Annotated in this window: 55 protein-coding genes and 5 pseudogenes (2 of these 60 running past the window's edge); 27 read left to right on the top strand and 33 right to left on the bottom strand. The window is 72.2% G+C overall.

Annotated elements, in window-relative coordinates; all coding sequences use genetic code 11:
• Positions 1 to 2,132, top strand: partial view of a beta-glucosidase family protein gene (locus AC3IYI_RS05940; RefSeq protein ID WP_489409203.1) — the 3' portion only. 394 nt of this gene lie to the left of the window's left edge; only the last 2,132 of its 2,526 coding nucleotides appear in the window; its start codon lies off the left edge, out of view; the stop codon is at positions 2,130 to 2,132.
• A gap of 61 nt (positions 2,133 to 2,193) precedes the next feature.
• Entirely contained in the window at positions 2,194 to 2,904 is a 711-nt protein-coding gene (locus AC3IYI_RS05935; protein WP_489409202.1) for a DedA family protein, read from the top strand.
• 102 nt (positions 2,905 to 3,006) lie between these two features.
• On the opposite strand, the gene AC3IYI_RS05930 is transcribed toward AC3IYI_RS05935, so the two are convergent.
• On the bottom strand, positions 3,007 to 3,552 hold the full coding sequence (locus AC3IYI_RS05930; protein WP_489409201.1) for a gamma carbonic anhydrase family protein: 546 nt from the start codon (positions 3,550 to 3,552) through the stop codon (positions 3,007 to 3,009).
• 126 nt (positions 3,553 to 3,678) lie between these two features.
• Between AC3IYI_RS05930 and AC3IYI_RS05925 the strand changes: the two genes are divergently transcribed.
• Positions 3,679 to 4,437 carry an acyltransferase gene (locus AC3IYI_RS05925; protein ID WP_489409200.1) on the top strand — a complete coding sequence of 253 codons (759 nt, stop codon included), beginning with the start codon at positions 3,679 to 3,681 and terminating at the stop codon, positions 4,435 to 4,437.
• 108 nt (positions 4,438 to 4,545) lie between these two features.
• Here the strand turns inward: AC3IYI_RS05925 and AC3IYI_RS05920 are convergent, their stop codons facing one another.
• Entirely contained in the window at positions 4,546 to 4,995 is a 450-nt protein-coding gene (locus AC3IYI_RS05920; protein ID WP_489409199.1) for a hypothetical protein, read from the bottom strand.
• Between the two features lie 266 nt (positions 4,996 to 5,261).
• Positions 5,262 to 6,131, bottom strand: coding sequence for an EamA family transporter (locus AC3IYI_RS05915; RefSeq protein WP_489409198.1), 870 nt, complete (start codon positions 6,129 to 6,131; stop codon positions 5,262 to 5,264).
• Positions 6,132 to 6,258: 127 nt separating this feature from the next.
• Between AC3IYI_RS05915 and AC3IYI_RS05910 the strand changes: the two genes are divergently transcribed.
• Positions 6,259 to 6,840, top strand: coding sequence for a helix-turn-helix domain-containing protein (locus AC3IYI_RS05910; RefSeq protein WP_489409197.1), 582 nt, complete (start codon positions 6,259 to 6,261; stop codon positions 6,838 to 6,840).
• 23 nt (positions 6,841 to 6,863) lie between these two features.
• Here AC3IYI_RS05910 and AC3IYI_RS05905 read toward each other — a convergent pair whose 3' ends face one another.
• Positions 6,864 to 7,088 (bottom strand): hypothetical protein, encoded by a 225-nt coding sequence (locus AC3IYI_RS05905; RefSeq protein ID WP_489409196.1) that lies wholly within the window; start codon positions 7,086 to 7,088, stop codon positions 6,864 to 6,866.
• Positions 7,089 to 7,113: 25 nt separating this feature from the next.
• Here AC3IYI_RS05905 and AC3IYI_RS05900 point away from each other — a divergent pair, with 25 nt between their 5' ends.
• Entirely contained in the window at positions 7,114 to 7,470 is a 357-nt protein-coding gene (locus tag AC3IYI_RS05900; RefSeq protein ID WP_489409195.1) for a hypothetical protein, read from the top strand.
• 123 nt (positions 7,471 to 7,593) lie between these two features.
• Here the strand turns inward: AC3IYI_RS05900 and AC3IYI_RS05895 are convergent, their stop codons facing one another.
• A complete protein-coding gene (locus AC3IYI_RS05895) occupies positions 7,594 to 7,998 on the bottom strand; it encodes a CoA-binding protein (protein ID WP_489409194.1) in 405 nt (134 codons plus the stop codon).
• 115 nt (positions 7,999 to 8,113) lie between these two features.
• Between AC3IYI_RS05895 and AC3IYI_RS05890 the strand changes: the two genes are divergently transcribed.
• The gene (locus tag AC3IYI_RS05890) at positions 8,114 to 8,740 is read left to right on the top strand and encodes a YigZ family protein (protein WP_489409193.1); all 627 of its coding nucleotides are present in this window, start codon (positions 8,114 to 8,116) and stop codon (positions 8,738 to 8,740) included.
• A 34-nt stretch (positions 8,741 to 8,774) separates the two neighbouring features.
• Here the strand turns inward: AC3IYI_RS05890 and AC3IYI_RS05885 are convergent, their stop codons facing one another.
• Positions 8,775 to 9,983: an NAD(P)/FAD-dependent oxidoreductase gene (locus tag AC3IYI_RS05885; protein WP_489409192.1), complete on the bottom strand. Its 1,209-nt coding sequence runs from the start codon at positions 9,981 to 9,983 to the stop codon at positions 8,775 to 8,777.
• A gap of 205 nt (positions 9,984 to 10,188) precedes the next feature.
• Between AC3IYI_RS05885 and AC3IYI_RS05880 the strand changes: the two genes are divergently transcribed.
• Positions 10,189 to 11,361: an exonuclease SbcCD subunit D gene (locus AC3IYI_RS05880; protein WP_489409191.1), complete on the top strand. Its 1,173-nt coding sequence runs from the start codon at positions 10,189 to 10,191 to the stop codon at positions 11,359 to 11,361.
• Positions 11,358 to 14,369 carry an AAA family ATPase gene (locus AC3IYI_RS05875; RefSeq protein WP_489409190.1) on the top strand — a complete coding sequence of 1,004 codons (3,012 nt, stop codon included), beginning with the start codon at positions 11,358 to 11,360 and terminating at the stop codon, positions 14,367 to 14,369. The genes AC3IYI_RS05880 and AC3IYI_RS05875 overlap by 4 nt, the downstream gene beginning before the upstream one ends.
• A 242-nt stretch (positions 14,370 to 14,611) precedes the next feature.
• Here AC3IYI_RS05875 and AC3IYI_RS05870 read toward each other — a convergent pair whose 3' ends face one another.
• Positions 14,612 to 16,342 (bottom strand): DUF885 domain-containing protein, encoded by a 1,731-nt coding sequence (locus AC3IYI_RS05870; RefSeq protein WP_489409189.1) that lies wholly within the window; start codon positions 16,340 to 16,342, stop codon positions 14,612 to 14,614.
• 48 nt (positions 16,343 to 16,390) lie between these two features.
• A pseudogene (locus tag AC3IYI_RS05865) lies at positions 16,391 to 16,510 on the bottom strand (Lrp/AsnC family transcriptional regulator); the annotation flags it as partial.
• Positions 16,511 to 16,517: 7 nt separating this feature from the next.
• Between AC3IYI_RS05865 and AC3IYI_RS05860 the strand changes: the two are divergent.
• Positions 16,518 to 16,689 (top strand): annotated as a pseudogene (locus tag AC3IYI_RS05860) (PLP-dependent transferase); the annotation flags it as partial.
• On the opposite strand, the gene AC3IYI_RS05855 reads toward AC3IYI_RS05860, so the two are convergent.
• From AC3IYI_RS05855 to AC3IYI_RS05845, 3 genes are all read right to left on the bottom strand, one after another.
• Positions 16,608 to 18,074 (bottom strand): GNAT family N-acetyltransferase, encoded by a 1,467-nt coding sequence (locus AC3IYI_RS05855; protein WP_489409188.1) that lies wholly within the window; start codon positions 18,072 to 18,074, stop codon positions 16,608 to 16,610. The pseudogene AC3IYI_RS05860 and the gene AC3IYI_RS05855 overlap by 82 nt on opposite strands.
• 185 nt (positions 18,075 to 18,259) lie before the next feature.
• Positions 18,260 to 19,861, bottom strand: a complete 1,602-nt coding sequence (locus AC3IYI_RS05850) for an alkaline phosphatase D family protein (protein WP_489409187.1) — start codon at positions 19,859 to 19,861, stop codon at positions 18,260 to 18,262.
• Positions 19,862 to 20,001: 140 nt separating this feature from the next.
• Positions 20,002 to 20,838: an alpha/beta fold hydrolase gene (locus tag AC3IYI_RS05845; RefSeq protein WP_489409186.1), complete on the bottom strand. Its 837-nt coding sequence runs from the start codon at positions 20,836 to 20,838 to the stop codon at positions 20,002 to 20,004.
• Positions 20,839 to 21,253: 415 nt separating this feature from the next.
• Here AC3IYI_RS05845 and AC3IYI_RS05840 point away from each other — a divergent pair, with 415 nt between their 5' ends.
• Entirely contained in the window at positions 21,254 to 22,015 is a 762-nt protein-coding gene (locus AC3IYI_RS05840; RefSeq protein ID WP_489409185.1) for a GntR family transcriptional regulator, read from the top strand.
• Between the two features lie 217 nt (positions 22,016 to 22,232).
• Here the strand turns inward: AC3IYI_RS05840 and AC3IYI_RS05835 are convergent, their stop codons facing one another.
• From AC3IYI_RS05835 to AC3IYI_RS05825, 3 genes are all read right to left on the bottom strand, one after another.
• Positions 22,233 to 23,390, bottom strand: a complete 1,158-nt coding sequence (locus tag AC3IYI_RS05835; protein ID WP_489409184.1) for an ROK family transcriptional regulator — start codon at positions 23,388 to 23,390, stop codon at positions 22,233 to 22,235.
• A gap of 112 nt (positions 23,391 to 23,502) precedes the next feature.
• Positions 23,503 to 24,153, bottom strand: a complete 651-nt coding sequence (locus AC3IYI_RS05830; protein WP_243339633.1) for a response regulator — start codon at positions 24,151 to 24,153, stop codon at positions 23,503 to 23,505.
• A gap of 4 nt (positions 24,154 to 24,157) precedes the next feature.
• The gene (locus tag AC3IYI_RS05825) at positions 24,158 to 25,351 is read right to left on the bottom strand and encodes a sensor histidine kinase (protein ID WP_489409183.1); all 1,194 of its coding nucleotides are present in this window, start codon (positions 25,349 to 25,351) and stop codon (positions 24,158 to 24,160) included.
• Between the two features lie 108 nt (positions 25,352 to 25,459).
• Between AC3IYI_RS05825 and AC3IYI_RS05820 the strand changes: the two genes are divergently transcribed.
• Positions 25,460 to 26,371: an ABC transporter ATP-binding protein gene (locus tag AC3IYI_RS05820; RefSeq protein WP_489409182.1), complete on the top strand. Its 912-nt coding sequence runs from the start codon at positions 25,460 to 25,462 to the stop codon at positions 26,369 to 26,371.
• 26 nt (positions 26,372 to 26,397) lie between these two features.
• On the top strand, positions 26,398 to 27,147 hold the full coding sequence (locus AC3IYI_RS05815) for an ABC transporter permease (RefSeq protein WP_489409181.1): 750 nt from the start codon (positions 26,398 to 26,400) through the stop codon (positions 27,145 to 27,147).
• A gap of 140 nt (positions 27,148 to 27,287) precedes the next feature.
• Here the strand turns inward: AC3IYI_RS05815 and AC3IYI_RS05810 are convergent, their stop codons facing one another.
• Together AC3IYI_RS05810 and AC3IYI_RS05805 are read right to left on the bottom strand one after the other, a co-directional pair.
• Positions 27,288 to 27,938, bottom strand: coding sequence for an HAD family hydrolase (locus AC3IYI_RS05810; protein ID WP_489411902.1), 651 nt, complete (start codon positions 27,936 to 27,938; stop codon positions 27,288 to 27,290).
• Between the two features lie 46 nt (positions 27,939 to 27,984).
• A pseudogene (locus AC3IYI_RS05805) lies at positions 27,985 to 28,164 on the bottom strand (mismatch-specific DNA-glycosylase); the annotation flags it as partial.
• Positions 28,165 to 28,802: 638 nt separating this feature from the next.
• On the opposite strand from AC3IYI_RS05805, the gene AC3IYI_RS05800 reads away from it, so the two are divergent.
• Both AC3IYI_RS05800 and AC3IYI_RS05795 read left to right on the top strand, forming a co-directional pair.
• Entirely contained in the window at positions 28,803 to 29,123 is a 321-nt protein-coding gene (locus AC3IYI_RS05800) for a hypothetical protein (protein WP_489409180.1), read from the top strand.
• A gap of 197 nt (positions 29,124 to 29,320) precedes the next feature.
• Positions 29,321 to 29,539, top strand: a complete 219-nt coding sequence (locus AC3IYI_RS05795; protein ID WP_489409179.1) for a hypothetical protein — start codon at positions 29,321 to 29,323, stop codon at positions 29,537 to 29,539.
• Positions 29,540 to 29,542: 3 nt separating this feature from the next.
• Here the strand turns inward: AC3IYI_RS05795 and AC3IYI_RS05790 are convergent, their stop codons facing one another.
• Positions 29,543 to 29,689, bottom strand: coding sequence for an HNH endonuclease (locus AC3IYI_RS05790; RefSeq protein ID WP_489411901.1), 147 nt, complete (start codon positions 29,687 to 29,689; stop codon positions 29,543 to 29,545).
• A 31-nt stretch (positions 29,690 to 29,720) separates the two neighbouring features.
• Positions 29,721 to 29,801: pseudogene (locus AC3IYI_RS05785) on the bottom strand (mismatch-specific DNA-glycosylase); the annotation flags it as partial.
• Here AC3IYI_RS05785 and AC3IYI_RS05780 point away from each other — a divergent pair.
• Positions 29,794 to 30,375 (top strand): hypothetical protein, encoded by a 582-nt coding sequence (locus AC3IYI_RS05780; protein WP_489411918.1) that lies wholly within the window; start codon positions 29,794 to 29,796, stop codon positions 30,373 to 30,375. The pseudogene AC3IYI_RS05785 and the gene AC3IYI_RS05780 sit on opposite strands and share 8 nt — an antisense overlap.
• Here the strand turns inward: AC3IYI_RS05780 and AC3IYI_RS05775 are convergent.
• Positions 30,339 to 31,510, bottom strand: a protein-coding gene (locus AC3IYI_RS05775; RefSeq protein ID WP_489408176.1) for an IS3 family transposase whose coding sequence is annotated in 2 segments (ribosomal slippage) — positions 30,339 to 31,258 and positions 31,258 to 31,510 — 1,173 coding nt in all. Because the reading frame shifts where the segments join, the coding sequence is not laid out codon by codon here. The two genes, AC3IYI_RS05780 and AC3IYI_RS05775, sit on opposite strands and share 37 nt — an antisense overlap.
• 123 nt (positions 31,511 to 31,633) lie before the next feature.
• On the opposite strand from AC3IYI_RS05775, the gene AC3IYI_RS05770 reads away from it, so the two are divergent.
• Positions 31,634 to 32,164, top strand: a complete 531-nt coding sequence (locus tag AC3IYI_RS05770) for a tyrosine-type recombinase/integrase (protein WP_489409178.1) — start codon at positions 31,634 to 31,636, stop codon at positions 32,162 to 32,164.
• Here AC3IYI_RS05770 and AC3IYI_RS05765 read toward each other — a convergent pair.
• From AC3IYI_RS05765 to AC3IYI_RS05740, 6 genes and pseudogenes are all read right to left on the bottom strand, one after another.
• Positions 32,112 to 32,582, bottom strand: coding sequence for a hypothetical protein (locus tag AC3IYI_RS05765; RefSeq protein WP_489409177.1), 471 nt, complete (start codon positions 32,580 to 32,582; stop codon positions 32,112 to 32,114). The genes AC3IYI_RS05770 and AC3IYI_RS05765 overlap by 53 nt on opposite strands.
• 154 nt (positions 32,583 to 32,736) lie before the next feature.
• Positions 32,737 to 32,895, bottom strand: a pseudogene (locus AC3IYI_RS05760) (uracil-DNA glycosylase family protein); the annotation flags it as partial.
• Positions 32,892 to 34,325 carry an adenylosuccinate lyase gene (gene purB / locus AC3IYI_RS05755; protein WP_489409176.1) on the bottom strand — a complete coding sequence of 478 codons (1,434 nt, stop codon included), beginning with the start codon at positions 34,323 to 34,325 and terminating at the stop codon, positions 32,892 to 32,894. The pseudogene AC3IYI_RS05760 and the gene purB, both read right to left, overlap by 4 nt.
• Positions 34,326 to 34,445: 120 nt before the next feature.
• Positions 34,446 to 35,237: an SGNH/GDSL hydrolase family protein gene (locus tag AC3IYI_RS05750; RefSeq protein WP_489409175.1), complete on the bottom strand. Its 792-nt coding sequence runs from the start codon at positions 35,235 to 35,237 to the stop codon at positions 34,446 to 34,448.
• Positions 35,238 to 35,346: 109 nt separating this feature from the next.
• Positions 35,347 to 36,366, bottom strand: coding sequence for a hemolysin family protein (locus AC3IYI_RS05745; RefSeq protein ID WP_489409174.1), 1,020 nt, complete (start codon positions 36,364 to 36,366; stop codon positions 35,347 to 35,349).
• Complete coding sequence (locus tag AC3IYI_RS05740; RefSeq protein ID WP_489409173.1) at positions 36,363 to 37,703, bottom strand: hemolysin family protein; 1,341 nt, start codon at positions 37,701 to 37,703, stop codon at positions 36,363 to 36,365. The genes AC3IYI_RS05745 and AC3IYI_RS05740 overlap by 4 nt, the downstream gene beginning before the upstream one ends.
• A 355-nt stretch (positions 37,704 to 38,058) precedes the next feature.
• On the opposite strand from AC3IYI_RS05740, the gene AC3IYI_RS05735 reads away from it, so the two are divergent.
• Positions 38,059 to 38,490 carry a GNAT family N-acetyltransferase gene (locus AC3IYI_RS05735; protein ID WP_489409172.1) on the top strand — a complete coding sequence of 144 codons (432 nt, stop codon included), beginning with the start codon at positions 38,059 to 38,061 and terminating at the stop codon, positions 38,488 to 38,490.
• Positions 38,487 to 39,146, top strand: coding sequence for a hypothetical protein (locus tag AC3IYI_RS05730; RefSeq protein WP_489409171.1), 660 nt, complete (start codon positions 38,487 to 38,489; stop codon positions 39,144 to 39,146). The genes AC3IYI_RS05735 and AC3IYI_RS05730 overlap by 4 nt, the downstream gene beginning before the upstream one ends.
• A 34-nt stretch (positions 39,147 to 39,180) precedes the next feature.
• On the opposite strand, the gene AC3IYI_RS05725 is transcribed toward AC3IYI_RS05730, so the two are convergent.
• The 4 genes from AC3IYI_RS05725 to bioB form a co-directional block, all read right to left on the bottom strand.
• A complete protein-coding gene (locus AC3IYI_RS05725) occupies positions 39,181 to 40,047 on the bottom strand; it encodes a DMT family transporter (protein ID WP_489409170.1) in 867 nt (288 codons plus the stop codon).
• Positions 40,048 to 40,229: 182 nt separating this feature from the next.
• The gene (bioD, locus tag AC3IYI_RS05720; RefSeq protein WP_489411900.1) at positions 40,230 to 40,919 is read right to left on the bottom strand and encodes a dethiobiotin synthase; all 690 of its coding nucleotides are present in this window, start codon (positions 40,917 to 40,919) and stop codon (positions 40,230 to 40,232) included.
• 13 nt (positions 40,920 to 40,932) lie between these two features.
• Positions 40,933 to 42,255 (bottom strand): adenosylmethionine--8-amino-7-oxononanoate transaminase, encoded by a 1,323-nt coding sequence (locus AC3IYI_RS05715; RefSeq protein ID WP_489409169.1) that lies wholly within the window; start codon positions 42,253 to 42,255, stop codon positions 40,933 to 40,935.
• Entirely contained in the window at positions 42,248 to 43,498 is a 1,251-nt protein-coding gene (gene bioB / locus AC3IYI_RS05710) for a biotin synthase BioB (RefSeq protein ID WP_489409168.1), read from the bottom strand. Before bioB ends, AC3IYI_RS05715 begins: the two co-directional genes overlap by 8 nt.
• 159 nt (positions 43,499 to 43,657) lie before the next feature.
• Here bioB and AC3IYI_RS05705 point away from each other — a divergent pair, with 159 nt between their 5' ends.
• Positions 43,658 to 44,833, top strand: a complete 1,176-nt coding sequence (locus tag AC3IYI_RS05705) for an 8-amino-7-oxononanoate synthase (protein WP_489409167.1) — start codon at positions 43,658 to 43,660, stop codon at positions 44,831 to 44,833.
• 68 nt (positions 44,834 to 44,901) lie between these two features.
• Here AC3IYI_RS05705 and AC3IYI_RS05700 read toward each other — a convergent pair whose 3' ends face one another.
• Together AC3IYI_RS05700 and AC3IYI_RS05695 are read right to left on the bottom strand one after the other, a co-directional pair.
• Entirely contained in the window at positions 44,902 to 45,123 is a 222-nt protein-coding gene (locus AC3IYI_RS05700; protein WP_243339618.1) for a DUF397 domain-containing protein, read from the bottom strand.
• A gap of 12 nt (positions 45,124 to 45,135) precedes the next feature.
• Positions 45,136 to 46,023 carry a helix-turn-helix domain-containing protein gene (locus tag AC3IYI_RS05695; protein ID WP_489409166.1) on the bottom strand — a complete coding sequence of 296 codons (888 nt, stop codon included), beginning with the start codon at positions 46,021 to 46,023 and terminating at the stop codon, positions 45,136 to 45,138.
• 197 nt (positions 46,024 to 46,220) lie between these two features.
• On the opposite strand from AC3IYI_RS05695, the gene AC3IYI_RS05690 reads away from it, so the two are divergent.
• Entirely contained in the window at positions 46,221 to 46,673 is a 453-nt protein-coding gene (locus tag AC3IYI_RS05690) for an ATP-binding protein (protein ID WP_489409165.1), read from the top strand.
• A gap of 6 nt (positions 46,674 to 46,679) precedes the next feature.
• Here AC3IYI_RS05690 and AC3IYI_RS05685 read toward each other — a convergent pair whose 3' ends face one another.
• The gene (locus AC3IYI_RS05685) at positions 46,680 to 47,069 is read right to left on the bottom strand and encodes a VOC family protein (protein WP_489409164.1); all 390 of its coding nucleotides are present in this window, start codon (positions 47,067 to 47,069) and stop codon (positions 46,680 to 46,682) included.
• A 305-nt stretch (positions 47,070 to 47,374) separates the two neighbouring features.
• Between AC3IYI_RS05685 and AC3IYI_RS05680 the strand changes: the two genes are divergently transcribed.
• The 7 genes from AC3IYI_RS05680 (at position 47,375) to AC3IYI_RS05650 (ending at position 53,926) form a co-directional block, all read left to right on the top strand.
• On the top strand, positions 47,375 to 47,695 hold the full coding sequence (locus AC3IYI_RS05680) for an urease subunit gamma (protein WP_489409163.1): 321 nt from the start codon (positions 47,375 to 47,377) through the stop codon (positions 47,693 to 47,695).
• The gene (locus AC3IYI_RS05675) at positions 47,692 to 48,003 is read left to right on the top strand and encodes an urease subunit beta (RefSeq protein WP_489409162.1); all 312 of its coding nucleotides are present in this window, start codon (positions 47,692 to 47,694) and stop codon (positions 48,001 to 48,003) included. Before AC3IYI_RS05680 ends, AC3IYI_RS05675 begins: the two co-directional genes overlap by 4 nt.
• On the top strand, positions 47,996 to 49,717 hold the full coding sequence (locus tag AC3IYI_RS05670; RefSeq protein WP_489409161.1) for an urease subunit alpha: 1,722 nt from the start codon (positions 47,996 to 47,998) through the stop codon (positions 49,715 to 49,717). Before AC3IYI_RS05675 ends, AC3IYI_RS05670 begins: the two co-directional genes overlap by 8 nt.
• 34 nt (positions 49,718 to 49,751) lie before the next feature.
• Positions 49,752 to 50,426 carry an urease accessory protein UreF gene (locus tag AC3IYI_RS05665; protein ID WP_489409160.1) on the top strand — a complete coding sequence of 225 codons (675 nt, stop codon included), beginning with the start codon at positions 49,752 to 49,754 and terminating at the stop codon, positions 50,424 to 50,426.
• 58 nt (positions 50,427 to 50,484) lie between these two features.
• Positions 50,485 to 51,189: an urease accessory protein UreG gene (gene ureG / locus AC3IYI_RS05660; protein ID WP_489409159.1), complete on the top strand. Its 705-nt coding sequence runs from the start codon at positions 50,485 to 50,487 to the stop codon at positions 51,187 to 51,189.
• 32 nt (positions 51,190 to 51,221) lie between these two features.
• The gene (locus tag AC3IYI_RS05655) at positions 51,222 to 52,016 is read left to right on the top strand and encodes an urease accessory protein UreD (RefSeq protein ID WP_489411899.1); all 795 of its coding nucleotides are present in this window, start codon (positions 51,222 to 51,224) and stop codon (positions 52,014 to 52,016) included.
• Between the two features lie 221 nt (positions 52,017 to 52,237).
• Positions 52,238 to 53,926, top strand: a complete 1,689-nt coding sequence (locus AC3IYI_RS05650; RefSeq protein WP_489409158.1) for an alpha/beta hydrolase — start codon at positions 52,238 to 52,240, stop codon at positions 53,924 to 53,926.
• A 58-nt stretch (positions 53,927 to 53,984) separates the two neighbouring features.
• Here AC3IYI_RS05650 and AC3IYI_RS05645 read toward each other — a convergent pair whose 3' ends face one another.
• Positions 53,985 to 54,201, bottom strand: partial view of a lysophospholipid acyltransferase family protein gene (locus AC3IYI_RS05645; RefSeq protein ID WP_489409157.1) — the 3' end only. It continues 494 nt past the right edge of the window; 217 of the gene's 711 nt are visible here — the last part of the coding sequence; the start codon falls outside the window, past its right edge — the gene reads right to left on this strand; the stop codon is at positions 53,985 to 53,987.

The following is a 54,201-nucleotide window of genomic DNA, read 5'->3' as shown; positions in this document are numbered from 1 at the left end:
TCGCCCGCGCGTACGGGCGGGTCATCGGCCGCGAAGGCCGCGCGCTCGGCATCGACGTGCTCCTGTCGCCGATGGCCAACCTGATCCGCACCCCGTACGCCGGGCGGAACTTCGAGACGTTCTCGGAGGATCCGAAGCTGACGGCCGACCTGGTCGCCGAGGTCGTCCGGGGCATCCAGGACGAGGGCCTCATCGCCACCGTCAAGCACTTCGCGCTCAACAACCAGGAGAAGGGCCGCGACACGGTCGACGTGATCGCCGCCGAACAGACCCTCCACGAGACGGAGCTACGGGGCTTCGAAGCCGCCGTGGCCGCCGGGGCTGGCGCCGTGATGGGCGCCTACAACAAGGTCAACGGGGTCTACGCCTGCGAGAGCAAGCCCCTCCTCGACGAACTGCTCCGCGGGCGCTGGGGGTTCGACGGCTGGGTGATGTCGGACTGGAACGCCACCCACAGCACCGTCGCCGCGATCGGCGCCGGCCTCGACATGGAGATGCCCGGGGGGACCCATTACGGCGCCCCGCTCCGGGAGGCGGTGCGCGGCGGCTCCGTCCACGAGGGCACCGTGGACCTCGCCGTACGCCGGATCCTGACCACCCTGGACCGCTTCGGACTGCTCGCCGAGCACCCCGCCGCCCGGCCCGCCCGGGACGCCGCGGCCGGGGCCGCGACCGCACGGCAGATCGCCACCGCCGGCGCGGTCCTGCTGCGCAACGAGCGGGCCACCCTGCCGCTGACGGGACCCGCCGCCCGCTCCATCGCCGTGATCGGCCCCACCGGGCGGATCCCCTTCGTCGGCGGCGGCGGCAGCGCCCACGTGGTGCCGGACGCGGCCGCCGCCCCCCTCGACGAGATCCGGCGGCGGGCCGGGAGCGGCTCCACGGTGGGCTACGCGCTCGGCGAGGACCTCTACGGGCGCCCGCTGCCGGCGAAACTCCTGACGCCCGGCGCGGGCCTCGACGACCGGGCGGTGGCCCCCGGGCGCACCTGGGGGTTCCAGGGGACCTTCCGGCTGGCCGCCGACGACGAGTGGACCCTGCTCGTCCACTACACCGGGAAACGGCCGTCCGTCCGGCTCGACGGGGAGGAACTCTTCCCCGTACGGCAGGGCGTGGCCGAGCAGTTCGCCGGCGGACTGCTCGGCGCCGCGCCCGACGGCCGCACCGTGCGCCGCCGCACCCTCGCGCTCAAGGCGGGCGAACACCGCCTCGCCGTCTTCGCCGAGGGCGGGCCGAAGGGGCAGCGGCTGCGGCTGCGGCACACCACGAAGGCGACCCGGGCCGCCGACGTCGCCGAGGCCGTCAAGGCGGCCAAGGCGGCCCGCAGCGTGGTGCTGTTCGCCTACGAGGACGCCACCGAGGGCAGCGACCGCACCTCCCTGGGCCTGCCCGGCGGCCAGGCGGCGCTGATCGAGGCGGTCTCCGCGGCCAACCCGCGCACGACGGTGGTGCTCAACACCTCCTCCGGTACGACCATGCCGTGGCTCTCGCGTACCGGAGCGGTCCTCCAGATGTACTACCCGGGCCAGGAGGGCGCGGCCGCCACCGCCGACGTGCTCTTCGGCGACGCGGACCCGGGCGGCCGCCTCACCCAGACCTTCCCGGCCGACGAGCGGGCGACCCCGGTCGCCGCCGACCTGATGCGCTACCCGGGGGTGGGTGGGCGCCAGGAGTACACCGAGGGGGTGCACGTGGGCCACCGCTGGTACGACCAGCAGCGGGTGGTTCCGCTGTTCGCCTTCGGGCACGGGCTCTCGTACACGACCTGGGCGTACGAGAAGCTCGCCGTCCGGCCGGGCGGCGCGCACGGGAAGCGGAGCGGGCTGCGCGTGGAGTTCACCGTCCGCAACACGGGACGCCGCACGGGCAGCGAGGTGGCCCAGGTCTACGTGGGCCCGTCCCCGGACCTGAAGCTGGACCAGCCGGTCCGGGCGCTGGCCGGGTACCGGCGCCTGACCCTCGAACCCGGCGAGGCGCGGCGGATCGTCCTGGACATCGACGCGCGCACGCTGTCGTCCTGGGATCCGGAACGGGACGCGTGGGTCGTGGGGACGGGGCGGCGCGAAGTGTTCGCGGGGCGTTCCTCGCGCGAACTGCCTCTGCGGACAAAGGCTGTGGTGGCGACCGGATAGGCTGCCCGTTCGGCCCGCCACAGGGGGCGGGCCGGGCGGAGAACTTCGGGAGGACGTACCGGTGCACATCCAGGAATGGCTGGAGACGATTCCGGCGGTCAGCATCTACCTCCTGGTGGGGCTCGTCATCGGACTGGAAAGCCTCGGCATCCCGCTGCCGGGGGAGATCGTCCTGGTCAGCTCGGCGCTGCTGGCCTCGCAGCAGGGACACATCGACCCCGTGGTACTGGGCATCTGCGCGACCACCGGGGCGATCGTGGGCGACTCGATCGGCTACGCGATCGGCCGCAGGGGCGGGAAGCCGATGCTGGAGCGGCTGGGCCGGCGCTTCCCCAAGCACTTCGGACCGGACCAGGTGGCCATGGCGGAGCGGTCCTTCGACAAGTGGGGCATGTGGGCCGTCTTCTTCGGGCGGTTCGTGGCCCTGCTGCGGATCTTCGCCGGTCCGCTGGCGGGCGTCCTGCACATGCCCTACTGGCGGTTCCTGATCGCGAACGTCCTCGGCGGGATCCTGTGGGCGGGCGGTACGACGGCCGTCATCTACTCGATCGGGATCGTCGCGGAGCCGTGGCTGAAGGGGTTCTCGTGGGTGGCCCTCGCCCTGGCCCTCGTCTGCGGGCTCGCCATGACCGTGGTGGTGCGCGGACGGATGAAGAAGGCGGCCGAGACGGCCGAGGCGGCGCGGGCCGGGGCCGCCGCGCCGGACGACGCCCAGGACACGACGCCGGTGCCGGGGCAGGCCTCGGCCGCTCCGACCGTGCTCACCGACTGAGGGGCCGGGCCCCCGCCGCTCAACGACCGGGAGGCGGCCGGGCCCCCGCCCGGCCCGAGGGCGGGTGGGGGATCACCGGCGCGCACCGGGCGCCGGTGCCCGTTACGCGCCCGGGGTCACCGAGGCGCGGTGCTGCTCGGCCAGTTCGGTGTACATGAGGGCGTTGACCTTGAGGCCCTCGCGCTCCTCCGCGGTCAGCTCGCGCCGCACCTTCGCCGGGACGCCGGCGACCAGCGAACCGGGCGGGACGATCATGCCCTGCGGGACCAGCGCCTGGGCGGCCACCAGCGAGCCGGCGCCGATCACCGCGCCGTTGAGGATCGTCGCGCCCATCCCGATCAGGCAGTCGTCCTCGACCGTGCAGCCGTGCACGACGGCGTTGTGGCCGATGGACACCCGCTCGCCGATGGAGACCGGGAATCCGGGGTCCACGTGCACGGTGCAGTTGTCCTGCACGTTGCTGTCGGCGCCGAGCGTGATCGGACCGCAGTCCGCGCGGAGCACCGCCGAGTACCAGATGCTCGACCCCGCTCCGAGGGTCACGTCCCCGACCACGACGGAGGTGGGAGCGGTGAACGCCGTCGGATCGATCACGGGGTTCTTCCCGCCGACACCCGCCACGAGTGCCTGGGCCGCCTGCTGCGTCATGTGTTCTCTTCCTCTTCCGGTACGTCGTGTCGCGCTACCGGCACCGTAGGCCACGCCGCCCGCGCCCCCGTGGATGGGGTGAAGATCACGGCGCGGCCCGGGCGCCTGGCGCGCTACGGTGGCCCGGTGGCGAAGAACCAGAACACGTTCTCTTCTCAGACGGCGCTCTCTTCCCTGACGGCGCTGCGCCGCCGGCTCGCCGGGCGCGCGGTCCACGCGGGCTGGCGCTGGATGCAGCGGGCCGGCGCGGTCACCGCCCAGACCCCCGGCGGGCTGCGCTTCGGCGCGATCGGGCACGGCACCCGGCTCGCCTTCCCGCAGGGCACGGTCTTCGGCGCGCCCTGGATCCGGCTCGGAGACCACTGCATCATCGGGGAACAGGTCACGCTCACCGCCGGGATGATGCCCGACCTCGACCTCGGCGCCGAACCGGTCCTGGTCCTCGGCAACGGCGTGGTCATCGGCCGGGACAGCCACGTCATAGCCGACACCCGGATCACGATCGGCAACGACACCTTCTGCGGTCCCGGGGTGTACATCACCTCCACGAACCACAGCTACGACGACCCGCACGAGCCCATCGGCAAGCAGTGGCCGCGCAGCGCACCCGTGGAGATCGGACCGGGCTGCTGGCTGGGGACCGGCGCGGTGATCCTGCCCGGGGCGCGGCTGGGCCGCAACGTGGTGGTGGCGGCGGGTGCCGTCGTACGGGGCGACGTGCCGGACCACGCCGTGGTGGCGGGGGCGCCCGCGCGGATCGTCCGCCGCTGGGACCCCGAGACGGGCTGGCAGCCGCCGCTGCGCACCCCGGCGCCGGTCCCGATCCCCGACGGGGTGACTCCGGAGCAGCTGCGCGCACTGGCGGACGTGACGGAGCCGGAATGAACGCGGTGCCCGCGGTGCCCGCGGCGGCTGCCGGGTCCGCCGTGCCTTCCGGGCTTGCGGTGACTGCCGGGCCTGCGGACCGGTCGCCGGGCAGGAGGGGGCGGTGGGTCAGGGGCAGGTCTCTTCGAGCTTGACCGTGTTGAACACGATCTTCGTACCGACGGCGGTCTGCGTGCCGGCGGCGGGCGCCTGCGAGCAGACCTTCCAGTTCCGGTCGAGGACCTGCATGCGACTCTGGCCGAGCGCGTCGGTGGAGCCGAGGAGGAAGAACCCCGCGGCCTGCGCGGTGTCCTGGGCGGTCTGCAGGACCTGACCGACGCCGTTGGGGACGGCGGCCCGGGCGGGGGCCGGCGCGGGGGCTGCCGGCGGCGTGGCGGGCTTGCTGCTCACCGGAGTGGGAGTGGGAGCCGGGGCGGCGGTGGTGGGTGCGGTGGTTGCTGCAGCGGACGTCGGGGAGACGGGCTTGGCGTTGGGCTCGGGCTCGCTGGTGCAGCCGGTGAGGGTGAGAAGGCCGAGGCCTGCGGCGGCGAGTGCGATGGCGGTGTGGTGAGTGCGCATCGCGCCACTCTGTCCGGGTCGCGGGCGCTGTGTGGTGCCCGTGACCGGTCTGTGACGCGCGGATGCCCCGCGCCGACACGGCTCGGGATCCCACGGAGGAGACGCCTAGTGCTGTGGCCGGAAAGGTTTGCCGGGTCGCGGTGTTCGGTGCGGTGCCTCGCAAGGCGGAGGGCCGTGCCTCGTACTGGACGTACTTGCGCGGTCCGACAACGCGGCGAGGTGCCGTGCCGGGCGCCGCGACACGGTGAACCTTTCCGGTCACAGCACTAGCCCGCCGCGAGGAGGACCGTGCCCGCCAGGGCGAGGCCCGCGCCCGCCGCCTGGACGGTGCGCAGGCGCTCCTTGAGGACGGCGAAGGCTGCCAGGGCGGTGATCACCGGGTAGAGGGAGGAGAGCACGGCGGCGGTGGTGACCGGGCCGTGCTGGGCGGCGATGGAGTAGGTGCCGTTCGCCGCGACGTCGGCGAGGCCGACGAAGGCGAGCGCCGGCAGCAGCCCCCACAGGATCCGCCGGCCGCCCGTACCCGCCGGGAGGGCCGGGACGCCGCGCCGGGTCCGCACCCACAGGGCCGTGCCGCCGACGGCGACGTTGGTGACGCGCTGGACGAACAGCGCGAGGAACAGGCCGGGCACGGTGGAGGAGGCGGGGGCGATCAGGGCCATCACCGCGCCGAAGCCGAAGGCCGCGACGAGGGTGAGGACGACGGCCTGCCGCTGTACGGGGGCGCCGCGCAGCTCGGGTCCGCCCGCGAGGACGATGCCCACGACGGCCACCGCGATCCCCGCGAGCTGGGCGGCGCCGGGCCGCTCGCCCAGGAGCAGCCCCGCGGCCATCGGTACCACCACGCCGAGGGAGCCGAGCGGGGAGACCACGCCCATCGGGCCGAGGGCGAGCGCCTTGTAGAAGCTGAGCATCGCGACCGGCCCCACCAGCCCCGCCCCCACCGCGAACCAGAGCTGCGGTCCGGCCTCCCGCCAGGCGCCGGTGCCCAGGACCACCGCTCCCAGCACGAGGACGGCGAGGATCTGGGAGGCCACGACCACCGTGAGGGCAGGTATGCGGCGGGTCAGCAGCCCACCGCCGAAGTCGGCGAGGCCCCACAGGACGGCGGTGGCCAGGGCGAACAGGGCGGTCATGACAGGCCTCGCAGTACAGTGCGTTGAACGGGGGAGTACATGGTGGAGTACACGGGGGAGTACAGCGCACGATAGTTCAGTGTAGTGAACCCTGTCATTCAAAATCTTGTACGGAGTGGACGGAACGGTGTCTGATCTCGAACAGCTCACCCAGGCACTCGGCCGCAACCTCAAGCGCTGGCGCGGGGAGCGCGGGTTCACCCTGGAGGCCCTGTCCGCCCGTGCGGGGGTGAGCCGCGGCATGATCATTCAGATCGAGCAGGCCCGTACGAACCCCAGTGTCGGCACGACGGTCAAACTGGCCGACGCGCTGGGCGTCAGCATCACCACCCTGCTCGACCAGGACCGCGGGCCGCGGGTGCAGGTGGTACTGCCGGGGCAGGGCGTGCGGATGTGGTCCACCGAGGGCGGCAGCGGCGCGAGCATGCTGCTCGGGGACGACCGGCGCGGGCCGGTGGAGATGTGGACCTACCGGCTGGAGCCGGGCGAAGGGACCGCCTCGGATCCGCATCCGCCGGGCACCTTCGAGATGCTGCACGTCACGGTCGGGGAGCTGACGCTGGTCGTCGCCGACGAGACGCACGCCGTACCGGCCGGAGGGGCCGTCTCCTTCGAGGCCGACGCTCCGCACGCCTACCGCAACGAGGGGACCGGTCCGATGGAGATGACGATGGCGGTCTCCATCCCGCCGGTGACCGCCCGGGCGTGACCGGGGCGGAGCCCGGTGCGGGGTCAGCGCCGGCTCGCGACCCCCGGGCCGCCGTCACGGCTCGTCTCGCGGCTCGCCTTCCCGGTCGTCTCCGGGGTCGCGCCCAGCACCGGGTGCGTCGCGATGAGGTCCTGGCAGACGGCCAGTACGTTGCGCCGGTCGGCCGTGATCCAGTCCCGGTCCATCGCCCAGCCCCGCAGCACCGGATCCGGTTCGAAGGCGACGGCCAGCCCGACCTGCTCGAACACTTCGGCGTCGGAGGGGGAGTTCCCGATGGCGAAGGACCTCCGGCGGTCCACGGGCCGGCCAGGCGGCTTCGGCGGCCCGCTCCACGTCGGTCCGGTCCGCGCCTTCGAGGGCCCGCGCGAGGTGGGCGTAGAAGGCGGCGGCCGTGGGGGCGTGGGCGGCCGCGTCCCCCGGATCGGCGTCCTCGTCGTGATACCCCGCTATCGCGGCGAGCGCCGCCCGTCCGGCCGCCGGTTCGCAGACCCCGCCAGCGATGAGGCAGTCCACGAAGGGGGCCGCCGGCGAGCCTTCGGCCAGGGTCCCGTCGAGGTCGAGCACGGCGATGCGGGCGTGGCTGTGGGCATGACTGATCACGGTGGGACTCCCTGGTCGGGGTCGGTCTGAGGTGCGCGGCAGACCCCGACGGGGAGGCGCGGTCTCAAGTATTCGTACCGTTTGGGCGGTTTGGATACTTGAGCCGCGTTGAAAGGGTTGAAGGCCCGGGAGGCCCGGGAGACCCCGTCTGCGTCAGAGGGCGGGGATCTCGATCGCCGGGCAGCGGTCCATGATCATGTCCAGTCCGGCGGTGCGGGTGCGGTCGAAGGCGGCCTCGTCGACCACGTTCAGCTGGAACCAGACGGCCTCCGCCCCCTTCGCGACGGCCTCGTCGGCGACCGTGCCCGCCAGCGCGCTGTTCACGAAGACGTCCACCACGTCCACCTTGAAGGGGATCGCCTCCAGCGAGGGGTATCCCTGCTCGCCGTGAACCGTCTCGGCCTTGGGGTGCACGGGGATCACGCGCTTTCCGTACCGCTGGAGGACCTCTGCCACGCGGTACGCGGCCCGGTCCTGGTTGTTGGACAGGCCCACCACGGCCCAGGTGTCGCCGAGCTCGGTGAGGATCTTGCGGATGGTTGCCGGATCGCCGTACACGTGTGCCGCCTCCTGCTGTTGCTGGGTCCTGCTGCTGTTGCTGCGCCGGACCCCTGATGGCCGTCAGCCCGATCAACAGAAAAGACGCATGTCGGATTCCCCGTAGGGTGGACGGGTGAAGGCAGACCAGTACGTGACGGTGGCCCGTGAGGGTGTGCACGAGTCCGAGATCAACCGCTCGCGGTTCCTGTGCGCGCTCGCGCCCGCGGCGACCGAGCGGGAGGCGCAGGAGTTCGTCGCACGGATCCGCAAGGAGCACCCCACCGCCTCGCACAACTGCTTCGCCTACGTCATCGGCGCCGACGCCTCCGTGCAGAAGGCCAGCGACGACGGCGAGCCCGGTGGCACTGCCGGGGTGCCGATGCTGCAGATGCTCACGCGCCGGGACATCCGGTACGCGGTCGCCGTCGTCACCCGCTACTACGGCGGCGTGAAACTCGGCGCCGGCGGGCTCATCCGGGCCTACGGAGGGGTCGTCGGGGAGGCGCTCGACGTGCTCGGCACCGTCACCCGTCACCGCTACCGGCTGGTCACCGTCACCGTCGACCACCAGCGGGCCGGCAAGACCGAGAACGACCTGCGCTCCACCGGCAGGACCGTGGTCGAGGTGCGCTACGGGGCCGCCGTGGAGATCGAGGTCGCCCTGCCGGAGGCGGACCTGCCCGCCTTCGAGGCCTGGCTCGCCGACAGCACCGCCGGGAGCGCCACCCTCACACCGGGCGGGGAGACGTACGCACCCTGAGCGGCCGAGGGCTGCCCGAGGGCTTCCCGAGGGATCAGCTCACCGGCTGCTCCGCCCCCGTCAGCCGCGGGTCCGAGAAGAAGTCGGCGGGCTTGGTGACGCCCGCGTTCACCCGGACGAAGCCGTCCATGGTGTCCTGGCTCTCGGCGACCTTGCCCAGGACCTGCTGCATCTCGGGCGGCGGAGGTTCCAGGGCCGCGAACTCGGCGGTGAACTCGTACATCTGCATGACCCGTTCGTCCCTCGCCTGCTGGTAGCCGCGCATGGCGTCGTCGAACGCCCTGCGGCCCGCGAAGGTGTCGTCCAGGGCCCCCGCGCACAACTCGGCGTCCTGGAAGGCGTCCTGGATTCCCTGGGCCGTGATGAAGTCCTTCAGGTAGCCGGCGTCGCCGACCAGCGCCCACCCCGGTCCGTAGGGGACCCGGAAATGGTTCTCGACGGCGGTGCCGACCAGCCGTCCGGTACTGGTGGCGGCGGCGATCCGGTCGGCGAAGGCCGGCACCCGGTTCAGGGTCTCGTGGTAGCCGCCCTCGATGTCGGCGCGGTTCGCCTCGAAGTCCCGCATGGGCAGTCCGCAGATCACCAGGGTCACGTCGTCGTTGGTGGGCCAGGCCGCGAAGGCGCGATCCCCGCGCATGTACGCCTCGAAGCCGCCGTGCATCGGCAGGTTCGCCCAGTAGGTGTAGTAGCTGACCTGGAGCTTCGGCTTCTCCGCGTAGCGGGGGGCGTCCACGGCGCGGGCGACCATCGAGTGGGCGCCGTCGCCGCCGATGACGACCCGGCCGTACTCGGCGGTCGCGGCCCCGTCCGGACCGTGGCCGCGGATGCCGGTCACCACGTCCCCCTCCGTGATCAGGCCCTCCACGGTGAACTTCTCGCGCACCTCGGCGCCGGCCTCCACGGCCGCGTCGACGAGGATCTTGTCGAGGACGGTCCGACGGGGCGCGTACGAGCCCTGGAGGCCCAGGCCCGCCGGCGACCCGGAGATGACGATGGGCCCCAGGTCGAAGGTGTACGTGGTGATCTCCGGGCAGCCGGTGGCGACGACCCGGTCCAGCAGGCCCCAGCGCCGCAGGGCCGCGAGCCCGGGCGGGTGGATGAGGTGGGTGGAGAGCGTGTCGCTGGGGAAGACCGCCCGGTCCACCACCAGCACCCGGTAGCCCTGGCGGGCCAGCAGCATCGCCGTGCTCGCGCCCGCGCAGCGGGCTCCCACGATCACGGCGTCGTAGGTCTTCGTGGTCATGTCGATCGCCTCCCCGAAGGGGTAGGTCTCCTTGTGTTCCACGGTAGGCGGCGGCGCTGGTCACCGCCCGCCACCGATACCGAGGTGAGTGGTGGATCGGGGGGCGGCATGCGTTAGCGTGACAGGGGTCGACTGCGAGCCCTGTGCTGGTTCGTGCTGGTTTTAGAGGGGCAGTAGGGGTAAACGTGCAGGTCGGGGCCATTCTGTGAAGTTCCTGCACACCTCCGACTGGCATCTGGGGCGGAGCTTCCACCGGGTGAACCTGCTCGGTGCCCAGGCCGCCTTCATCGACCACCTCGTCGAGACCGTCCGCGAGCACGAGGTCGACGCCGTCCTCGTCGCCGGTGACGTGTACGACCGTGCCGTGCCCCCGCTGCCCGCCGTGGAGCTGTACGACCGGGCCCTGCACCGGCTCGCCGACCTCGGTGTGCCCACCGTGATGATCTCCGGGAACCACGACTCCGCCCGCCGCCTCGGCGTCGGGGCAGGGCTGATCGGGCTGGCCGGGATCCACCTCAGGACCGACCCCGCCGGGTGCGCCGACCCCGTGGTGCTGGCCGACGTACACGGTGACGTGGTGCTGTACGGGCTGCCGTACCTGGAGCCCGCACTCGTCAAGGACGAGTTCGGCGCCGGGAAGGTGAGCCACGAGGCCGTTCTGGGCGCGGCCATGGACCGGATCCGGGCGGATCTGGCCGGGCGGGCGCCGGGGACGCGCTCCATCGTCCTTGCTCATGCCTTCGTCACCGGCGGGCAGGCCAGCGACAGCGAGCGCGACATCACCGTCGGCGGGGTCGAGGCCGTGCCGGCCTCCGTCTTCGACGGGGTCGACTATGCCGCCCTCGGCCACCTCCACGGCTGCCAGACGATCAACGAACGGGTCCGCTACTCCGGTTCCCCGCTCGCCTACTCCTTCTCCGAAGCCGATCACCGCAAGAGCATGTGGCTCGTGGACCTGGGCGGGGACGGGGAGATCGTGAGCGCCGAGCGCGTCGACACTCCCGTGCCGCGCGGCCTCGCCCGGGTTCGGGGGCCGCTGGAGGAGCTGCTGTCCGAAGGCGCGTACGCCCGGTACGAGGACTCCTGGCTGGAGGTCACCCTCACCGACCCCGTCCGGCCCGAGGACCCCATGGCCCGGCTTGCCACCCGCTTCCCGCACACCCTCAGCCTCGCCTTCGACCCCGAGGGCCGGAGCGAGGCCGCCGGCGGGTCCTATGCCCAGCGGCTGAAGGGGCGCAGCGACCGGGAGATCGCCGAGGACTTCGTCGCCCACGTGCGCGGGGGCGGCGGTTTCTCCGACGAGGCCGAACGGGACGTGCTCCAGGGCGCCTTCGACGAGGTACGGGCCGAGGACAGCCGGCAGGAGACCCACCGATGAGGCTGCACCGGCTGCGCATCACCGCCTTCGGGCCCTTCGCCGAACCCCAGGAGATCGATTTCGACACCCTCTCCGGCGCCGGGATCTTCCTGCTGCACGGTCCCACCGGCGCGGGCAAGACCTCCGTCCTGGACGCCGTCTGCTACGCCCTCTACGGGTCCGTCCCCGGCTCCCGCCAGGCCCCCGGCACCAGCCTGCGCAGCGACCACGCGGCCTCGGACACCCCGACCGAGATCACCCTCGAACTCACCGCGGGCGGGCGGCGCCTGGAGATCACCCGGCGCCCCGAACAGGACCGGCCCAAGAAGCGCGGCACCGGGACGACGAAGGACAAGGCGCAGAGTTGGCTGCGCGAGCACGACGGGGAGAAGTGGGCCGCGCTGAGCCGTTCCCACCAGGAGATCGGCGAAGAGGTCGAGCAGCTGCTCGGCATGAGCCGCGAGCAGTTCTGCCAGGTCGTGCTGTTGCCGCAGGGGGAGTTCGCGCGCTTCCTGCGGGCCGACGAGGTGGCGCGCGGCCGGCTGCTGGGCCGGCTCTTCGACACCCGCCGCTTCGCCGCCGTGGAAACCCTGCTCGGCGAGCGCCGCCGCGCCGCCGAGGCCAAGGTCCGCGCCGGTGACGAGCAGGTGCTGCACACCGCCCAGCGGCTCGCCCAGGCCGCCGGGGACGCCGCCGACCTGCGCGCCTGGCCGCTGCCCCGGCACCAGCCGGGCGACCCCGGGCTGGCCGGGGCGATCCGTGCCTGGGCCGCCGTCGCGCGCTGCTCCGCCCGGGAGCGGCTCACCGTCGCCGAGTACGCCCTCGCCGCCGTCGAGGGGCGCTACCACGCCGCCCGGCGGGCCGCCGAGGAGGCTCGGGAGCTCGACCGGCTGCAACGCCGGCACGCGGAGACCACCCGTCGGGCGGCCCTGCTCGCCGAGGCCGGTCCGGAGCGGGAGCGGGTGCGCGCCCTCCTCGACCGGGCCCGGCGCGGAGCCCTGGTCGCCCCCGCGCTGGAACTGCGCGGAGCCGCCGCCGGCGCCCACATGGCCGCCGCGCACGCGGAGTCGGTGGCCCGGGCGGAGCTGCCGCCGCAGCTCGCCGAGGCGGGGACCGAGCAGCTGGCCGCGGTCGAGCAGCGGCTGCGGGGCGACCTGGGAGCCCTCGGAGCCGCCCACCGCGCCGAGCAGCGCAGCGCCGAGATCGGCCGCGAACGGGCCGACCTGGAACGGGAGTCCCGGGCAGCCGAGGAGCAGCAGCAGGAAACCGCCGAGTGGCTGGGCCGCTGGGAGGCCACCCGGACCGAGCTGGCCGGGCGCGCGGACGCCGCCCAGCAGGCCGCGACCCTGGCCGAGCAGCTCGCCGGCAAACTGGAGCCCGCCAGGCTGCACCTGCACGCCGCCCGGCGGCGCGACGCCCTCGACGCCGACGCGGAGCGGGCCTCCGGCGAACTGCTCACCGCGCGCGAGGAGTCGGCCGCCGCCCGGGAACGCTGGCTCGAGCTCAAGGAGACCCGGCTGCGCGGCATCGCCGCCGAACTCGCCGCCGCCCTGGTGGCGGGAGAGCCCTGCACCGTGTGCGGGGCCGCGGATCACCCCGCTCCGGCCCGGCCCGCCCCCGGTCACGTCGACCGGGCCGCGGAGGAGGCGGCGCACGCCCGCTTCGAGGGGGCCGAGGAGCGCAGGGCCGGCGTCGAGCGCAGGCTCGCCGCCGTCCGGGAGGCCCGCGCCGAGGCCGCGGCCGCCGCGGGTGACGCCACCACCGCCGAGCTCCTGGAACTCACGTCCGGGCTGAGCTCCCGGCACGCCGAGGCGCACGCCGCGGCCGCCGGACTGCACACCGCCCGCGAGCGGCTGGCCCGCGCCGAGCGGGAGCACGCCGTTCGCAGCACCGAGCGCAGCGAAGCCGAGGCCCGGGCGGCGGCGCGGGCTTCGCGCCGCGAGGCCCTCGACCGGGAACAGGCCTCGCTGGAAGCGGAGCTGGCCCTCGTACGGGACGGCGCGCCCAGTGTCGCGGCCCGCGCCGGAGTCCTGGAGGACAGGGTCCGCATGGTCACGGCGGCGGCCGTTTCGCTGCGCCGGGCCGAAACCACCGCCGCCCGGCTGAAGGAGGCCGACGACCAGCTCGCCGACGCCGCCTTCAAGGCCGGCTTCGACACCACCGAGGAGGCGGCCGACGCCGTGCTCCCCGAGTACGAACGCAGCGCGCTCCAGCGCCGCACGGACGCCTGGCAGGCGGAAGAGGCCATGCTGGCCGACCGCCTCGGCGAGGCCGACACCGCCGCGGCGGCGGCCCTGCCCCCGGCCGCGCCGGAGGAGGCCCAGGCGCGTGCGGACCGGGCCGGGGCGAAGCTTCGTACGGCCGGGTCCGCCGTGGACGCGGCCCGGGTCCGGTGCAAGGACCTCGACGGGCTCTCCCTCCAGGCGGAGCGGGAGCTGCGCTCCCTGGGACCGCTGCGCGAGGCCTACGAACGGGTGGCCCGGCTCGCCGGACTCACCGCGGGCACCTCCGCGGACAACGAGCGCAAGATGCGGCTGGAGGCCTACGTGCTCGCGGCCCGGCTGGAGCAGGTCGCCGCCGCGGCCACGGTACGGCTGCTGCGCATGTCGGGCGGCCGTTACACCCTGCTGCACTCCGACGCCAAGGCGAGCGGACGCGGGCGTTCCGGGCTCGGGCTGCACGTGGTCGACGCCTGGACCGGCAGCGAGCGGGACACCGCCACGCTGTCCGGCGGCGAGACCTTCTTCGCCTCGCTCGCGCTCGCGCTGGGCCTCGCCGACGTGGTCACCGACGAGGCGGGCGGCATGCGCCTCGACACCCTGTTCATCGACGAGGGCTTCGGCAGCCTCGACGACCAGGCGCTGGACGAGGTGCTCGACGTACTGGACTCGCTGCGCGAACGCGACCGCAGCGTCGGCATCGTGAGCCACGTCGCCGACCTGCGGACCCGGGTGCAGGCCCAGCTGGAGATCGTCAAGCAGCGCGGAGGCTCGGTGGTGCGGCATCGCACGGCGGGCGGAACAGGCTGAAATGCCTGGTCAACAGGGTGAAACCGTTCCTCGGGGGACACTCGGGGACCCTCGGGGACATGTCGGTCTCCGGGGGGAGGCCCCCTCCGGAGGGTGACGACTGCGGCTGCTGACGACCGGTCCCGTACAGGGACGGACGGGACGGACGAGCAGGGACGGACGGCACTGACGGCACGGACGGAAGGGCCGGCTCCGCGAGGGGGAGCCGGCCCGTCCGTCCGTGTGTGGTGCGAGTCCGGTGATCAGAGCTTCGACAGCTCGTCCACCAGGTCGTCCAGGCCCAGCGAACCCTGGGACAGCGCCGCCATGTGCCAGGCCTTCAGGTCGAAGGAATCGCCGTGCGCGGCACGCGCGTTGTCACGGCCCAGCAGCCAGGCACGCTCGCCCAGCTTGTAGCCGATCGCCTGGCCCGGCATCGACAGGTAGCGGGTCAGCTCGCTCTCGACGAAGTCGCCCGGCCGGCCGCTGTGCAGGCCGAAGAACTCCTGCGCCAGGTCCACCGTCCAGCGCTCGCCCGGGTGGAACGGCGAGTCCGCGGGGATCTCCAGACCCAGGTGCATGCCGATGTCCACGATGACCCGCGCGGCACGCATCATCTGGCAGTCCAGGTATCCGAGCCGCTGCTCGGCGTCCTTGAGGTAGCCCAGCTCGTCCATGAGCCGCTCCGCGTACAGCGCCCAGCCCTCGGCGTTGGCGCTGACGAGACCGACACTGGCCTGGTAGCGGGAGAGCTGGTCCGCGACGTGCGTCCACTGCGCCAGCTGGAGGTGGTGGCCCGGAACGCCCTCGTGGTACCAGGTGGAGACCAGGTCGTAGACGGGGAACTTGGTCTGGCCCATCGTCGGCAGCCAGGTGCGCCCCGGACGGGAGAAGTCCTCCGAGGGGTTCGTGTAGTACGGGGCCGCAGCGCCGCCCGGAGGGGCGATCCGCGACTCCACGCGCTTGACCCGCTCGGCGAGTTCGAAGTGGGTGCCGTCGAGGTTCTCGATGGCCTCGTCCATCAGGCCCTGCAGCCAGGCCTGGACCTCGTCCACGCCCTCGATGTGGGTGCCGTGCTCGTCCAGGTGCTTCAGCACCTCCCAGGGACCGGCGTCCGGCAGGATCTTGGCGGCTTCGGTCTTCATCTCCGCCAGCAGCCGGTGGTACTCCGACCAGCCGTAGGCGTACGCCTCGTCCAGGTCCAGGTCGGTGCCGTTGAAGTAGCGCGACCAGCGGGCGTAGCGCTCGCGGCCCACCGGGTCGGGCTTGCCCTCGACCGCGGGGGCGTACACGTCCCGCATCCAGTCGCGCAGTTCCACGACGGCGGTGGTCGCGCCCGCGGCGGCGGCGTCGAGCTCGGCGCGCAGCGCCTGGGGGCCGGCGGCGGCGAACTCCGCGAAGTAGCCGTCCTTGCCCTCGCTACCGGCGCTCTCGCTCTCGCCCTCGCCCTCGCCCGCCCAGGCGGTGAGCTGCTCGATGAAGGTGGCGGTGGGGCGCGGGCTCCCGAACAGGCCGCGCTCCAGGCCGAGCGCGAGGCACTCGCGGTAGCCCGCGTAGGCGGCCGGTACGGCGCGCAGCCGCTCGGCGATCGCGGCCCAGTCCTCGTCGGTTTCGGCCGGGGTCAGGGAGAAGATCTCGCGGACCGAGTGCGCGGGGGAGTGGATGTTGCTGACCGCGCGCAGGTCCTCGTCGGCCTCGTGGACGGCGAGTTCGGCGGTGAGCCGCTCGCGCAGCAGCCGGGCGCAGCGGCGCTCGACATCGCTGTCGGCGCCCGGCTGCCGCTCGGCGGCGTCGAGGCGCGCGAGCGTGGTGCGGATGAGTTCGGCGGACGCCGCGCGGCCCGCGGGGGAGAGGTCCGGGAGCTTGCCGGAGCTCGCGGCGACACCGAGATAGGTGCCCGTGATCGGGTCGATGGCGATGAGGTCGTCAACGTAGGCATCGGCGACCTGACGGGGCAGCCGTGCCGAGCTGTCACTGGTGATGATGTCTGACATGTGGACATCTTCGTATGCGGGACGGGTCCGCGTCATCACCAAAGATCCTCAGCCTGCTGACGTAGGGGGCAGCAGCGGCCCGCAGTCCCACTCCTGGAAGATCAGCCTGGTCTCCACCCGGGCGACTTCCCGGCGCGAGGTGAACTCGTCGAGGACCAGCCGCTGGAGCGCGGGCGTCGCGTGTGACGTGGAGTTCGCCCGGCAGCTCCGCCAGGTGCGGTTCGCCACTGGCGGGGTCCTGCACCCGCCGGCCGCGTACCTGCTGCTACGAGGGCTCTCGACGCTCCCCGTACGGGTCCGGGCGGCCTCCGCCAGCGCCGCGGAGCTCGCCGGGCGGCTCGTACGGCAGCCGGGAGCTGACCGGGGTCGCGTCCAGCCGGGCCGTGATCACCAGGGTGCCCTCCTCGATCTGGTAGTCGAGGGGGAGGCCCAGACCGCGCATGGCGGCGACCATGCCGGTGTTCGAGGCCTGGGTGACGGCGTAGACGCTGTCGCATCCGGCCTCGACGGCCATCCCGATCAGGCGGCCCAGCAGCTCGGAGCCGATGCCGCGGCGCTGCCAGTCGTCCTCGATGAGCAGCGCCACCTCGGTCTCGTCGCCGTCCCAGAGCAGGTGGCCGAGGGCGACGAGCTTGCCGGAGGCGGTGGTCGCGGCGAGCGTGCGGCCGAAGCGCGGGCTCAGCAGGTGCCCGAGGTAGCGGTCGGCGTCGGCGACGGGGCCGTGGTAGCGCAGGCCGAGGGTGCGCTCCGAGCAGCGGTCGTGCATGGCACGGGCCGCGGGCAGGTCGGAGGCGTCGGCGCGGCGCACGGTGATCTCGTTGCCCTCGGGCAGGGTCAGTACGTCCCGGCTGCGGGGGACCCGCGGTCCGAGCCGGGCGTCCAGCTCGACGAGCGCGCGGGCGCGGGCGAACTCGGTCGGGGTGAAGGGCAGATAGGGCCGCTCGATGGTGATCGCACCGCCGGACGGGTCGCGCAGCCGCATGACCGTGGCCTCCAGGACGCCCTCGACGGGCGCGTCGGCGCCGGCGTTGGGGCGCCCGGAGAGGGTGGTCGCCGGGATCGAGTGGATGGTGCAGCGGCCGAGCAGCTGACGCAGGGCGAGCGGCAGCTCGGCGGCGTCCAGCGCGGTGCGGGTGGCCAGCCCCAGGACGCGGGTCGGGGTGTCGACCAGGTCGTGCGCGTCGGCGCGCTCGATCCAGGTGCTGTGGCCGCCGGCGCCGGCGATGGCCCGGGTGAGGTCGGCGGAGGGCAACTGCTGCGGGGCGCGCAGCAGGAACTCGTCCACCGTGCCGCCCTCGGGGAGCGGGTGCGTCTGCAGGGTCAGGATGTCGACCCCGCTCCGGGCGAGGGCGGTGCAGAGCGCGGCGAGGCTGCCGGGCTCGTCGCGCACGGTCGTCCGCATCCGCCACAGGGCGGAGGTCAGCGCGGTGTCCGTACCGGCTGAACCGTCCGTGGTGGCGTCCGGCCCCGTGGCGGGTTCCGTGGGCGCGGTGTCCGTGGGCGGCGGCGCATGGCTGTGGCGGCGTGCCCACCAGGTGTGGAACGCCGCCGTGACCAGGAGTGCGACGGCCGACGCCACGAGCAGGACCGGGCCGCGGGGACCGTGCACCACGAGATTGGCGATGGCGTCGGCGACCGCGACGGCGCAGAAGAGAGCGGCGAGCTCGACGACGTCGCGGCGCCAGTGGTGACGGTGGGGACGCTGGGCAGAGGCAGGAATACGCTCAGTCATGCAGACCACTGTGACGGAGGGGTGTTGCGTGATCACGAACGATCTGTGACCGACTGGTTAAGGATCCATCTGGCCGATTTCGCCCTGTTTTCCGGCCGATTTCAGATCTCGACGTGTCGCCGGGCCACCGTCGCCACCGTTGCCGCCATCGCCGGCTTCCGCCTGTTGCCGCAGCGCCGGTCCGGTCACTGCCCCACCCGTCCGGGCTGCAGGGTCCGGGTGAAGAGTACGCCGCCTCCCTGGCGCCGCAGTCGGACGGTGAGCTCGCCGCCGTCCCCGTCGATCTCGACCTCTCCGTAGTACGGGGGGTTCTCGGACGGGGACATGTTGGCGAACGGCGCGGACTGGACGTACGCCATCTCCGGGCCGAAGGTGGCGTCCAGCCGGCCCGAGGGGAAACCGCCCGCGCCGATGGGGCCGGAGACGAATTCCCAGAAGGGCGCGAAGTCGGTGAAGGCGGCCCGCTCGGGCGCGTAGTGGTTCGCGGCCGTGTAGTGCACGTCGGCCGTGAGCCACAGGGTGCCGGTGATGCGCTGGTGCTTGATGTGGCGCAGCAGCTCCGCGATCTGCAGTTCGCGCCCGAGCGGCGCGCCCGGGTCGCCCTGGGCGACGGCCTCGAAGTTCGCGGCCCCGTCGGCCACCACGATGCCCAGCGGCATGTCGGCGGCGATGACCTTCCAGGTGGCGCGGGAGCGCGACAGCTCGCGCTTGATCCAGGCCAACTGCTCGGGGCCGAGGATGCCGATGGGGTCGTCGGTCTGGCGGCCGGGGGAGTTCGCGTCGCGGTAGGTGCGCATGTCGAGGACGAACACGTCGAGCAGCGGGCCGTAGCGCATCACCCGGTACATCCGGCCTTCGTCGCGGCCGCCGCGCAGGTCGGTGACCGGGAAGTACTCACCGAAGGCCCGGCGGGCCCGGCCGGCGAGGGTGTCCACGTCCTTCACGGTGTAGCGGGGGTCGTCGAGGATCTGGCCGGGGTACCAGTTGTTGCGCACCTCGTGGTCGTCCCACTGGGCGAGGACCGGCACCTGGGCGTTGAAATCACGGAGGTTGCCGTCGAGCAGGTTGTAGCGGAAGTTGCCCCGGAACTCGGCGAGGGTCTCGGCGACCTTCGCCTTCTCCTCGGTGGTCACGTTGTGCCACAGGGTTCCGTCGCGCAGCGGTACGGAGGCCTGGATCGGCCCGTCGGCGTAGATGGTGTCCCCGCTGAAGAGGAAGAAGTCGGGGTCCAGCAGCCGCATTTCGTCGAAGACGCGGTAGCCGCCGAGCTCCGGGTTGATGCCCCAGCCCTGACCGGCGAGGTCCCCGGACCACAGGAAGCGCACGTCGCGGCGGCGGGAGGCGGGGGTGGTCCGGAAGGTGCCGTGGACCGGCTCCCCGGTGCGGCGCGGATCGTCGGGGTCGGCGAGGAGCACCCGGTAGTGGATCTGCTGTCCGGGCGGGAGTTCGCGCAGGGTGGTGGTGCCCGTGAAGTCGGTGTCCGGGCCGAGCAGGGGGCCGCGGTGGCGGCGGACGGCGTAGCGGAACGACTCGCTCGGGGAGGTCTCGACGTACATCCACGCGGGGCGGTCGGATCGCGTCCAGACGGTGGCCGAGTGGGCGGTGATCTCGCCGGACTGGACACCCCAGAAGGCGTTCGGGCGGCCCGAGCGGGCGAAGGCGGGCGCCGCCGCGTGCGCGGGAGTGGTCAGGGTGGCGCCCGTCAGGGCGCTGGACAGGGCGAGGCCCACGGGAACGGCGAGGGAACCGCCGAGAAGGGAGCGTCGGGTGTGCGGCAGAGGTGCCATCGGTGCGTCTCCAGAGGCCGGCGGGGACGGGCCGGACCAGTGTGCCGCCGTACACCGGCCGCACACCGGACCGCCCGCGTCGCGCACGCGAACCATGCGTGAACACTGATGCGGATGGCAGATGCCCCGTCAACACTCCATCAGGCGAGCTTGGTTGTGTCCAGGATGACGCGGGCGACGAGGGCCGGGTCGTCGTTCATGGGGACGTGGCCGCAGCCGGGGAGCCGTACGAGGCGTGCGCCGGGGATGGTGTGCTTCGCGCGGACGCCTTGGCGGCGCAGGAGCAGCCGGTCGCGACTGCCCCAGGCGATGGTGACGGGCAGGCCCGGCAGATCCGCGGTGAACCGTACGGAGCCGCCCGCGGCCAGGGTCTGCTCGAAGCCGGAGGCCTCGCGCAGGGCGAGGGTCTCGGCGACCACGGAGCCGGGCGAACGCCGGCCCGGGCGCGCGTAGATGCTGCCGGTGAGCGCGGCGCGTCCGGCGGCGCTGCGGGCGAGCCGTTCCACGGCGGGGCGGGGCAGAGCCCCGGCGCCGGCGCGCATCGCGCGCAGTGCGGTGAAGGCGTAGCGGCGTTCCCCCTCCGACCAGAACCCGGCGGGGGAGAGGGCGGTGACCGAGCGCGCCAGGCCGACGCGCCCCATCTCCAGGGCGAGCAGCCCGCCGAGGGAGTTGCCCGCGACGTGCGGCCGCTCTATGCCGAGCGCCCCGCAGAGCGCGCTCAGCGCCGAGGCCACGGTGCCCAGATCGTACGGAACCCCGTGCGGCAGCGGCTCCGAGACGCCGAAGCCGGGCAGGTCGACGGCGATCACGTCGTACTCGGAGGCCAGGACGTCGGTCACCGGGTGCCAGGCCTGGAGGTGGTGGCCGATGCCGTGGAGCAGCAGGATCGGCTCGCCCGCGCCCTTGCGCTCGTAGGCGGCGGTGGTGGTGCGGGGGCCCAGGGGCGAATCGATCGTGAAGGAGACCGTGGCGGTCATGCTGCTCCTCGTCGGGTTCGGGGGTTGGGGGTCGGGGGTCGGCGTCGGGCGGCTTCGGCGGCCGTGTGAGACGGCTTGTCAGTAGTGTCTCCCGGCCGGTTACCGCCCGGTAGCCCCTGGGGGCGGAATTCGACTTTCGGGGCGCTCTTCGGGGGTGTCGCTCCGGGCGTCTTCCGGGGTGGCTTTCGGGGTGACTTCCGTGACGTCTTCCGCGTGCCCTCCGCGGCGCTCGCGAACATCCCGTGAACAGCTTGACGGATATGCCCGATGTGCCCGGCAAAGGGATGAGCATTGGTCTTGACCAAGGGGATGCGCCGTCCTATCGTCGCAGGCATAGTGCAGGAACCTTTAATAAACAAAGGCGCGGAACTCCCGCTGGAACACGGCGAGTGCAGCGATAGCAGGAGGAGTCAGGGTGGGGACCACGCAGCTCGAATCGGTGCCGGAGCCGAAGTACTTGCACCTCAAGACCGTCCTCAGTGAGGCGCTCGACCAGGACTTCGCCGTGGGCGAGATCCTGCCGAACGAGCGCGAGCTCGCCGCCCGCTTCGGCGTCGCCCGGGCGACCCTGCGCCAGGCCCTGGAGCAGCTCGAGCTCGAAGGCCGCCTCCAGCGCCGCCGTGGCGTCGGCACCACCGTCGCCCCGCCGCGCGTGGGTGTCGACGTCGGCAGTGCGCAGCACAGCTGGCCCGGCGAGAGCGTCGACGGGTGGGAGCCCGTGGACGCGGCGGAGGAGGCCGTGCTGCCCCCCGCCCTCCTGAAGCTCCTCGGGACCGCCCCCGGCGAGATGGTGCTCGCGGTGCGCCGGAGCCGCGTCGAGCAGGGCCAGGTCCTCGCCGCCGAGCTGCTGTACGTGCCGGCCTCCTCGGTGCCGGGGCTCTCCGCCATTGACGCCCCGGCCGGTCCGGCGCGCGCCCGCGCCGTCATGCGCGAACTGCAGAAGCTGGTCCTCGACGGCCAGGACCGCTCGGTGGAGCTCGGCTCCGCCCGCGCCGAGGACGCGAAGGAACTGGACCGCCTGCCCGGCGCCCCGGTCCTGCTGGTCACCACCCGCTTCTTCACGGTGGCGGGCACGGCGGCCGTCTCGGTGGCCACCTACCGGGCGGACACCTGCCGGCTGACCTTCGGCGACACGGGCGACGTGCAGATCACGCACGACGCGCGGGTCGCGTCCTGACCACGCGCTGACCACCTGCTGACCGGGGCCGCCACACAGTGGTGGCCCCGCTCGGCGAACGGACGGGCTGTGAGCGGACGGCCGGGGTGGAGCTCCAGGCACGGGCGCAGCCCGGGCCCCTGCTTTCAGCCCGTCCGGCGTCTGAGGACCGGGCCCGGGGCAGAGCCGGGGGCCGGCGACGGCGCGGACCGGTATCCGTACTGCGCCCCGAGGGGGATCAGCGGCGGCGGGCGGTGACCGTCTTCTCCACTGCGAACAGTTCTTCCTCCACGTGGTCCAGCGCCAGCCGCAGCGCTCCCGTGGCCACCGCCGCCTCGCCCAGCAGGGACTGCGCCACGCGCGGCGGGCGCAGACAGTACCGCTCCAGTTCCCGGCGGAGGGGATCCAGTACCCCGTCCAGCCCGGCCGCCCAGCCGCCGACCACGACCAGCTCCGGATCCATCGCCAGGACCAGGGCGGCCACGTCGTGGACCAGTCGCTGGATGAACCGCTCCACCGCTGCCACCGACCCCGCGTCCCCGCGCTTGGCCATCGCGAAGACCTCCGCCACCGCTCGCTCGTCCAGCGGGTGCAGCGGTTCGCCGGTGGTCGAGAGTAGCTTCTCGGGTGTGACCTCGCGCCCCAGCAGGTGCAGTGCGCCGATCTCCCCGGCCGCCCCGCCGAACCCGCGGTGCAGCCGGCCCCCGATCAGGGAGCCCGCTCCGGGGCTGAGCCCGGCCATCACGAAGACCATGTCGTCGGTGTCGGTCGCGGCGCCCTTCCAGTGCTCGGCGACGGCCGCGGCGTTGGCGTCGTTCTCCACCTGTACCGGGCAGCGGAACGAACGCCGGAGCCGTTCCCCCAGCGGCAGGCCGGTCCAGCCGGGCAGGGCCGTGCCGAGGCGGACGGTGCCGTCGGCCTCCACGATCCCGGGGCTGCCCACGCCGACCGCCCGCAGGGAGTCCCGCGGTACCCCGGCACGGCGCAGCAGGTCCGCCACCGCACCGCGGACCCGTTCGAGCCGTTCGTCGGCGGAGGCCGTCTCGGCGACCTCCTTGGTGCCGGCGCCGATCACCCGGCCGTCCAGCCCGGACAGCAGCACCGCGATCCGGTGCGCGCCGATCTCCACGCCGAGCAGGTGCCCCGCCTCCGCGCGGAAACGGAACCGTCTGGCCGGGCGCCCCTGGCGCCGCGCACCCTCCTCGGCGCCCGCCTCGACGACCAGACCCGTCCCGATGAGCCCTTCGACGACCCCCTCGACAGTGGGCCGCGAGAGTCCGGTGACCCGGGTGAGGTCAGTGAGCGTCGGCGCTTCGGCCGCGCGCAGGGCCCGCAGCACCACGGCGGAGTTGATCCGCCGCAGCAGAGAGGGGTCCCCGCCGGTCAGCTGCCCCAACGTGTGTCCTCCCAGCTAGCGAGCTTGTCAGCCGGATCGTACTGCGCACCGGGCGCGGCGGCGAGAAGCAGCCCCCCATCGGCCGGAATCCGATGTTCCCCTCGTGGGCCGGTCACGCGGGAGCGACGAACCCGGACTCGTACGCGGTGATCACGGCCTGGGTCCGGTCCCGCGCCCCCAGCTTCGCCAGAATCGCGCTGACGTGGGACTTCACCGTCTCCGTGCCGACGATCAGCTCGCGGGCGATCTCGATGTTGGTCAGCCCCTTCGCCATCAGGCGGAGTACGGCCTCCTCGCGCTCGGTCAGAGCCGCCCGCTCCAGTACCGTCCGCGCAGAGCGGTTCCCGTACTCGGCGGCCAGTGAGCGGACCGCCGCGGGAAAGAGCAGCGTCTCGCCCTCCGCCACAAGGCGGACCGCGTGCACGATCTCCGACGGGCGGGCCCGCTTCAACAGGAAGCCGTCCGCGCCGGCCCGCAGCGCCTGGTAGACGTACTCGTCGTTCTCGAAGGTGGTGACCACGAGGATCTTCGGCGGCGAGTCCACGCTCCGCAGGACCGCCCGGGTCGCCTCGATCCCGTCGAGCAGCGGCATCCGCACGTCCATCGCCACCACATCGGGGCGCAGTTGCCGCACGAGCGGGACCACCGCGGCGCCGTCGGCGGCCTCGCCGATCACCTCGATGTCGGGCTGGGCGTCCAGGACGGCGCGCAGACCCGCGCGCACCAGGGGTTCGTCGTCGACGAGCAGTACGGTAACCGGCATCCGGTCAGCGTATTCGCTCCAGCGGCAGCCGCGTACGCACCCTCCAACCCCCCTTGTGCAGCCCGGTCTCGGTCTCCCCGCCGAGCAGCGCGGCCCGCTCCCGCATCCCGCGCAGTCCGGTGCCGCCGCCGGTCATGACGGAAGGCCGGTCCGGCAGTGGATTGGTCACCTCCAGGTCCAGCCGGTCGGCGACCATGCCGACCCGCACCCGTACCGGTACGGGACCGCAGTGCCGCAGCACATTGGTCAGCGCTTCCTGCAGGATCCGGTACCCCTCCTGGCTCACCGCGTCGGGCAACTGGTCGAGCGGGCCGATCAGCTGCGCATCGACGGTGGCTCCGGAGGCGCGCGCCGACTCGAACAGCCGGTCGGCCTCCGCCAGGGTCGGCCGCTGGGAGGGACGCTGACCGGACTCGCGCAGGACGCGCAGCACCCGGTCCAGGTCCTCCAGTGCGGCCCGGCCCGTCTCCTCGATCGCACTCAGCGCGCGGTCCGTGAACTCCGGATCGCCCGCCGCCCGCGCGGCCCCCGCCTGGACGACGGCCACGGTCAGGGCGTGGCCGATGGAGTCGTGCAGCTCCCGCGCGATGCGGGTGCGCTCCAACAGCTGCTCGGTGCGCACCTCCAGGGCGGTGAGCCGCTCCGCGGCCGAGGGCCCCAGGAGCCGGCGGGCGATGGCCGTGATCATGTCGCCGAGCAGGATCACGAGGACGATCAACAGGACCAGGGGCAGCGGAGCCAGGCCCCAGGCCGCCCAAGCCGGGAGGCCGGCAGGCACCAGCCGGTCGTCGGCGATCGCCCCGCCGAGGCCGGTCCTGACCAGCTGGACCGTCAGTACGGGCAGCCACACCGTGACGAACATGGCGACCAGCCCGACGAGGAGCCGTATTTCCAGCCACAGCAGGGTCCGCCACCGGTCGCTCCACCGCTTGGAGGCGACGGTGCTGAAACTCTGCTCCTCGGCCTCGCGGTCGCCCTGTCCGGTGCGCTCGTGCGGAGCGAGGAGGAACTGCGCCTGGAGTCCCTCGGCCAGGCGCATCCAAGGCAGCAGCCCCATCGGTATCACCAGCAGCATCGGCACCCACGGAGCCTCGGGATCTATGAACATCCACATGGCCAGCATCAGCATGGGCACGCACAGATGCACCCAGCGCGAGTAGGTCACTGGGCGCAGCGCGGCGCGGAACAGTCGGTGCATCCCCTCATCGTCGCAGTTCGGGGCGGTGCGGATCCTCCCCCACGTGGGGGAGAAGGAACCCTCGCATGGGGGAGGAAGAGGGGTGGGGCCGGCGGCGAACCTTGAGACATGAACAGCATCGAGATCCGAGAACTGACCAAGGAATTCGGCCGGACCCGGGCCGTGGACCACCTCACCTTCGATGTCATGCCCGGCCGCGTCACCGGCTTCCTCGGGCCCAACGGGGCCGGGAAGTCGACCACGATGAGGCTGCTGCTGGGCCTGGACCGGATCACCTCCGGGACGGCCACCGTCGGCGGCCGGCGGTTCACCGAACTTTCCGATCCCCTCCACCAGGTCGGGGCCCTGCTGGACGCGCACTCGGCGCACGGCGGCCGTACGGCCCTCGACCACCTACGCTTCCTCGCCGCGGCCAACCGCATCCCGATGAGCCGGGTGGAGGCGGTCCTGGAGCAGTCCGGAATAGCCTCGGCCGCCAAGCGGCGGATCAAGACCTTCTCCCTGGGCATGCGCCAGCGCCTGGGCATAGCGGCCGCGCTGCTCGGCGACCCCGAAGTGCTGCTCCTGGACGAGCCCACCAACGGCCTCGATCCCGAGGGCATCATCTGGATCCGCGAGCTCATGCGCGGCCTGGCCGCCGAGGGGCGCACGGTCCTCGTCTCCAGCCACCTGATGACCGAGACCGCCGCCCTCGCCGACCACCTGATCGTGCTCGGGCAGGGCAGGCTGCTGGCCGACACCTCCATAGAGGAGTTCATCGACGCCCGCAGCACCCCGAGGGTGCGGCTTCGCACCACGGACCCCGTGCGGCTCCGGGCCACGCTGGCCCGGGACGACTTCGAACTGGTCACCGCCGAGGGCGGGCGGTGGACCGTGGACGGCATGCAGGCCGAGCAGCTCGGCGTCATCGCGGCCCGCGAAGGCATCCCGATGCTGGAACTCATCGACGAGCGGGCCTCCCTGGAGCAGGCCTACCTCGATCTCACCGCGGACAGCGCCCAGTTCGCCGCCACCCTCTGACCCGTCCCTTCCAAGGAGGCCTCCCCATGAGCACCGCTCTGCCCACCGTCCCCGTCCTGCACTCGGAATGGATCAAGATACGGTCCCTGCGCGGCACCTGCGGGGCGCTGATAGCCGTCTTCGCCGCCACGGTGGGCATCCAGGTACTGACGGCCTCCCTGATCGGCACGGCAGAGGAAGGCAGCATGGGAGAAGACCCTCTCCTCGCAGCCTTCTACGGCCTCAACTTCGGTCAGATCGCCGCCTTCGCCTTCGGTGCGACCGCGCTTTCCTCCGAGTTCCACAACGGCGCCTTGCGGACGTCGCTGGCCGCGGTGCCGAACCGTACGCGTCTCTACCTGTCGAAGATGGCCATGGTGGGAGGACTCGCCTTCCTGGTCGGGCAGCTCACCGCAGTGGCCACGTTCGTCGGCGGGCAGGCGTTCATGGGTCCGTACACCCTCGAACTGGGCAGCCCCGGTACCTACCGTGCGATCTTCGGCTGCGGTGTGTACCTCGCTCTGATGGCCCTGTTGTCGGCCGGACTGACGGCGGTGCTGCGCAGTGCTTCGGCCGTCCTGAGCCTGCTCATACCCTTCGTGCTGATCCTGTCGTTCGTTCTCGGCCAGGCATCCGAAGGCGTCGCCGGGTACCTGCCGGACCGTGCCGGCCAGATGATGATGCGGCTGGACACCTCGGTGGGCCTCGCCCCCTGGGCCGGTCTCGGGGTACTTGCCCTGTGGACGCTGGTCGCGGTGACCGGCGGATGGCTGTCGGTGCGGCGGCGGGACGCCTGACATCGGACAGGCTGTCCGGCCCCGGGAAGCGGGTGGTCCGGGCAGCGCGCACCGACTCGAGCGACCGGCTCCGGGGTGGATGGCTCCCCGCCGAGCCGGTCCGTTCGGGCAGCCACGGAGGACCCGGCCGCTCGGCGGGGTCAGTGGTCGGCGAGGAGGCCGGGAAGGTCGCGCATGTCGTCGAAGACGACGGTGCCGGGGCCTTCGAGCTGCTCGGCGGGGGTCAGCCCGCCGGCGTAGCCGAAGGCCCGCATTCCGGCGGCGCGGGCCGCCTGGACGCCGGGCCGGCTGTCCTCGACGACCGCGCAAGCGGCGGGATCCACGCCCATCCGCCGGGCGGCGTACAGGAACAGGTCCGGGGCCGGCTTGCCGCGGGAGACCTCGGTGGCGCTGTGGATGCGCCCCGCGAACCGCTCGTAGAGGCCGGTGCGGCCGAGGGTGTGCCGCATCTTCTCGTGCGAGCCGCTGGAAGCGACACACGTCGGCAGGGCGATCGCGTCGAGGGCCTCCGGCAGCCCCTCGACTGGGGACAACCCGCGGTCCACCGCCTCCCGGTGACGATCCTCGAACAGGTCCCACCAGAGGGCGGCCGTCCGCGGACCGAGCCGTTCGGTGATCTGTTCGCGGATGGAGACGGAGGAGCGCCCGATGAACCGCTCGACGACCTCGGCCTCGGTGAGGGGCCAGCCGAGCTCCGCTCCGAGGGCCACTTGCACGCGGGCGGCTATCCGCTCGCTGTCGACGAGAACCCCGTCGCAGTCGAATATCACGAGCTCTACCGGCTTGATGATCATCACCGGAGAGTAGACGCCCCACCGGACCCGGAGCGAGGGTGTTCTACAGTCCGGCGTCGGCCGGCCCCAGGTGCCCGGCGGCCTCGCGGAGGCGGGCGTACTCCTGGGCCATGGAGGCGGCGGTCCAGTGGGCGTTGAGGCCGCTGGGGTTGGGGAGAGCCCAGATGCGGGTGGCACCGATGGTGCGCTCCTGAGGGCCGATCTGGGCCTTTCGCTCACCGAACGGCTACGGCCTCGGCGCTGACGGTGATGCCTGCGCTCCCCGGTCCCGCCGGTACGCGCCGCGGGGCGGTGTCAACGGACACGGGGCGTGACCCCTCGCGCCGTTCGTCGTTCATCGGGCATGACCGCACGCAGCACGGCCGCAGCATTCACTCTCGCCGCAGTTGGCATCCTTACTGCCCTCACCACGCCCGCCAGCGCAGCACCTGGGGACGAGCCGGAAATCAAGGACATCCAAGCAGCCACGCCCAGCTCTGCTTACGTTCAGGACGCCCGCGGCGTGATCGCACGCGACCCGTATGGCCTGTGCTGGCACACGGGCTACTGGACCCCGGCGGACTCGGTTCCCGGCTGTGACGGCGAGATTGTGCAGTAGCGAGACCCCCGCCCCGCAGAGCCCTCACCCCACAGGGTGGGGGCATTCGTGGTTTCTGGGCAGGTCAGGCGGCCAGGCATACCGAATGCATCACATGCAGGTTGCTGCGGCTTGCGAACGGATACCGCCTCGGCACTGACGGTGACTTTCGCGCCACCGTGTCGATTACCGGTCGTTCCGCTGAGACTCCTGGTCCGGTGGCATTCCGTCCTGCGACGCTCTGACCAGGGCGGCAGGGTGCCGACCAGTAGGGAGACAGGCGCATGTCCGACGAGCAAGTAACCCTTGAGACTGCCGAGGGCGCCGCTATTGACGGCATCCAGCAAATCCCGGCACAGGTCACCGTGACCGAGTCGCCCACCGTTGCCGTAGCTCGTGAACGGCTCGTAGAGGCCATCGGCCGCGAAGCGGTGTTCCTCGCCGACCACCGAGCCGGACAGGCATCCGAAGGGCTCGAAGCCCTTGCCCGTTCCTTCGCGCTGGTGACCGGCAGCACCGCCGCCCTCGTTGGTAACAGAGCAGACAGCGTCACGGCAGGAACCGGCCGAGTGTCCAGTTTTGCAGACTGGGCCGCTAGCGCCTGACGACACAGCCAGTAGCCCCAGCGCCGTTCCCGCCCTGGTACATGCGCCGATACTGTGCCGGGGCGGAGCTATGTCCGGGACAGCGTGCACACCTACACCGCACCCCTTCCGCTCCGTACAGGCCTGGTTAGGACCGGTGCGGGGCGGTGTCTATGTGTCGGGCGTGACCCCGACGGATAGAAGATCGTTGGCAGCGCATGAACAACACCAAGCGCGTACTTGTTGCCGTTGCCCTCGCCGGGGCTGCCTTGTCGATGGCGGGCGCTGCCCAGGCGGCAGACGACGGGAACCGGTGGGCCCTCGGGCTCGACCAGCGGACGACCGAACTCCTCGGCGGCGATGGGCACTCCGCGTATCACGCCCCGGTCGTAGACGAGGAGGGGACAGTGATCCACTCCCTTTCCCCCTCTGCCTAGCCGCTAGAACGGCGGACCAGCGGCTCCGAAGTCCTCGCGAGTCTTGAGCCGATGGCACGGACGGCAGAGCGGTTGAACGTTCCCGTCCGTGTCCGTCCCACTGAGCGCGAAGCCCTCACCGACATGGTGAGGGCTTTCGCATGTCCGCAGGTCAGGCAGCCAGCATCACATGCAGGTTGCTACGGCTTGCGAAGGCGGTGCGGTAGGCGGTGACTCCGACCACGGCCAGCCACTGGGGGCGCAGGAGTTCCACCTTGACCGTCCAGGGAGTGGCCCTCAGCGATGTCACCCCCGCTGCACTGCTGCACTTCACCCACGAGAACCGGAAGGCTCGCTGCATCTTGCAACCGGGCAGCCAGGCGTCCAACCGGCTGATCGGGCGTGGCGTCTGGAACGTCCTGCACGCCATGGGGCACTTCCCTCCGTCCACGCCCGAGTCGATGAGGGCCGCCCTGCTACGCGGGCAGCGCAGCATCGAGGAACTCGTAGACCAGTACGAGATCTCCAACCAATCCGTGCGCGGTCTGCTCATCGAGTACTTCACCCGTTGCAAGGCCGACACCGACTACTCCACCCTCAAGGACCTCATCTGCAAGCTCACCCGCCACTTCTGGAAGAACATCGAGACGATCAACCCGGACCAGGCGGACCTGCGGATCTCGCCCGAGGACTACACGACCTGGCGCCAGATGATCACCGTCAAGGACGACGGCAAGCCCCGCGTCGGCCAGGACAGCATCGTCATCGCGCTGCGCAGTGAGGGGCACCGCAGAAAACGGACTGTGCTTGCGCGAGAAACTTACGCTGCGAGCTGTATCTTCTCGTATTCGCGGTGAACCTCTTGCGGGGTCTTGTACCCAAGTCCCGAGTGCAGGCGTCTACGGTTGTAGAAGACTTCTATGTACCGCACTATCGCCTTGCGTGCGTGTTCCCGGGACGGGAAGGTAGTGCGATACACGAGTTCGTTCTTCAGGGCTCCGAAAAAAGACTCGGCCATGGCGTTGTCCCAGCAGACTCCGGTCTTGCCGACCGAGGGCCGCATTTGCATCCTTTGAAGTTTCGTTCGGAACTCTTGTGAAGTGTACTGGCTTCCTCTGTCAGAGTGAAATATGCATCCATCAGCGAGCTTGATATTGCCCGCTGCCATGTCGACGGCGTCCGAGATGAGGGATGTCTTCATGTGGTTCGCCATGGACCAGCCGACAACGGCCTTGGTGTGGCAGTCAATCACCGTCGCCAGGTAGAGGAAGCCGTCCCAGGTGTGGATGTATGTGATGTCTCCCACCAGTTTCTGTCCGGGAGCGGCGGCCGTGAAGTCGCGTCCGAGGAAGTCCCGGAGTGCCGGCTGATCATTGTCTGACACGGTCGTGATCCGCCAGGGCCTTGGCTGGCAGGGGACCAGGTCCAGGTCCCGCATCAGGAGACGCACCAGCTCGGGCCCTGCCTCGACGCCCTTGCGGCCGAGGGCGGCGTGAACTCGGCGGTATCCGTAGGTGCCATCGGATTCGTCGAAGACATGACGAATGATGAGCTTCAGTTTTTCACGCCGCTCGAAAGTGGGCGAAGCCGGTCGCATTTTCCAGGAGTAGAAACCAGAGGTGGAAACGTCAAGCCAGGTGCACATGCCCGTGATCGGGAAATTGTCCTTCTCGCCGTCGATGAACTCATACTTCTCGGTCACCGATGGTCGCGGGCAAAGAAGGCTGCCGCTTTTTTTAGGAAGTCCCGTTCGGTGGTGACCTCCTGCAATTTCTTCTCCAACTCGCGGACACGCTCGTCCGCGGCGATGGAATCTGCCATCGGTTCGCCTGCGAGGTGCCGCTTCCGGTACTGGGCGACCCAACGACTCAACGAGCTCTCGGTGACACCGAACTCCTTGGCGACATCCGCGTGGGGGCGTGATTTGTCGAGTACTTCCCGCACTACTCGCTCTTTGAGTTCTGCCGAGTACGGGGTCGTGCGCTTTGCCACTTACCTATCCTTTGGTCAAGGTAAGTATCTCTTGCATGGCGGGAGTCCGCGAACTTCGGGGCACCTCACATTGCGCTGCTGATCATCGCTCCCTCGAAGACGGACCGCGAACGGGTCATCCCGATGTCAGCCGAGCTGTTCCACGTCATCGCCTCAGTCGTCCGACGTCACACCCGCAGTGGCCGCACGTTTCCACTGGTCAGCCGGTTCGACTACCACGACAAGGTGTGGAGTGCCCCGATGCCGTTTCTCTTTCAGCGGCAGAACGGCACCACCCCGATGGTCTTCAGCAGCGCGACCTTCCAGGTCATGCTCGGCAGGCTCTGCGAACAGCTCGCCGAGACGCATCACGAGTTCCGTGGGCTCAAGTTCACGCCGCACGACTTCCGCAGGATCTTCGCCACGGAACTCGTCAACAGCGGCCTGCCGATCCACATCGGCGCTGCCCTGCTGGGTCACCTCAACATCCAGACCACGCGTGGTGACGTCGCGGTCTTCGACGAGGACGTCGTCCGCCACTACCAGGAACACCTACAGAACCGCCGCCAGATCCGACCCGACGGCGAGTACCGCCGGTCGAGCCGACGGCAACAAGCGCGAGTCAGGACAGCCAATCCATGCCGTCACGGTGATCGCCAAGTCCCACGATCGTGAACTCGTCATCGGTTCCGCCTGTCCTGATGCCGAGCTCGCGGAGTGCCTGGCAGACAGGCGTTCCTGCGGCCGGGGCCGCTTCACCTTCGACCAGGTGGAGCGGCCCCAGGGCCATGCTCCCATCGCGCCAGACAGCGGAGTTCTCTTCCCCGACGCCTCCGAAGTATTCGGATTCGACATAGGCCACGGGTCCGGCCTTCGACCACTCGGCCAGCAACTTGTCGAATCCTGCTGGGAGATTCCAGAAACCGGTACGCCGGATCTTGGACTCACCTGCGAACTCGGTCAGCAGGGCGTCAGTCATCGGCATGAGCGCCAGCCCATGACGAAGGTCCACGACCCGGGCGCCGGGCAAGTTCACCGTCGCGGCGGCCAGCAACCCACCGGCCGCGATCACTGCCTTCAGGTCGTAGCTCAACTCATTCCCCTCCACATGACACTGCTGCGCCGATCGTCGCACCGCTATTGGCGGAGGCCCGTCGGCGCTCGCGGCCAACCACCCCGTCCCCCAAGGGAGTCCGATTGCCCAATTACATACCCACCCTCACTCGATCGGGTGAAGTGCAGAGAAGGAGGACCGGCCAGAAGCGGTTGCCGGGGCGGGCGAAGTGGTGGCCCGTCGCGGCGGAGAGGAGGCCCGGGTTGATGCCGCAGAAGAGGACACGAAGACCGCCCGCGACCACGTCCGGGAGGACGCGGTCGCGGGCGGCGTGCAGCTCTTCGGGGGTCAGAGGATCGACCCGGGGGCGTAGCCCGCGGCCTCGGGGTGCTCCTTGGTGATCTCCTCGATGCGCGCGACCACCACGGCGACCTGGTCGCCCGCCGCGCCGGTGAAGGACAGCTTGTCGGCCATCAGGGCGTCCAGCTGGGCCCGGTCCAGCGGCATGCGCTCGTCGGCGGCCAGCTTGTCCAGCAGCTCGTTGCGCTCGGCGCCCTGCTCGCGCATGGCGAGGGCGGAGGCCACCGCGTGCTCCTTGATGACCTCGTGGGCCGACTCGCGGCCCACCCCGGCCCGCACGGCGCCCATCAAGACCTTGGTGGTGGCGAGGAAGGGGAGGTAGCGGTCCAGCTCGCGGGCCACGACGGCGGGGAAGGCGCCGAACTCGTCGAGGACCGTCAGGAAGGTCTCCATCAGGCCGTCGAGGGCGAAGAACGCGTCGGGCAGCGCGACCCGGCGGACCACGGAGCAGGAGACGTCGCCCTCGTTCCACTGGTCGCCGGCCAGCTCGCCGGTCATCGACGCGTAGCCGCGCAGGATGACCATCAGGCCGTTCACGCGCTCGCAGGAGCGGGTGTTCATCTTGTGCGGCATCGCGGAGGAGCCGACCTGGCCGGGCTTGAAGCCCTCGGTCACCAGCTCGTGGCCGGCCATCAGGCGGATCGTCTTGGCGATGGAGGAGGGTGCCGCGGCCAGCTGGACCAGGGCCGTGACCACGTCGTAGTCGAGCGAGCGCGGGTAGACCTGGCCGACCGAGGTGAAGGCCTGGCCGAAGCCGAGGTGGGCCGCGATCCGCTGCTCCAGGTCGGCCAGCTTCGCGGCGTCGCCGCCCAGCAGGTCGAGCATGTCCTGCGAAGTGCCGACCGGGCCCTTGATGCCGCGCAGCGGGTAGCGGGTCAGCAGGTCGTCCAGACGTCCGTACGCGACCAGCAGCTCGTCGGCGGCGGTGGCGAAGCGCTTGCCCAGGGTGGTCGCCTGAGCGGCGACGTTGTGGGAGCGGCCGGCCATGACCAGCTCGGCGTGCTCGCCGGCCAGCTTGCCGAGGCGGGCGAGGACGGCGACCGTGCGGTCCCGGGCCAGTTCCAGCGAGAGCCGGATCTGGAGCTGCTCGACGTTCTCGGTGAGGTCGCGGGAGGTCATGCCCTTGTGGACGTGCTCGTGGCCGGCGAGGGCGTTGAACTCCTCGATGCGGGCCTTCACGTCGTGCCGGGTGATCTTCTCGCGCTCGGCGATGGAGGCGAGGTCGACGGTCTCCAGGACGCGCTCGTAGTCGGCGAGGGCCTCGTCGGGGACCTCGATGCCGAGATCCTTCTGGGCGCGGAGCACGGCGAGCCACAGCCGCCGCTCCAGCGTCACCTTGTACTCGGGGGACCACAGGACGGCGAGCTCCGCGGAGGCGTAGCGGCCGGCCAGGACATTGGGGATGCGGGGCTTGGCAGTCACGTGGAGGGATTCTACTTGGGCCTCGGCTGTGCGTTTACGCAGGTAGGGGACCCCGCTGGGATTGTGCCTTGCTACGAGAGCGCGCGGGGGCGGACGAGGGGAGCGCGCGGGGCCCGCCGGCTACACGAGTCGGTCGAGCGGCGGAGCCTCGTGCGGCAGCAGTTCCGGGCGCTTGGCGGGCCGGCCGTCGCCGCTGGAGCGGCCCGTCAGACGGCGGCCGACCCAGGGGAGCAGGTGCTGCCGGGCGAAGCTGAGGTCCTGCGAGCGGCGCGCGGCCCAGCCCGGAGGCGCGGTGGGCGGCAGTTCCGCGCTCCAGTCCGCCTCGGGCGGCAGGCCCAGGGTCTGCCAGACCGCCTCCGCGACCCTGCGGTGGCCTTCGGCCGTCAGGTGCAGCCGGTCCACGTCCCACATCCGCGGATCGCCGAGCGCGGAGGACCCGTACAGGTCGACCACGAGGGCGCCGTGCCGTGCGGCGAGCTCCTCGATGATGACGAAGAGCTCCTCCATGCGCGGACGGAAACGTTCCATCACGGGGCCGTTGCGGCCCGGCGAGCGCATCAGGACCAGTGTCCCGCAGGAGGGCGCCAGCAAGCCGACGGCCTCCTCCAGGTGCCCGCGCACCCGGCCCATGTCCACCTTGGGGCGCAGGGTGTCGTTCAGCCCGCCGACCAGGGTCACCACGTCGGCGCCCATCTCGGCGGCCGCGGGCGCCTGCTCCCCGGCGATCTGCCCGATCAGCTTGCCGCGGACCGCGAGGTTCGCGTAGCGGAAGCCCGGCTCGCGGGCGGCGAGGCGGTCGGCGAGCAGATCGGCCCAGCCCCGGTAGGAGCCGTCGGGGAGCAGGTCCGACATGCCCTCGGTGAAGGAGTCGCCGACCGCGACGAAACTGGTGTAACGCGCATTCATCTCCATGGCGGGAGCGATGCTACCGCGCGGTACGCCCGAGCCGCACGAGGGGCCCGGGACGCGCCCGCGGGACCGGCGCAGCGCTTGCCACGCGCCGGCCGCGCCGCGCGTCGCGCTACGCCGAAGCGGGCCGGCCGAACAGCTCGCGCAGCACGTCCTCCATCGTGACCAGCCCCGTCATGACCCCGTCCGGTGCGAGCACCGCCGCCAGGTGCGTACGGCTGCGCCGCATCGCGGTCAGCACGTCGTCCAGCGGGGTCTCCGCCCGGACCTGCGCGATCGGCCGCAGTGCGGTGACCGGGAAGGGCTCGTCCCGCTCCGCCGCGTCCAGCGCGTCCTTGACGTGCAGGTACCCCAGGATCCGGCCCTGTGCGTCGATCATCGGGAACCGGGAGTACCCCGACGCGGCCGACAATCGCTCCAGTCCGGCCGGCGTGATGCCCTCGCGCGCCGGAACCACCCGGTCCGCCGACAGCACCACGTCGGTCACCGGCCGCCGGCCCAGTTCCAGGGCGTCGTGCAGCCGCTCGCTCGCGCGGTCGTCAATGAGTCCCGCGTCGCTGGAGTCCTTGACGATCCGGGCCAGCTCGTCGTCCGAGAAGGTGGCCCCGACCTCGCCCTTGACCTCCACGCGCAACAGGCGCAGCAGGGCGTTGGCGAAGGCGTTGATCGCGAAGATCACCGGCTTCAGCCCCCGGGTGAGGGTCACCAGCGGCGGGCCCAGCAGGAGGGCGGTCCGCACCGGCTCGGCCAGTGCCACGTTCTTCGGCAGCATCTCGCCGAAGAGCATGTGCAGGTACGTGGCCAGGGCCAGCGCCACCACGAAGGAGATCGCGTGGGTCAGCCCCGACGGCACCCCGAAGAAGTCGAACGCCGGGGTCAGCAGGTGGGCGATGGCCGGCTCGGCCACCACGCCCAGCACCAGGGTGCACAGCGTGATGCCCAGCTGGGCCGCCGCCATGAGCGCCGACACGTGCTCCAGGCCCCACAGCACGGCGCGCGCCCTGCGGTCGCCCTGCTCGGCGTACGGCTCGATCTGGCTGCGCCGCACGGAGATCATGGCGAATTCCGCGCCGACGAAGAAGGCGTTGACGACCAGGGTCGCCAGGCCGATCAGCAACTGGACGGCGGTCATCGGGTCTCCTCCACGCCATCACCGGGGGCCGGTTCGGCCGGCACGTGCAACAGCACCCGCGCGGCCCGCCGCCCACTCGCGTCCACCACGTCCAGCCGCCAGCCGTCGAGCTCCAGGCTGTCGCCGACCAGCGGGATCCGCCCCAGCTCGGTCGCTATCAGACCGGCCAGCGTCTCGTACGGGCCGTCCGGCACGCGCAGCCCGATCCGCTGGAGCTGGTCGGTGCGCGCGGAGCCGTCCGCGGAGAACAGGGCGCGCCCGGAGGCGTCCTTCCCGGCCGGGGCCAGGTCGGGGGTCTCGTGCGGGTCGTGCTCGTCGCGGACCTCGCCGACGACCTCCTCGACGATGTCCTCCAGCGTGGCCACACCGGCCGTGCCGCCGTACTCGTCGATGACCACGGCCATCGTCTGCTTCCCGGACAGCCGGTCCAGCAGCCGGTCCACGGTCAGCGATTCCGGTACGAGGAGGGGTTCGCGCAGCAGCGAGGACACGGGGTGGTGGTGGCGCTCCTCGGCGGGCAGTGCCAGTACGTCCTTGATGTGGACGGTGCCGACGACGCTGTCGAGGTTGCCCCGGTAGACGGGGAAGCGCGACAGCCCGGTGGCCAGCGTCGCGTTCGCCACGTCCTCGGCGGTGGTCTGCAGCTCCAGGGCGGTGACCTGGACCCGCGGGGTCATGACGTTCTCCGCGGTCAGGTCGGCGAGGTTCAAGGTCCGCATGAACAGTTCGGCGGTGTCCTTCTCCAGGGCGCCCGCCTTCGCGGAGTGCCGGGCCAGGGCCGCCAGCTCCTGCGGGGTGCGCGCCGAGGCGAGCTCTTCGGCGGGCTCCATGCCGAACCGGCGGACCATGTGGTTCGCCGTGGTGTTCAGATGGCTGATCAGGGGCCTGAAGGCGCGGCTGAAGACCCGCTGCGGGGTGGCGACCCGCTTGGCGACGGCCAGCGGAGAGGAGATCGCCCAGTTCTTGGGGACGAGCTCGCCCACGACCATCAGGACGACGGTCGACAGCACGGTGCCGAGGACCAGGGCGGTGGAGGACGCCGCTCCGGCGGACAGGCCCATGGCCTCGAAGGGGCCCTTGAGGAGGGCGGCGATCGAGGGCTTCGAGATCATGCCGATGACCAGGCCGGTCACCGTGATGCCGAGCTGGGCGCCGGAGAGCTGGAACGTCAGGCTGCGGACCGCGGTCAGGGCGCTCTCGGCGCCGCGCTCGCCGCGCTCGACGGCCCGTTCCAGTTCGCTGCGCTCGATGGTGGTCAGCGAGAACTCGGCCGCGACGAAGACTCCGCAGGCAAGGCAGAGCAGCAGCGCCACGACGAGCAGGAGCACTTCGGTCATCGGTCCTTCACCTCCGTCCCATGATCAGCCAGGAGGAGGGGTGTCGCGCGCTGTCGCGGACGGGAGGGGAGGGGACTGGGAGGCTCGCCCATGGACGGACGCTCACACCTTTCGATCGAGGGGAGGAGAGGACAGCTGAGTACATGGTAAAGGAAAGGCAAAGTGGCCGTGATGTCGATGCCGTCATGTAGATGCGGTGGTGAAGCCGGGATGCCGTGAGGGGGCCGTATGTGAACGATCTTCGCATCGAACCCGCGTCGGCGTCCGGGAGATGGGCGCGGGTGCGCACACCGGTACGTCTCGGTGGGCGGAAGTCGGTGGCGGGCCACCGGCCGGTCGTGCTTGGCTCCCGGCCATGACCGATCTGCACATACGGGCCGCGGTGCCGGCCGATGCCGAGACCGTGCTCGCCTTCTGGAAGGAAGCGGCGGAGGGCACGTCGATCACGGACGACGCGGCCGGAGTGACCCGGCTCGTCACCCGCGATCCCGAGGCGCTGATCCTCGCGGAATGCGACGGGGTCCTGGTCGGATCCGTGATAGCCGGCTGGGACGGCTGGCGGGCGTCCCTGTACCGGCTCGCCGTACTGCCGTCCCGTCGTCGCCAGGGGATCGCCACGGCGCTCCTGGAGGCGGCCGAACGGCGTTTCGTCGCCGTCGGGGGCCGCCGCGGTGACGCGATGGTCCTCGAATCGAACGAGCGCGCGCAGCGGGCGTGGGCCGCCGCCGGCTACCACCGCGAGGATCGCTCGCGGCGCTGGGTCAAGCCGCTGGTAGAGACGGCGTGACGACGCCCCGCACCGGCCCCCGTTCCCGCCGCCGCCCCCGCGCAGGCGCCCTTGCCCCGCCCCTGCTCCTCGCCGCCGGAGCGATCGCGCTGACCGGCTGCGGTACGAGGACCACGGGCGCCGGGGGTGCGCAGGAGCCCCCGGCGCCGTCCGTGGCTCCCTCCGTGGACTACGCGGCGCAGGCGGCCGCCGCGGTCGCGCGCCACGACAAGCTGTTCCCCGCGATCGCGGCGCGGTGCGCGGACGTGGGGACGGGCGGTGCGAGCCCCGGGGCCACGGCGCGAGAGCTGCCGACGGATCCCGAGGCACGCAAGTACGCGGAGAACCACGCCTTCAAGCAGCAGGCGCAGCTCACCCCCGGCGCCCGGTGCCGGGGTGACGCGCACGCCGCGCGGATCAAGGCGGCGGTGATGAACGGCACCGGCGGGCAGAGCGCGCCGCACACGGCCGAGGAGCTCCGTGCGGTCCTGACCGGGCTGGGGTACGGATTCGACAGCGGGGGCGTCTACGGATCCGGGGCGGTGAACGTCTCGTTCGTCCTGTCGGTCCCCGAGAGCGGCCCGTGCGTGACGGGGCGGCTGGGCCCGCCGGTGGCCGTCCAGGCCCACGGGATGTACGTCGAGGGCGGTTGCCTGGAGCCCCGCGGAGGCCACTGACGACAGGCTTCCCCCAGGGGCCGAAGCCGCCGGCTCACGTCGTGTCGGCATCGGCCCCCGCGCTGTGCCGGGTCAGGGCGAGGACCCCGGCGCAGATCAGGGAGAGGCCCAGCAGCTGCGGCAGCAACCACCAGTGGGTCCGCAGGTGTTCCTCGTACAGCAGTACTCCCAGCGCGACGCTCACGCCCGCGTCGCCGAGCGTCAGCGCGGGCTGCGAGGCGACCAGCGGGCCGCCCTGCATGGCGTGTTCGAGGAGCAGCAGGGCGCAGATGCCGGTCGCCGCGAAGGCGTAGGTCTCCCAGGTGCGCAGGAAGGCGCCGAGGCCGCCCCCGTCGAGCACGTGCATGGCCGACTTCATCAGCGCGGCGGTCAGCGCGTAGCAGACGGCGGTGGCCGCGCCGAGGCAGCCGGCCCGCATCCGGCCGGGCCGCCTTCGCAGGCCGGCCACGGCGAGCACCGCCACCGCCACGGCGCACACGGCCAGGGCCGTGACCCACCGGTCGACCGGCACATCGGTACGGTTCCCCGTCGGTGCGGCGGCCACCAGCACGATCCCGAGCCCGGCCACCACTCCTCCCACGGCGAGCCACAACGGCCCCGGCATCCGGGTCCGCGTCACCAGGGAGGCGATCAGGAGGGCGAGCGGCAGCTCGAGGACGAACAGGGGCTGTACGAGGGCCAGCGCGCCCGTGGCCAGCGCCACGGCCTGCCCGGCGCCGGCCGCGATCACGGCCAGGATGCCGCCGATCCAGAGCGGCTGCCGCAGCAGGTCGAGCACCAGCCCGAAGCGGAATCCGTCGCTCTGCGGCACGGTGAGCGCCGCCCGACGCTGGAGCACGGTCGCGAGCGCGTTGCTGAGCGCCGCGAACAGCGCGAAGAGGACCGGCACGAGGAACCCCACCCCCAGATCCTCATCCGCCCCGCCGCGACTGCCCACCACGACACCGCCGGGTGGCCGCGCGGCACCGCCCGTTCCCCCGTCCGGCCTCACGGACCGGCGGGGGGCGAGGCGCCGGACGGAGCCCCGCCCGGGGCGGTCTGCCGCGGAGGCGGGGTCAGGGCGGTCTGCCGGCGGAGGCGGGGTCAGCCGGCGGGCGCCGACCAGGTGCCGTGGAGGGGGGCGGCGAGCCATGCGGGCGCCGAGGTGCGGAACGCGGCCGGGGGGAGGGTGCCCGCCCCGGCCGGGACCGCGCCCAGGAGGGGGAGCGCGGAGACCGAGGGCAGGTCGGCCAGGTTGCAGCGGGACGCCAGGTCCGGTTCGGCCGGCCAGCTGCCGATGACCACGCCGGGGGAGGCCAGGCCCCGGGCCCGGAGGGCTTCGGCCGTCAGGGCGGTGGAGTTGAGCGTGCCGAGGCCCGCCGGAGCCACGATCAGCACCGGAGCGCCGAGCAGGCGGGCCGCGTCCGCCAGGGTGTGGCCGGCCTCGTCGAAGCGGACCAGGAGGCCGCCCGCGCCCTCGACCAGGACCAGGTCGTGGGAGAGGGCGAGCTCGCGGGCCGCCTCCGCGATCCGCTCCGGGGACACCGTCGGGAGACCCGCGCGCCGGGCCGCCGTGTCCGGGGCCAACGGCTCCGGGTAGCGGGCCAGCTCCACCGTGGTGACGGCGGGGCCGGCCAGCCGGCCGACCTCCGCCGCGTCTCCGGGCTCGTCCGGGCCGACGCCGGTCTGGGCCGGCTTCAGTACGGCCACCGAGAGACCCGCGGCGAGCGCGGCCGCCGCGACGGCCGAGGTGACGACCGTCTTGCCGATCTCGGTCCCCGTCCCCGAGACCATCAGCACCGCCACGTCAGGCCTCCTTCGCGGCCGAGACCACGGCCCGGCAGATGCGGGCCACGTCGGCGTCGCTCGTCACGTACGGCGGCATCGTGTAGATCAGGTCCCGGAACGGGCGCAGCCAGACGCCCTCCCGGACCGCCGCCGCCGTCGTGCGGGCCATGTCGACCGGGTGGTCCAGCTGGATGACGCCGATCGCGCCCAGGACCCGTACCTCCCTGACGCCCGGCAGGCCGGCGGCGGGGGCCAGGCCCTCCAGCAGGGCCGCCTCGATGCGCTTGACCTCGCCCTGCCAGTCCTGTTCGAGCAGCAAGTCGATGGAGGCCAGGGCCACCGCGGTGGCCAGCGGGTTGCCCATGAAGGTCGGCCCGTGGGCCAGGACCGGGACCTCGCCGCGCGAGATCCCGTCCGCGACCCGCTCCGTGCAGAGCGTCGCGGACAGGGTGAGGTATCCGCCGGTCAGCGCCTTGCCCAGGCACATCACGTCCGGGGTGATCCCGGCGTGGTCCGCCGCGAACAGCGCGCCCGTGCGGCCGAAGCCCGTGGCGATCTCGTCCAGGATCAGCAGCACGTCGAACTCGTCGCACAGTTCCCGCAGCACCCGGAGGTAGCCCGGGTTGTGGAAGCGCATGCCGCCCGCGCCCTGGACCACCGGCTCCACGATCACGGCCGCCAGTTCGTCCCGGTGCGCGGCGAACAGGGAGCGCAGGTGGGCGACGTAGGACTCGTCCAGAGGAGCGGAGAAGCCGCTCGGCGGGGCATCCGCGAAGAGCTGGCGCGGGAGGATGCCCGACCACAGCTCGTGCATGCCGCCCTCGGGATCGCAGACGGCCATCGGCTGCCAGGTGTCCCCGTGGTAGCCGCCGCGCCAGGTGAGCAGGCGGCTCTTCTCGGGGCGCCCCACCGAACGCCAGTACTGGAGGCACATCTTCACCGCGACCTCGACCGAGACCGAACCCGAGTCGGCGAGGAAGACGTGCTCCAGGCCGGCCGGGGTGAGCTCGACGAGCTTCGCGGCCAGCCGGACGGCGGGCTCGTGGGTGAGCCCGCCGAACATCACGTGCGACATCCGGCCGAGCTGGCCCGTGACGGCCTCGTTCAGCACCGGGTGGTTGTAGCCGTGGATCGCCGACCACCAGGAGGACATGCCGTCGACCAGCTCGTCCTGCCCCTGCGACGGTTCGGCCAGCCGGAGGCGGACCCCCGAGGCGGAGGCGATGACGAGCGGCTCCTGCCGCCCGGGCATCGGGCCGTACGGGTGCCAGACGTGCTGCCGGTCCAGCGCGAGCAGTTCGCCGGCCGGCAGTGCGTCGGGCGCGGAGCGCTGATCAGGCATTGGGCGCGAGATCCGTTCCCGCACCGCGGCGGCGTACCGCCACCAGACCCGACCGGACCTCGCCCGCCTCCGCCTGGGCCGGTACGGGGACCTCGTGCCCGGCGTGCCCCGAGCAGCCGCCGCACGCCGAACCGCAGCCGGCCTCGTCCGCCGTGGCGGAGGAGCCGCAGACCGAGGCGCCGGAGTGCGAGGCGCCGGAGTCCGAGGAGCCGCAGCCCCCGGAGGCCGCCGCGACCTCGGAGCGGTGCGCGGGAAGGGTGGACGTACCGGCGCCCTCCACCTCGAAACCGGCGTCCGCGATCATGTCGAGGTCGGCCTGGCCGGCCTGGCCCTCACTGGTCAGGTAGTCGCCGAGGAAGATCGAGTTGACCAGGTGCAGGGCGAGGGGCTGCATGCTGCGCAGGTGCACCTCGCGCCCGCCCGCGAGGCGGACCTCGACGTCGGGGCAGACGAAGCGGACCATGGCCAGGATCCGCAGGGCGCGCTGCGGGGTGAGGTTCCACTCCTTGGCCAGCGGGGTGCCCTCGAAGGGGATCAGGAAGTTGACCGGCACCGAGTCCGGGTCCAGCTCGCGCAGCGAGTAGACGACGTCGACGAGGTCCTCGTCGCTCTCGCCCATGCCCGCGATCAGGCCCGAGCAGGCCGACAGGCCGGCGGCGTGCGCCTTCTGCACGGTGTCGACCCGGTCCGCGTAGGTGTGGGTCTTGGTGATCTGGCCGTACGTGGCCTCGGACGTATTGAGGTTGTGGTTGTAGGCATCGGCGCCCGCATCCTTCAGGCGCTCGGCCTGGCCGTTCGACAGCAGACCGAGGCAGGCGCACACCTCGACGCCCTCGTTCTGCTCCTTGATGGCTTCGATCGTCTTGCCCACGCGGTCCACGTCGCGGTCCGTCGGACCGCGCCCGCTCGCCACCAGGCACACCCGCTTCGCCCCGCCGGCGACGCCCGCGGCCGCTGCCTGGGAGGCCTCTTCGGGCTTCAGCCACGTGTACTTGAGGATCTCGGCCTTCGATCCCAGCCGCTGGGAGCAGTACGAGCAGTCCTCGGGGCAGAGCCCCGACTTCAGGTTGACCAGGTAGTTCAGCTTGACCCGGCGTCCGAACCACTGTCGGCGCACCTTGCCGGCCGCGGCCACCACGTCGAGCAGTTCGTCGTCAGAGGTCGCCAGCACGGCGAGTGCCTCTTCGCGGGTCGGCAGCTCACGCCGCAGCCCCTTGTCCACGAGGGTATTCAGCAGGTCCATGATGCCGATCCTGTCCCACCCGGCCACTCCCGGCCAAGGAGAGATCGAACAACATGGCCGGAAGAGAGTGTGTGGATCGCCACACCTGACGCACGGGTCACGGGCGGTTAGGGTCGGGCAGGTCTGTGGACTGCCGACAAAAAACGCGAGGACCCGTCGATGCCCGACCAGCACACCCCCGCCCCCGTGGACGTCTTCTCCTGGATCGACGATGCGGAGCGGGCCCGCGAGCAGGCCGGACTCGTCCGGACGCTGCGGCCGCGTCCGGCGGACTCCCCGCTGCTCGATCTCGCGAGCAACGACTACCTCGGGCTGTCCCGGCACCCCGAAACGGTGCGGGGAGCGAGCGAGGCGGCCGGGCGCTGGGGCGCCGGAGCCACTGGATCACGTCTCGTCACGGGTACGACCGAACTTCATGCGGAGCTCGAGCGGGAGCTGGCGGCCTTCTGCGGGTTCGAGGCGGCGCTGGTGCTCTCCTCCGGATACGCGGCCAATCTGGCCGCCGTCACCGCGCTCAGCGACCGGGGCACCCTGGTGGTCTCCGACGCGGGAAACCACGCCTCGATCGTGGACGGCTGCCGGCTGTCGCGCGCCGAGACCGCCGTCGTCCCGCACTGCGACCCCGACGCCGCCCGCAAGACGCTCGCCGCCCACCGGGGGCGGGCGCTGCTGGTCACCGACTCGGTGTTCTCGGTCGACGGGGACGCCGCCCCGATCGCGGCCCACGCCGAGGCCTGCCGGGCCGAGGGCGCGGCCCTGCTCGTGGACGACGCGCACGGCCTCGGGGTACTGGGCGAGGGCGGCCGCGGGGCGCTGCACGCCGTCGGGCTCGCGGGGGCTCCCGGAGTGGTCGCGACGCTGACCCTCTCGAAGTCCCTGGGCAGCCAGGGCGGGGCGGTGCTCGGCCCGGCCAAGGTGATCCGGCACCTGGTCAACACGGCGCGGACCTTCATCTTCGACACCGGGCTGGCCCCGGCCGCGACGGGCGCCGCACTGGCCGCCCTGCGCCTGCTGCGGCGGGAACCGGAACGCGCGGACCGTGCCCGCGCGGTGGCCGCCGACCTGTACGGGCGGCTCACCGCGTCCGGCCTGACCGCGGCCCGGCCGGACGCGGCCGTGGTGTCGGTACGGGCCCCGTCGGCCGCGGCGGCACTGCGCTGGGCCGCCGACTGCCGCGAGGCAGGTCTGTCCGTGGGGTGCTTCCGGCCGCCGTCGGTACCGGACGGCATCTCCCGGCTGCGACTGACCGCGCGGGCGGATCTCACGGGGGTGGAGATCAGCCGTGCGGTGGAGACGATCCTGGGGACCGCTCCGGCCGGAGCCACGGACCGCTGAACGGAGCCGTTACGGGCGCTCCTGCGTCCTGCGTTTCCTGCGTTTCCTACGTCTTTCCTGCGTCCCGCCTACGTCTCGAGATCCGCACGGACGGAGACGAGGAAGCCGTCCCAGGCCGGCCCGGTGAAGAGCACGGCCGGGCCGTCCGTCCGCTTGGAGTCGCGGACGGCGAGCAGACCGCCGCCGAGGACGGCCGTTTCGACACAGTTGTTCATTCCGGTGCTGCGGCTGCTTCGCCGCCACCGCGCGCTGTTCAGAAGTCCGCCTGTGGATAAGGGGGTTGCGGACACGGGGGTGCCTCCTTACGCGTCGTCAGCGAGGGCGCTGATGAGATCCGACGAATCGCGGGGCGGGAGGGCGTGCGCCTGGATGGTGCGGAACGCGGCGCTGTACGCCTCAAGGTCTTCCTTCCGCTCCAGATAGAGGCTACTCGTCAAATGGTCGAGTACCACCACATCCAGATCGGCGATGTTCGGAAATGAGAAGATGACGAACGGTCCGGTGAGGCCGAGATGTCCCCCCACGCTGAACGGAAGTACCTGAAGCCGCACTTGGGGCAAACGCGCCACCTCCACCAGGTGCCTCAACTGTTCCTCCATCACCCCCGCCCCGCCGATCGTGCGCCGCAGCACCGCCTCGTCCAGCACGGCGCTCAGCTCCAGCGGCGGATCGGCCCGCAGTACGGACTGACGTGCCAGCCGTACGTCGACCAGCGCGTCCACCTTCGGCTCCGGCAGCCCGCCCAGCGCGGCCCGGGTCACGGCGCGCGCGTACTCCGGCGTCTGGAGCAGTCCGGGCACCACGGACAGCTCGACGGTGCGGGCCGAACGGGCGCCCGCCTCCAGGCTGATGAAGTCCCGGTACTCCTGCGGGAGCAGCCCCCGGTAGTCGTGCCACCACTGGCGGCCGCGTCCCGTGTCGGCGTCCGGCGCGGGGCCGGCCGCCGAGACCGAGAGAGCCTCCAGCAGGGCGCGCTGCTGCGCGCTCACGACGTCCTCCCCGTAGACGTCGAGCAGCAGCCGGATGTCCTCCACCTTGACGCCGCTGCGCCCCGTCTCGATACGGCTGATCTTCGACTGGTGCCAACCCGCCAGCCGGGCCGCCTCACCGCTGGTGAGTCCGGTCCGGTCGCGAAGGGCACGCAGTTCCTCGCCGAGCTTGCGTCGGCGCACCGCGGGACCATGCTGCACACCCGCCTCCTTCCACCGGCACAGCTCGCACCAGTCTGCCGTCCAAATACGCTCTTCCGTAGCAGAGTTCACCGCATTGAGGGACAGATATATGCATATCTTGGGGGATCGGCGGAAACGGCGGGACGATGGGTGGCACTCTGGCGTCCAGCGCAGATCCGGGGCGGCTTCGCCCCGGTGGGAAAGGGACCGTCGCCATGGCAGATCATCAGGAAGCATCCGTCACTCTGCCGAGCGATCCCGCCTCGGTCGCGGCCGCCCGCCGCTACGTCGCGGAGGTGCTGGGCGAGTGGGGACTGTCCGAGGGGACCGAGGCCGCCGACAGTATCCGGCTCATCGTCTCGGAACTGGCCACCAACTCCGTGCAGCACACCTTCGGGAAGTCGCCGACCTTCACCGTGGACATCCGCCTGGAGCGCGAGGAGTGGCTGCGCATCGGGGTCACCGACAGCCACCCGCGCTGGCCCAAGCGGCTCCCGGCCGCCGTCCAGCAGGACAACGGCCGGGGGATGGTCATCATCCGCTGGCTCGCCGCGGAGGCGGGCGGCCGGCTCTCGGTCAGCCCGACCGAGGCCGGCGGCAAGACCGTGTGGATCGCCCTGCCCTGGGTGGTCGCCGGCGCTCCCGCGAGGACGCCTACCGGCTGTTGAGGCCGGTCAGGACCCGGCGCGCTCCGAGACGCTGCGCTCGATGCACAGTTCGTTGCCCTCGGGGTCGGTCAGCGTGACCCAGCCCATGCCACCCTCCCGGCGGTGGTCGGCCTGCAGCTTCGCGCCGAGCGCTATGAGCCGCTCGACGTTCTCGTCGCGGGTTCCCGTCACGGGCTGGATGTCCAAGTGGACCCGGTTCTTCGCGGACTTGCCCTCGGGCACCCGGACGAAGAGCACCCCGGGCACGCCCGGCTGACCCGGGTCCAGCAGGATCTCGTCGTCCTGCGGCTCGTCGTCGGGGTGGATGGGGAAACCGGTCACGGCGGACCAGAACTGCGCCAGCCGGTACGGCTCCTGCGCGTCGAAGGTGATGTGGCGGACGGGGTTGACGAACATGCTGCTCCTCGTGGGCGGCTCCGTATACGGAAGCCGGTCTCTGCGACGCCCGGAGTTGAACCGGGTACCTGCTCGAAACGTGGGTTAACTCAGCGGAAAAGCGCGGCACCTAGCGTAACGGTCACGTTCCCTCCGCCCATGGTCACCCATGCGCCGGCAAAGCGGTGGTGGGCGGGACGGAAAGCCTTTCCCAGTGTTGGGCAAGACATGCTTGGCTCGGATATGTGCAGGTCAACTAAGTGTTGACGGCCCATAGGGTCGGCTCGGCACGATGTTGATCATGTCCCGGAAGCTTGGTGATTGCTGTGCAGCTGACCCCCCACGAGCAGGAGAGACTGCTCATCCACGTGGCCGCCGACGTGGCCGAGAGACGCAAGGCGCGGGGCGTTCTCCTCAACCATCCCGAGGCGATGGCCCTGATCACCGCACACATCCTCGAAGGAGCCCGCGACGGCCGGACGGTGGCCGAGCTGATGGCCTCCGGACGGACCGTGCTCTCCCGCGAGGAGGTCATGGAGGGGATACCCGAGATGATCCACGACGTCCAGGTCGAGGCGACCTTCCCGGACGGCACCAAGCTCGTCACGGTCCACGACCCCATCGTCGACAAGCGGGTATCCGCATGATCCCCGGCGAAATCGCCTACGGGGACGGCCCGGTGCACCTCAACGAAGGCCGGCCCGTCACCCGACTCATCGTGCTCAACGCCGCCGACCGGCCCGTCCAGGTCGGCTCGCACTACCACTTCGCCGAGGCCAACCCCGGCCTCGACTTCGACCGCGGCGCCGCCCACGGACTGCGCCTGGACATCGCCGCCGGCACCGCGGTCCGCTTCGAGCCGGGCATCCCGGTCGCCGTGACCCTCGTGCCGCTGGCCGGGCTGCGCACCGTGCCGGGACTGCGCGGGGAGACCGGAGGGCCGCTCGATGGCTGAGATATCGCGCGAGGTCTACGCCGACCTCTTCGGGCCCACCACGGGCGACCGCATCCGCCTCGCCGACACCGACCTCTTCGTCGAGATCGAGCAGGACCTCGCCGGCGGGCCCGGCCGGGCCGGCGACGAGGCCGTCTTCGGCGGCGGCAAGGTCATCCGCGAATCCATGGGCCAGGCCCGCACCACCCGTGCCGAGGGGGCCGCCGACACCGTCATCACCGGGGTGGTGATCCTCGACCACTGGGGCATCGTCAAGGCCGACGTCGGCATCCGCGACGGCCGGATCTGCGGCATCGGCAAGGCGGGCAACCCCGACACCATGGACGGCGTCGACCGCGCCCTGGTGATCGGCCCCGAGACCGAGATCATCGCGGGCAACGGGAAGATCCTCACCGCCGGCGCCGTCGACGCCCACGTGCACTTCATCTCCCCGACCGTGATCGATGCGGCCCTCGCCTCCGGCATCACCACCCTCGTCGGCGGCGGCACCGGCCCCGCGGAGGGCACCAAGGCCACCACCGTCACCCCCGGCCCCTGGCACCTGGCCCGGATGTTCGCCGCGCTGGAGGCCCACCCCGTCAACATCGGCCTGCTCGGCAAGGGCAACACCATGTCCCGCGAGGGCATGTACTCCCAACTGCGCGGCGGAGCACTCGGCTTCAAGCTCCACGAGGACTGGGGATCCACCCCGGCCGTCATCGACGCCTGCCTCACCGTCTGCGAGGAGACCGGCGCCCAGGCCGCCATCCACACCGACACCCTCAACGAGGCCGGGTTCGTCGCCGACACCCTCGCCGCCATCGGAGGGCGGACCATCCACTCGTACCACACCGAAGGCGCGGGCGGCGGGCACGCCCCCGACATCATCACCGTGGTCTCCGAGCCGAACATCCTGCCCAGCTCCACCAACCCGACCCGGCCGCACACCGTCAACACCGTCGAGGAACACCTCGACATGCTGATGGTCTGCCACCACCTCAACCCGGCCGTCCCCGAGGACCTGGCCTTCGCCGAGTCCCGGATCCGGCCCTCCACCATCGCCGCCGAGGACGTCCTGCACGACCTCGGAGCCATCTCGATCATCTCCTCCGACGCCCAGGCCATGGGCCGCGTCGGCGAGGTGATCCTGCGCACCTGGCAGACCGCCCACGTGATGAAGAAGCGCCGCGGCTCCCTGCCCGGCGACGGACCCGCCGACAACCACCGGGCCCGGCGCTACGTCGCCAAGTACACGATCAACCCCGCCGTAGCCCAGGGCCTGGCCCGCGAGATCGGCTCCGTCGAGACCGGCAAGCTCGCCGACCTGGTGCTGTGGAAGCCCGCCTTCTTCGGGGTCAAACCCGAACTGGTCATCAAGGGAGGCCAGATCGCCTATGCGCAGATGGGCGATGCCAACGCCTCCATCCCCACCCCGCAGCCGGTCCTGCCGCGCCCGATGTTCGGGGCGTACGGGCGGGCCCCCGGCCTCAACTCGGTCAACTTCACGGCCCAGGAGGCCCTCGACGACGGACTGCCCGAACGGCTCGGGCTCGGCAAGGAGTTCGTCGCCATCGAGAGCACCCGCAAGGTGACCAAGGCGGACATGCGCAACAACGACGCCATGCCGAGGGTGGAAGTCGACGCCGACACCTTCACCGTCACCATCGACGGCGAGGTGGTGGAACCGGCCCCGGCGGCGGAACTCCCCATGGCCCAGCGCTACTTCCTTTTCTGATGGGGGCCTCTTCTGACGGGAGGGCTCTGTTCCGATGAGCCTCGCCACCCTCCTCGTCCTCGCCGACGGCCGCTTCCCCGCCGGAGGGCACGCCCACTCCGGCGGGGCCGAGGCCGCCTGCAAGGCGGGCCGGATCCACGACGCCGCGACCCTGGCGGAGTTCTGCCGCGGCCGGCTGCACACCACCGGGCTCGTCGCGGCCGCTCTCGCCGCGGCGGCGGCCCTCGGGATCGACCCGGCGGCCCTCGACGAAGCCGCCGACGCCCGGACCCCGTCGCCCGCGCTGCGCACCGCTGGGCGGCGGCTCGGGCGCCAGCTGATGCGGGCCGCCCGCGCCACCTGGCCCGGCGCGGAACTGGAAGCGCTGGCCGTCGCGTTCCCGCGCGGGGCGCACCAGCCCGTCGTGCTCGGCGTCACGGCCCGGTCGGCGGGGCTCGGGCCGCTGGACGCCGCGCACGTGGCGGCGTACGAGAGCGTGAGCGGGCCGGCCACCGCCACGGTACGGCTGCTCGGCCTGGACCCCTTCGAGGCGAGCCGGGTCCTGGCCGTGCTCGCCCCCGAGCTGGACTCCGTGTCCCGGCGCGCGGAACGGGCCGCGCGACGGGCCCTCACCGACGGTACGCACACCCTGCCCGCGGCCTCCTCGCCGCTGCTGGACATCGCGGCGCAGGCCCATGCCGACTGGCCGGTACGCCTGTTCGCCTCCTGAGCCGTCCAGCACCCTCCGGCGCACACCCGCATCCCCGCTTCAGCCCAAGGAGACCCCCATGCACCTCGACCCCTCCCTCGGCGGTGGGATCTTCCCGCACCGCCACACCCACAGCGCCGAGCCGCTGCGGGCGGACGGGACCCGCCGGGCCCTGCGCATCGGCCTCGGCGGGCCCGTCGGCTCAGGCAAGACCGCCACCGTCGCCGCGCTCTGCCGAGCCCTGCGCGCGGAGCTGTCCATGGCCGTGGTCACCAACGACATCTACACCCGCGAGGACGCCGAGTTCCTGCTCCGCGAAGCCGTCCTGCCGCCCGAGCGGATCAGCGCCGTGGAGACCGGCGCCTGCCCCCACACCGCCATCCGCGACGACATCTCCGCCAACCTGGAGGCCGTCGAGGAGCTGGAGGAGGCCTTCCACGGACACGGACGGCTCGACCTGATCCTCGTGGAGTCCGGCGGCGACAACCTCACCGCCACCTTCTCCAGGGGCCTCGTCGACGCCCAGATCTTCGTCATCGACGTGGCCGGCGGCGACGACATCCCGCGCAAGGGCGGCCCCGGCGTCACCACCGCCGACCTGCTCGTCGTCAACAAGACCGACCTCGCCCCCCACGTCGGCTCGGACCTGGGCCGGATGGCCCGCGACGCCGCCGAACAGCGCGGCGAACTGCCCGTCGCCTTCCAGTCCCTGCGCGGCGAGGAGGGCGTGGCCCCGGTGGCCGCCTGGGTGCGCGAGCGGATCGCCGCCTGGACCGCCCGGTGAGCCCTACGGCGATCCCCGCGGCCCTCCCCACGGTGACGGCCGCGCCCTCCGCCCGGCCCCCGGCCCCCGCTGCGGCCGGCCTGCGCGCCACCGCCCGGATCGGGGCCGCCGCCGACGGGCGGGGCTCCACCGCCCTGCCGCTGCTGGCCGGGGAGGGGCCGCTCGCCCTGCGCCGCACCCGGGGCGGGCCCGGCGAGGCGGGCGTCATGCTGGTCGGCGCCATGAGCGCCCCCCTGGGCGGTGACCACCTCACGGTCGAGGCCACCGCCGGACCGGGCGCCCGGCTGGTGCTCCGCTCGGCGGCGGCCACGCTGGCGCTGCCCGGCCGGCACGGGGAACCCGCGCGGTACGACGTACGGCTCCGGCTCGGGGACGGAGCGGCGGTGCGCTGGCTTCCGGAGCCCCTCATCTCGGTGCGCGGCAGCGACCTGCGGGTCCGTACCCACGCCGAACTCGCCCCCACCGCCCGGCTCCTGCTGCGCGAGGAGCAGGTACTCGGCCGCACCGGGGAGGCTCCGGGCCTGCTGCGCGCCCGGCTCACCGTGACCCGGGACGGCCGCCCGCTGCTGGACCAGGAGGTGGCCTGCGGACCCGGCGCGCCGGGCGGCTGGGACGGTCCGGCGGGACTCGCGGGCCACCGGGCGCTGGGCCAGCTGCTGGTGGTGGACCCGGAGTTCGCGAAGGCCCCGCCGCAGGCCGGGATGCTGGGGGAGTTCGCGGCGCTCTCCCCGCTGGCGGGTCCGGCCGTCCTGGTCACGGCCCTGGCCCCGGACGCGTTGCGGCTCCGCGAACTGCTCGACTCCGCCTGCGCCGCCTACGGTTGGTGAACCCGGGCGGCCACCACGGCCGACCACCGCCGAACCCGGGACGAACCCGACACCGCTGAGCGGTACACCCCTTTCCGGATATCGGGTTGGCAAAGAACGGCCCCGTGCTCTGTCGCCCGCTCCCGGTCAGGCGGAAGTATCCCCTGGACATGCCGACGTGCATCCACACCGGCACGAACCACGCCGCCCACGGCGGCGGATGACGCAGGGGGAACAACTACGTGATACGCAACGCGGTGCTGGGGAGCGCCGCCACTCTGGTCACCGGCACGCTGGCGGCGAGCCTGCTGCTCGCCCCGTCGGCGTCGGCCTCCTCGGCCTTCTCGCCCGGCCCCTCCGGCCGCGACAACCCGATCGCCGAGGCGTTCGGCACCCAGATCGCCGCCGCCCGCGCGGCGCGCGCCGGGATCGACTGGAAGGACTGCCCGCCCGACTGGGGCTTCGCGGCGCCCATCCAGTGCGGCTATGTGAAGGTCCCGCTCGACTACAGCAAGCCCTTCGGCAAGACCATCGACCTCGCGGTCGACCGCGCCGTCAGCACCGGCACCAAGGAAGAGCGCCAGGGCGCCCTCGTCTACAACCCGGGCGGCCCCGGCGGCTCCGGCATGCGCTTCCCCCGCCGCATCACCACCAACAGCCCGCTGTGGGTCAACACCGCCAAGGCGTACGACTTCGTGGGCTTCGACCCGCGCGGCGTCGGCCACTCCGCGCCGATCTCCTGCATCGACCCGCAGGAGTTCGTCAAGGCACCCAAGGTCGACCCGGTGCCGGACACCCAGGCCGACAAGGACGCCCAGCGCAAGCTCGCCGAGGAGTACGCGGACGGCTGCAAGGAGCGCAGCGGCGAGATGCTGCCGTTCATGACCACGCCGAACGTCGCGCGTGACCTGGACGTCATCCGTGCCGCCCTCGGCGAGAAGAAGCTGAACTTCATCGGCGTCTCCTACGGCACCTACATCGCCGGGGTCTACGCCACCCTGTTCCCGACGCACGTGCGCCGCATGATCGCGGACAGCGTGGTGGACCCGGCCCGCGACAACATCTGGTACGAGGCCAACCTCGGCCAGGACGTCGCCTTCCAGATGCGCTGGAACGACTGGGAGGACTGGGTCGCCAAGAACGACGCCTCCTTCCACCTCGGCAAGACCCGCGCAGAGGTCGAGGCCAAGTGGCTCGAGCTGCGCGCCAAGGCCAAGGCCAACCCGCTCGGTGGGATCGTCGGCCCGGCCGAGCTCATCGGCTTCTTCCAGAGCGCCCCGTACTACGACTCCTCCTGGGTGCCCGTCGCCCAGACCTGGTCCGCGTACGCCGCCGGTGACGAGCAGGCGCTGATCGACGCCATCGCCCCCGACATGAGCGACATCCAGGGCAACGCCTCGGCGGAGAACGGCAACGCGGTCTACACCGCCGTCGAGTGCGCCGACGCCAAGTGGCCCACCAGCTGGTCCAAGTGGGACCGGGACAACACCAAGCTGCACGCCCAGTACCCCTTCATGACCTGGGCCAACGCGTGGATGAACCTGCCCTGCGCCACCTGGAAGTCCAAGCAGCACAACGCCATCGAGGTCGGGGTCGGCGCTCACCGCGGCCTGCCGCCGGTGCTGATCGTCCAGGCCGAGCGGGACGCGGCCACGCCGTACAAGGGCGGGGTCTCGCTGAACAACCGGCTCGCCGGCTCGCGTCTGATCACCGAGCAGGGCGCCGGATCGCACGGTGTCACCAACCTGGTGAACCCCTGCATCAACACCCGGGTCGACACCTACCTGCTCACCGGCAAGGTGGACGCCCAGAACGTGACGTGCGGTCCGCACGCCACTCCGGTGGCCCCGGCCCCCGTCGCCGCCAAGCTGCTCGCCCCGGCCCCGGCCGCGGACCAGCGGGCGATCGACGAGCTCCCGGCCATCCGCTAACCGGACCGGGAGGCAACGGCTCCGACCCACAGGGGAGGGGCCCGGCACGGGAGAAGGCTCAGCGCGTCCTGCGCCGGGCCTTCTTCCGTGCTTCCTCTTCCTCGGCCTTGACCTCGGCGGCGTACCGGTCCACGTACTCCTGGCCGGACAGGGCGAGGACCTCGTACATGATCTCGTCGGTGATGGCCCGCAGGACGGCCCGCTCGCCCTCCATCCCCGCGTACCGGGAGAAGTCCAGCGGTCGGCCGAAGCGGATCGTGACCCGGCGGATGCTG

The organism is Streptomyces sp. GL_148 (assembly GCF_057834205.1).
This window is presented reverse-complemented; position numbering and strand designations above follow the sequence as displayed.

What these genes read in the sequence shown, in the direction of transcription:
- AC3IYI_RS05930 (WP_489409201.1), bottom strand. Translation starts at nt 3,552, where the DNA reads ATGACGCAGCAGGCGGCCCAGGCACTCGTGGCGGGTGTCGGCGGGAAG.
- AC3IYI_RS05920 (WP_489409199.1), bottom strand. Translation starts at nt 4,995, where the DNA reads ATGCGCACTCACCACACCGCCATCGCACTCGCCGCCGCAGGCCTCGGC.
- AC3IYI_RS05915 (WP_489409198.1), bottom strand. Translation starts at nt 6,131, where the DNA reads ATGACCGCCCTGTTCGCCCTGGCCACCGCCGTCCTGTGGGGCCTCGCC.
- AC3IYI_RS05900 (WP_489409195.1), top strand. Translation starts at nt 7,114, where the DNA reads ATGGCGAAGGACCTCCGGCGGTCCACGGGCCGGCCAGGCGGCTTCGGC.
- AC3IYI_RS05885 (WP_489409192.1), bottom strand. Translation starts at nt 9,983, where the DNA reads ATGACCACGAAGACCTACGACGCCGTGATCGTGGGAGCCCGCTGCGCG.
- AC3IYI_RS05875 (WP_489409190.1), top strand. Translation starts at nt 11,358, where the DNA reads ATGAGGCTGCACCGGCTGCGCATCACCGCCTTCGGGCCCTTCGCCGAA.
- AC3IYI_RS05870 (WP_489409189.1), bottom strand. Translation starts at nt 16,342, where the DNA reads ATGTCAGACATCATCACCAGTGACAGCTCGGCACGGCTGCCCCGTCAG.
- AC3IYI_RS05855 (WP_489409188.1), bottom strand. Translation starts at nt 18,074, where the DNA reads ATGACTGAGCGTATTCCTGCCTCTGCCCAGCGTCCCCACCGTCACCAC.
- AC3IYI_RS05850 (WP_489409187.1), bottom strand. Translation starts at nt 19,861, where the DNA reads ATGGCACCTCTGCCGCACACCCGACGCTCCCTTCTCGGCGGTTCCCTC.
- AC3IYI_RS05845 (WP_489409186.1), bottom strand. Translation starts at nt 20,838, where the DNA reads ATGACCGCCACGGTCTCCTTCACGATCGATTCGCCCCTGGGCCCCCGC.
- AC3IYI_RS05830 (WP_243339633.1), bottom strand. Translation starts at nt 24,153, where the DNA reads ATGCCGGTTACCGTACTGCTCGTCGACGACGAACCCCTGGTGCGCGCG.
- AC3IYI_RS05825 (WP_489409183.1), bottom strand. Translation starts at nt 25,351, where the DNA reads ATGCACCGACTGTTCCGCGCCGCGCTGCGCCCAGTGACCTACTCGCGC.
- AC3IYI_RS05820 (WP_489409182.1), top strand. Translation starts at nt 25,460, where the DNA reads ATGAACAGCATCGAGATCCGAGAACTGACCAAGGAATTCGGCCGGACC.
- AC3IYI_RS05815 (WP_489409181.1), top strand. Translation starts at nt 26,398, where the DNA reads ATGAGCACCGCTCTGCCCACCGTCCCCGTCCTGCACTCGGAATGGATC.
- AC3IYI_RS05800 (WP_489409180.1), top strand. Translation starts at nt 28,803, where the DNA reads ATGTCCGACGAGCAAGTAACCCTTGAGACTGCCGAGGGCGCCGCTATT.
- AC3IYI_RS05795 (WP_489409179.1), top strand. Translation starts at nt 29,321, where the DNA reads ATGAACAACACCAAGCGCGTACTTGTTGCCGTTGCCCTCGCCGGGGCT.
- AC3IYI_RS05770 (WP_489409178.1), top strand. Translation starts at nt 31,634, where the DNA reads ATGTCAGCCGAGCTGTTCCACGTCATCGCCTCAGTCGTCCGACGTCAC.
- AC3IYI_RS05750 (WP_489409175.1), bottom strand. Translation starts at nt 35,237, where the DNA reads ATGGAGATGAATGCGCGTTACACCAGTTTCGTCGCGGTCGGCGACTCC.
- AC3IYI_RS05745 (WP_489409174.1), bottom strand. Translation starts at nt 36,366, where the DNA reads ATGACCGCCGTCCAGTTGCTGATCGGCCTGGCGACCCTGGTCGTCAAC.
- AC3IYI_RS05740 (WP_489409173.1), bottom strand. Translation starts at nt 37,703, where the DNA reads ATGACCGAAGTGCTCCTGCTCGTCGTGGCGCTGCTGCTCTGCCTTGCC.
- AC3IYI_RS05735 (WP_489409172.1), top strand. Translation starts at nt 38,059, where the DNA reads ATGACCGATCTGCACATACGGGCCGCGGTGCCGGCCGATGCCGAGACC.
- bioD (WP_489411900.1), bottom strand. Translation starts at nt 40,919, where the DNA reads ATGGTCTCGGGGACGGGGACCGAGATCGGCAAGACGGTCGTCACCTCG.
- AC3IYI_RS05715 (WP_489409169.1), bottom strand. Translation starts at nt 42,255, where the DNA reads ATGCCTGATCAGCGCTCCGCGCCCGACGCACTGCCGGCCGGCGAACTG.
- bioB (WP_489409168.1), bottom strand. Translation starts at nt 43,498, where the DNA reads ATGGACCTGCTGAATACCCTCGTGGACAAGGGGCTGCGGCGTGAGCTG.
- AC3IYI_RS05705 (WP_489409167.1), top strand. Translation starts at nt 43,658, where the DNA reads ATGCCCGACCAGCACACCCCCGCCCCCGTGGACGTCTTCTCCTGGATC.
- AC3IYI_RS05690 (WP_489409165.1), top strand. Translation starts at nt 46,221, where the DNA reads ATGGCAGATCATCAGGAAGCATCCGTCACTCTGCCGAGCGATCCCGCC.
- AC3IYI_RS05685 (WP_489409164.1), bottom strand. Translation starts at nt 47,069, where the DNA reads ATGTTCGTCAACCCCGTCCGCCACATCACCTTCGACGCGCAGGAGCCG.
- AC3IYI_RS05675 (WP_489409162.1), top strand. Translation starts at nt 47,692, where the DNA reads ATGATCCCCGGCGAAATCGCCTACGGGGACGGCCCGGTGCACCTCAAC.
- AC3IYI_RS05670 (WP_489409161.1), top strand. Translation starts at nt 47,996, where the DNA reads ATGGCTGAGATATCGCGCGAGGTCTACGCCGACCTCTTCGGGCCCACC.
- AC3IYI_RS05665 (WP_489409160.1), top strand. Translation starts at nt 49,752, where the DNA reads ATGAGCCTCGCCACCCTCCTCGTCCTCGCCGACGGCCGCTTCCCCGCC.
- ureG (WP_489409159.1), top strand. Translation starts at nt 50,485, where the DNA reads ATGCACCTCGACCCCTCCCTCGGCGGTGGGATCTTCCCGCACCGCCAC.